Origin of the sequence: Streptomyces sp. NBC_01142, from assembly GCF_026341125.1 — a bacterium.
Classification (GTDB): Bacteria; Actinomycetota; Actinomycetes; order Streptomycetales; family Streptomycetaceae; genus Streptomyces.
The window spans coordinates 1136874-1193581 of sequence record NZ_JAPEOR010000003.1 but is presented as its reverse complement, the minus strand read 5'-3'; the positions used below and the strand labels follow the sequence as shown (position 1 = coordinate 1193581).

The window sequence follows — 56708 nt, the reverse complement described above, 5'->3', positions numbered from 1 at the left end:
ACCAGCCTGGTCTTCTGGATCATCCACGTATACGCTCGCCTCGTCGGCGACCGGCTCGCACATCAGGCACTGTCGTGGGCGACGATCCGCCACGAGGCGCGCGCGCAGTGGCCGATCGCTCAGGCCGCGCTCCTGCCGGCCGCCGCCGTGGCAGTCAGCCCTTCCCTGGGGCTCGGACCTGGCGACACCGCGTGGCTGGCGCTCGGCGTCGCCCTCGCCGAGCAGGTCGCCTGGGCCACCGCAGCGGTAGTCAAAGCCGGTGCCCCTCGCCGTCTGGTCGCCGTCACCGGTGCGGTCAACCTCGTTCTGGGGCTGGTCCTCGTGGCCGCAAAGACGGTAGTCCAGCACTGATCCCGCGATCAGGAACCCTCCGAACCGCCACCACATTGACACAACGTCAGTCGGTCGAGAAGGTCGGCGACACCAAGGGCACAGGTGCGGCAACGCCTTCGAGGACACCGTCTTCCAGGGGCATCCGACAGCTGCTGCGTTGGTCCGCCGGCGTCGGTTCAGTAGCCGATTGTGAAGCGGCGTTGGACGAAGCGGGGCAGTTCCGCCTCGTCGATGAGTGCGACGGCAGCGTCCTCGACGGAGATGCGGCTGCGCCCGTCTGCGTCGAGAACCGGCTGATCGCCACCGGTCCGGAACCGGCCCGTGCGCTCGCCAGGGCCGATGTCCTCCGCGGGACTGAAGTAGGTCCACAGCCGGTTGGACGTGCGCAGGACGTTCAGGGCGTCCCGATGGCCACGTACTGCGGCGGCGTACTCCCTCGGCAGGCCGAGCGCATCGAGGCTCTCGTGCATGAGTTCGTCGGAATCCGCCCGTACAAGTCCGGGCTCGATCTCCAGGCTGCCGGCACCACCGATGACGATCAGCCGAGTCCGGGGGTGGCCCTCCAACGCCTTCAGCAGTGCTCGCGCGGCAGTGGCGTACACGGTGGGATCGGCGATCGAGCGGGCCACCGTGTCGGCGATGTCCTTGGCGCCGTTTCCGGGCTGGAATCCGCTGATCAACACGTCGAGGCCGGGTAGGACGGCGGCGATGCTGCCAGCGTCGAGGACGTCGACGCTCTTCCAGGCGACGTCCTTGCGGTCCTCGTCGATCTGCGTGGCGTCGCGGCTGAACGCCGTGACGTGGTGCCCCCGTCCGAGGGCTTCGGTGACGACATGACCGCCGATGCTGCCGGTGGCTCCGATGACTCCAATGCGCATGACTCTCCCTGTCGCTGTTCACGCCGCAATGTCTTCACGGCATTCGAAAACTATACGGCGTGAAGAAACTGTACGTCACCCAGCATAGTGACGCTGTAGAGTCAGCGACTGTGGGAACGATCAGAGGGCGCCGCGAGCGGCTGCGGGCCGAGACAACCGCCGAGATCAAGAAGGTTGCGCTTGAATTGATGGCCTCGGGCGGGCCCGACGCGATCACGCTGCGGGCCATCGCCCGCGAGATGGGCATGACCGCCAACGCCATCTATGGCTACTTCGCCACCCGCGACGACCTGGTCACCACGCTGATCAACAACGTGTACACCTCGCTGGCCGACACCGTGGACGCTGCATGGGGCACCGCGCCCGCCCAGGACCCGGCAGCCCGGATTGCGGCTTGGGCGTGCGCCTTCAGAGACTGGGCCCTGACCAACCCCGAGGGCTTCCGCCTCATTTACGGCGACCCCGTCCCCGGCTACCGGCCGCCCGAGGGCGGCGCAGCCCCGGACGCTGCCCACCGCGTCTGCACCGGCATCACTGCGCTGGCGGCCGCCGCCTGGCCGCACGCCGAACACCGCTACGCGGACAGTGGCTTCGAATGGTCCGACTTCGACGCCGGCCTCCTCGGCAAGGTCCGCCCGGCCTTCCCCGACCTGCCCCCGGCCGCCGTGGCCCTCGCCCTGCGCATCTGGAGCCACCTGCATGGCCTGGTGTCACTGGAGATCTACGGCCACCTACAGACCCAGACCCCCAGCCCGGACAAGCTCTTCCGTGAAGAACTTGCCCAGCTCATCCGGTCCTTGAGCATCACACCGCAGGGGTGACGGCCCTACGCAAGGGATGCGCCTGCGAGCTGAGCCGACTACAGGGCCCGCCGCCTCGTCCCCCGCAGGCACACAACCCTGCTGGGGCATCGATCCCACCACCCTGCGCACCCGCGCCGACGGAGTACCTCCCCCTGGGGAATTACGTGAGTGGAAGGCGCAGGGGGACCATAGCCATGGTCGGCGAGCCGCCGGCCGGGCCGGGGTGAAGAGCAAGGCGCGGTAGCCGTCGAACTCGCCCCGAACGCCGGCCCGCCCGGGAGTGCGCCCGGCCCGGGGACGCTCGCGCGGGCCTGGGCGAGCATCGGCTCCACCGGCGGATGCAGCCCACCAGGCACCTGGGTGGTCCAGCCGGGGATGTGGCGCGGGTCGGCGCCGTAGCTGTATTCGCTGCGGATCCGTCCATCACGTTCGTGGACCACCACCTGCGAGCGGCCGCCGTCGCACCTGACGCTTCGCCTCGACGGAGAGGCGCGGTCCGCGCTTCCGGCTTCGGGCGGAACTGCCTGGCGAGGGATGTCCGGGACGGCCGATAGGCGGCCGACCCGGACATCGGGCTCAGGCGAGGTCGAACCGGTCGAGGTTCATCACCTTGTCCCATGCAGTCACAAAGTCATGCACGAGCTTCTCACTCCCGTCCTCGCACGCGTAGACCTCCGAGACGGCTCGGAGCTGGGAGTGGGAACCGAAGATGAGGTCGACGGCGGTGGCGGTCCACTTGACCTCGCCCGTGGCGCGATCCCGACCTTCGAGCACGTTCTCAACCGATGCGGATGCCTTCCACTCCGTGCCCATGTCGAGCAGGTTGACGAAGAAGTCGTTGGTCAATGTCTCGGGCCGATGGGTGAAGACGCCATGGGGGGACTGCCCGAAGTTGGCGTTCAGGGCGCGCATACCGCCGATGAGAACCGTCATCTCGGGAGCGGTCAGCATCAACAGGTTGGCCCGGTCCAGCAGGAGAGTCTCCGCTGCCAACTTCTCTCCTGCTCGGAGGTAGTTGCGGAAACCGTCTGCGGTCGGTTCGAGCGCGGCGAACGACTCCACGTCGGTCTGCTCCTGCGAGGCGTCCGTGCGTCCCGGCGCGAACGGGACCGTGATGTCATGCCCGGCGTTTCTCGCCGCCTGCTCGACGGCCGCGCACCCACCCACGACGATCAGGTCGGCGAGCGAAACCTTCTTCCCGCCGGACTGTGAGAGGTTGAAGTCCTGCCGGATCTGCTCGAAGGTCTCCAACACCTCGCCCAGTCCGGGCAGGTCGTTGACCTCCCAGCCCCTTTGCGGCGCGAGTCGGATCCGTGCCCCGTTGGCCCCGCCACGCTTGTCGGTGCCACGGAACGTTGCCGCCGACGCCCAAGCGGTGGCGACCAGCTGGGAGATGGACAGCCCCGATGCGAGGATCTTGCGCTTGAGGGCAGCGATGTCCTCGTCCGTGACCAGTTCGTGATCAAGTGCGGGGACGGGGTCCTGCCACAGCTGCGGCTCGGGAACCCACGGGCCGAGGTAGCGCGAGACGGGACCCATATCGCGGTGCAACAGCTTGTACCACGCCTTGGCGAACGCTTCCGCGAGCTTCTCAGGATTCTCGTGGAAGTGCTTCACGATCGGCGCGTAGATTGGATCCAACTTCAGCGCAAGGTCCGTCGTCAGCATCATGGGGGCGTGCGTTTTCGACGGATCATGAGCATCAGGCACAGTGCCCTGGGCCGAGGGATCCTTGGGAGTCCACTGGTTCGCACCGGCGGGGCTCGTCGTCAGTTCCCAGTCGTACTTGAACAGGTTGTCCAGGTACCCGTTGTCCCACCTCGTGGGGTCGTTGGTCCATGCGCCCTCCAGCCCGCTGGTGATCGCGTCGGCGCCCTTGCCGCTGCCGAAGGTGTTTCGCCAGCCGAGGCCTTGCTCTTCGACGGGGCAGGCCTCGGGTTCCGGGCCGACGTACTGGGCATCGACCGCACCATGGCACTTCCCGAACGTGTGGCCGCCGATGATGAGCGCAGCTGTCTCCTCGTCATTCATTGCCATGCGCCGGAACGTCTCGCGAATGTCCCTGGCGGCGGCCAGCGGATCCGGGGTGCCGTTGGGCCCCTCCGGATTCACGTAGATCAGGCCCATCTGCACGGCACCGAAAGGACCGGTGAGTTCCCTGTCGCCGCTGTAGCGCTCATCTCCGAGCCATGTGTCCTCGGGTCCCCAGAAGATTTCCTCGGGTTCCCAGATGTCCTCTCGCCCGAAGCCGAACCCGAATGTCTTGAACCCCATCGATTCCATGGCACAGTTGCCGGCGAAGACCAGAAGGTCGGCCCAGGAGATTTTCCGCCCGTATTTCTGCTTGACCGGCCAGAGCAGACGGCGCGCCTTGTCGAGGCTCGCGTTGTCCGGCCAACTGTTGAGCGGGGCAAAGCGCTGAGCGCCGCTGCCGCCACCACCCCGGCCGTCGGCGATGCGGTACGTTCCTGCGGCATGCCAACTCATCCGGATGAAGAGTGGCCCGTAGTGCCCGTAGTCGGCAGGCCACCAGTCCTGCGACGTCGTCATCACCCCGAAGACTTCCTGCTTCAGCGCGTCGAGGTCGAGGGTCGCGAACTCTTCCGCGTAGTTGAAGTCCTCACCCATCGGATTGGACCGGGACGAGTGCTGGTGGAGAACCTGAAGGTCCAGCTGATTCGGCCACCAGTCCCGGTTCGACCTGGGGCGGGTCGGTGTCGGGGTCGGGGAAGGGATTACTGGGTTCTCACTTTCGCTGCCGGACACGTCCGTTCCTTCTTCCTGTCTCGGTCTTCCCTAGTGCTGTCTGCTTGCTCTTGACGTGGGTTGCTCTGCTGGTGTCGAGCGCTGCGACCCGCGCTCGTAGCGCGCCGGCTGGAAACGCCTGGCCAGACCCGCGGCAGTCAATGCCGGGCTGGCGGCCGCCGACTGTCTGCCCTCACGCACGACGCCGATGATGGATCCTGTGTCGGCGTCCGTATGGTCGCGCACCGTGGACCGAACCGCTACGAGAACACGCAGAGCAACCCCGCGTTAACAAGGACTCGCATTCCGGAGTCGTATGTGGACTCCGCAGTCCGGCCCAATGGCTGACGACTCCCGGCCTCTCAGGCATACGGGAAAGGGTGACTTGCTTCCGATCATTATGATCACCCGCTGACATGAAAAGCGGAAACGGACAATTATATGCCGGTCTGGCACGTAATGGAGCCGTGAACCTGTGGCCAGGATTCCTGATTGCCGCCTTCGCGTAGCGCACGGGTGTGAACACGACCGAAGTGACCGGGTGTGGGGCATTCTCGAGGCCATCGGCGCCTATGGTTTCTGCAGGGGGCCCCGTCGCCTTCGCCGCAATGGACAGAGTCCGGGCCTGGAAGCTCGCCTGATCCGCTTCCATTCAGAACCCGGGCGCTACCGGTAAGCTCCGGCCATTCCACCGAGCCTGAACAGGTGAACCGATGTGAGTGACCTGCTGGAGCGACTGCGAGGGCGTGGCTGGCGGGTGACCTCTCAGCGGCGTGTCGTTGCGGAGGTCCTCGACGGCGACCACGTGCATCTCACGGCCGACGAGGTGCACGCGCGCGCGGCGCAGCGGCTGCCCGAGATCTCCCGGCAGACGGTCTACAACGCCCTGGGCGAGCTGGTCTCCCTCGGTGAGGTCACAGAGGTCGCCGCCAACGGCCGCGCCAAGCGGTACGACCCCAACGTGCACCGCCCGCACCAGCACCTGGTGTGTGCCGGCTGCGGCACCATCCGCGATGTCTACCCGACCGGCAGTCCGCTGGACGACCTCCCGGCGGAGGAAAGGTTCGGCTTCACGGTGTCCGAGGTCAAGGTCACCTACCGTGGGCTGTGCCCGTCCTGCGCCCCCGGTCCGTCGTCAGTGTGATCCTGGTCGGTGGATCACGGATTCGCGCAATCACCCTTCGCCCCGGATGGCGCGTGCGAGGTGGAGCGCGACCATTGACCGTCTCGTCGCATGTGGTGCCCGAGAAGTGCCGCCCGTGCGGTGAGCCGATGACGTTGCCGGTGGCCGTGGGCGACCTGCCATCCCGTACACCTTCGCAGGCGGCCCGCCGGACCGGGTGGCGAGGAACTGTGGGCGGCGCCGCTGCGTCTGCCATGGGCATGAGTCAAGCGGCAGTACGAGTCGGGCAGGGGCGTGAGCCAGGGAACCAGGGGATGCGGAGGATTCCACGTAGCGGCCCTTGGTGCCACGTGCGCTTGCCGGCCTGGCGCCGCCGGCGTGCATCAGCATCGGTTGTGGGTTCACACAACAGCACCGGAATCTGAGCGTGCTCTGCATCGGCCTCCCCGTCATCGAGCGCTGACCGGACGCCTCGTGCACTGGGCCCGCCACCGCGGCCGGTCAGCGCGGTGACCGGCCGTGCAACCCCTTGGCCGACTGGTTCGGTCACCGCGGCGGTCAGCTGCCCAGCCGGACGAGCGCCAGCCTCGGCTGGTCCGGGTGATCAGTCCTTGCTCTTCCCGGCAGCCGAGCCGGTAGGCGACCGATCCCGTACTGGACAGGCCGACCATGCGGCCGAACTCGCGCACCGACGGCCCCGCCCGTGCTCCGCGATCCAGCCGCGAAGCGCCCTCATGATCCGCGTCTGGCGGGCTGTCGGTCCCGGGCTCATGCCGCTCTTCCCGGGTTCTTGGCGCGGGCGGTCTGCCGCAGTTCCATGCGGGTGGCCGGCGGCGCCGGTTAATGGTCGGCGATGCGGGCGCGCAGGCGGGCCATGACGGCCTCGGAGCGGATCTTGGGCAGCGTGAGGAACTTGTGCCGCGGTGGCGGGCAGGACGTCGCCCGTTCGAGCGAACGGCCGTAGCCCCGTGGGTCGTCGACCTCGATCCTCTTTCCGTCCTTGGCGGTCTTCCACACGTTGTAGAAGAACGGCAGCGTGGAGGCGCCCAGGAGGAACGCGCCGATGGTGGAGATGGTGTTGAAGGCTGTGAAGCCGTCGACAGCGAGGTAGTCGGCGTAGCGGCGGGGCATGCCTTCGGCACCGAGCCAGTGCTGGATGAGGAAGGTCACGAGGAAACCGATGGTCCACAGCATCGGTGTCTCGAAGGATAGGGAGCCCTTCGACATGGTGCCGATCCAGTTGAAGAACTTCACGACGGTCGGCACGGCGATGAGGAAGGTCATGAACGAGAAGAACGGTCGGCGGCGGACCGGGGCATCGAGCACCTCGGACCGAAACTCGCGCTCCAGCCGCGGCGCCGCTTCCGCAAGGACGCCGTGCTGGTCGTGGACGGCAAGTACTTCGTCGGCTGACGTGCGCCGGCGGCGAGGAGACGTGGGTCACACGCCCCGCCGTGTCACAGGGCGCCGGGCTACCTCGTCTCAGGGGTGTAGCCACTGACGACCACGGAGGAGCACACGATGGACGCGCGACTGAACTACTTCGCCAGCCCGACCGCCGGCAAGGCCTTCAAGCACTTCATGGCGGCGGGCAAGGCGCTCAAGGAATCGTCCCTGCCGACCGCGACGCAGGAGCTGGTGGCGCTGCGCGTGAGCCAGATCAATGGCTGCGCCGTCTGCATCGACATGCACACCAAGGAGGCCACCGCAGCCGGCGAGACCTCGGTGCGGCTGCACCTGGTGGCGGCGTGGCGGGAGGCCACGGTCTTCACCGAGGCCGAGCGCGCCGCCCTGGAGCTGGCGGAGCAGGCGACCCGGATCTCCGACGCGGCCGGCGGGGTCAGCGACGAGGTCTGGGCGCGTGCGGCCGAGCACTACGACGAGGAGCAGCTCACCGCCCTGGCGGTCCTGGCCTCCTTCATGAACACGGCGAACCGGCTGAACATCATCGCTCAGCAGCCGGCCGGCGACTACGAGGTCGGGCAGTTCCACTGAACAGCCCTCCGCCCCTGGCCCAGGCCAGGGGCGGGGCCGGGGGCGTTGTGCTGTCCCGCCGGCGAACCAGATGATCTTCAGAAGATGCCTCGCCGGCTCGAGCCCGGCCGGGCGGGAGCACTGCAACGGGGAGTCTGCATGAGCAAGGTCGAGGAGTTCGAGGAGCTGCGGCCGCTGCTGTTCTCGATCGCGTACCGGATTCTGGGCAGCGTGGGTGAGGCGGAGGACGCAGTGCAGGAGACATGGCTCCGCTTCGACGCCTCGGCGACCCGGCCCGCGTCGACCAAGGCGTTTCTGTCCGCCACGGTGACCCGTATCTCGATCGACGTGCTGCGCTCCGCCCGGGTGAGGCGGGAGGCGTACGTCGGACCGTGGTTCCCCGAGCCGCTGCTCAGCGATCCGTACCAGGATCCGGCACGCTCGGCGGAGCTCGCCGACTCGGTGTCGATGGCGGCGCTGCTGCTCCTGGAACGGCTCAGCCCGCTGGAGCGGTCGGTGTTCGTACTGCGGGAGGTGTTCGCCTTCGGCTTCGACGAAATCGCCGAGGCGGTGGGGCGGTCGGAGGCGGCGTGCCGGCAACTGCTGGTACGGGCGCGACGGCACATGCACGCCGGGCGGCCACGGTTCGAAGCGGACCGTCAGGAGCGGCAGGAACTGGCGGCGCGGTTCTTCGACGCCCTCCGCGAAGGCGATGTCGTCGGCCTGCGGGATCTGCTCGCCGCCGACGTGTCGATGGTCGGGGACGGCGGCGGCAAGGCCCCGCAGCTGGCCAGGGCCGTCGTCGGCGCCGAGAACGTGGCCCGGCTGCTCGCCTCCGTATTCCCCTTGCTGGCCCGGATCGACGTCACGTTCGAGCCGCACGAGGTCAACGGCCGGCCCGGCGCGGTCTTCCGCGACCGGGACAGCAAGGTGCTCCACATTCTGGCCCTCGAGGTGCTCGACGGGCAGATCCAGACCATCCGCTCGGTGATCAACCCCGACAAGCTCGGCCACCTCGGGCCGGTCGCCGATGCCTGGGCCGTCGACCGCGAGGTGAAGCAGGCCCGCCGGGAGATGAAGTGACCTCGGAACCGGCCTGGGCCGGCTCGTTCACCACCAGCTCACGTCAGTGGCCAAGGTGGCTATCACCTTCCCGGCGAGGTTGAGGTTGTGCACCACGCGACGCCGCGCATCGCGTGGTGCACGCCGCACCGCGGAGGCGGCAGTCGCGCAAGATCGTCCAGGTCTTCATACGGGCGAAGACGTGGTCGACGCGGGCCCGGACCTGCTTGTGACTCTTGTTGTGCGCCTGCGTCCAGTCGGCGAGTTCTTCGTCCGCGCTGCGGCGGCCGTGAGGGATGACCAGCCCCGTTCCGCGGTAGCCGCCGTCGTCGATCGTTACGGTCTTCCCGACGGCGTCCTTCGCGCCGGACTCGGCCCAGGCCCGGCAGTCGTTGCGGTTGCCGGGCAGCGGCCGGCCGACCACGACCACCAGCCGGGTGTCGGCGTCGACGACCACCTGATGGTCGTCGAGTACCGATAGTTCTTCGACTGCTCGGCCACGGTGTGATCGTGGTCGGCACCAGGGTGCCGACCACGATCAGAACGGCGTCCTTGCGGCAGCGGCGCCGTGGCGGGAGCGCGAGCTTCGGTCCGAGGTGGTCAATGACTCGGCCGCCGACTTCGACACCCCGAACAACGGAGCCAGTTGCCGCAGCGTCAGGTTAGTGCGCCAGTACGCGGCCACCAGCAGCACCCGATCCCCCAGCGACAGCCTCCAGGGCCTCACCGGCCGAGGCACGACCGCTTCACAATGCTTCTTGACGATCAGCAAACAGCACAGAGTTGCGCCACCTATGGGTACACATACTCCGATTAGCCGGGTGTTGTGCCCTCACGGAGCGTTTCGGGCGTTTACGTTCGCTCGATGCTGCTGCTTCAAAGCCGTCCTTCGGCCACCAAGTTCGCACCTGCATCTCCCCGTCCGGCGCGGAACACTCGGGACCGGGTCGTGGTGTACGCACCGGCGGCGGCCGCGCTCTGCTTCGCGCTCTGGTCCCTCGCCAAGCCCTCACCATGGACGGATGAGGTAGTGACGATGGAGGTGGCGCGCCGGTCCGGGCCGCAGCTGGTCCAGCTGCTCGGTCACGTGGATGCGGTCCATGGCCTGTACTACGGGCTGGTGCACGCCCTGGGGCAGGTCATCGGCGTCAGCACGTGGACGATGCGGCTGCCCTCCGCCATCGCGGTGTCTCTCGCAGCGGGCGGGGTCGGATGGCTGGGGCGACGGCTGGCCGGCGCCCGGGCCGGCTGGTACGCCGGGCTGCTCTTGGCTGTCCTGCCCACCACGTCACGCTATGGGCAAGAGGCCCGTTCCTATGCGCTGGTCATGGCGCTCGCGGTCCTGGCCACCTGCGCCTTGCTCAAGGTCCTCGAAGGCAGCAGCCGCTGGCACGTCACCTACGCGGCACTCGTGAGCCTGCTCGGCTTGCTGAACGTGATGGGGCTGCTGCTGGTGGCCGCCCACATGGCGGCCGTGGTGTGGCAACGCCCGGGCCGACGCACGGTGACGCGCCTGCTGGTGGCCCAGACCGCAGGCGTCATCGCTGTGATCCCGCTGCTCGCTCTCGGCTACGCCCAGCGGTCGGCCGTGGACCAGGCAGCACCGGTCGGCGTCAGGACCCTACCCGCCTTCTTCGGATGGCTCCTGGTCCCCGGCCAGCAGTTCGCCCCCCACGCTCTCAAGTTCGTCTTCGTCGCCACCGCGATCACGGCCGCGGCCGTCACGCTGGCCCATTTGCGCAAGATCCCCAGCCGGCTTGTGCCCCTCACCATGCCCTGGCTGACCCTGCCACCGCTAGCGCTCCTGGCCGCCTCGCTCAGCGAGTCCCACTTCGCCTACCGCTACCTGCTCTTCTGCCTGCCGGCCGCAGCACTGCTGCTCGGAGCGGCCTGCGCCCGGGCGCCTGTGACCCAGCAACTGGCCCTCGGCTTGCTCCTGGGGACCCTGCTCACCCCGGTCCACCTGAACATCCGCCAGCAAGACAGCCGCCCTTGGGACACCACCGCCATCGTCAACGCCGTGCAACACGAGGCCAGGGCATACGACGGCGTGCTGTTCACCGGCGGTGGGTGCCCCCTCATCGCCGCCGCCTACCCGCAGGTCTTCGCCCCCCTCAACGATCTGGCCACCGTCAAGACAGCAGCACAGATGGGCACGCTCGCCAATCAGCCCGCCCCGCGCACACTCCTGGCCCAGCGGCTCTCCCACACACCGCGCGTCTGGCACATCACCTGCCGACACCTGTCCACCGGCACCCGCCCCGCCGCCACCCAGACGGCAGCAGCACACGAGAGCCAACTCACCCTCACAGGCCAGCTTTCCCCCTCCTACCGGCGAACTGTCCGAGGCATGGACCTCACCCTCTATGAGGAGTAACCGTCCCGGAAGGCGAACCATCAGGAACATCTGACACAACGCCCACCCCCGCCTCGTCCACAGAATGTGACAATTTCTCGTCTCCGGCCATGCTGCTGTCCGCGCTGCGAGCACACGATGCTCGCATCGAGAAGCTGACCGAGCCCAGCACCTCGCGCACCCGCGTTCCCGAGCCCCGCGACGAATCCCACGGCTGGGAAGCGGACCTGGACAAGAACGCCGGTGGCGAGGACGAGGAAGCGTCGGCGGTCAGCCGGCGTGGCCTCCTGGACTGGACCCGGACGGCAGCCCGACGCCTACCGGCGGTGGTACGCCGTGACGACCTGACGGGTCGACGTCAGGCGCACGCCTCAGCTCACTGCTTGCTTCACGAGCCCACCGATCCGCGCCTCCACCTCAGCCGTCACCTCGGTCAGGGCGAAACCAGCCGCCCACATCGTGCCCTCGTCCAGCTTCGCCTGGTCGCTGAACCCGAGCGTTGCGTAGCGCGCCTTGAACTTCTCCGCGCTCTGGAAGAAGCAGACGACCTTGCCGTCCAGCGCGTAGGCGGGCATCCCGTACCAGAGCTTCGGCGCGAGGACCGGGGCGCTGGCTGTGATGACGGCATGGACGCGCTCGGCCAGGACCCGGTCCGAGTCCTGCATCTCGGCGATCTTCGCGAGCACGTCCCGCTCCGCCTCGACCGCCTTGTCCGCGCGCGAGCTGCGGCGCGCGGCCGTCTTCCGCTCCTGGGCGTGGTCCTTCATCGCGGCCCGCTCCTCGGCCGTGAATCCCTCGTACGCACTGCTTTCGGTGCTGCTCATGGCAGATTTCCCCCTCAAGGATCTTGATGTGCGGGATCTTGAGAGGGGACCATATCCCGGCTCGCTGACGCCGGGCTCACCATTCCCCCGACAGCTCAACGGCGCCAGAGCACAGCTCCGGGCGGCTCGTCTGGCCATACCCCCAGCATGCGCCCGCCGGCCCTGGCGCCAGGGGCTCACTCCTCAGCGGTCTCGTCCTCGATCCCCAAGGGCCTCGGCGACCGGCTCAGCGCCACACACGCCGCTTGCTGGCTCGGGGACGTCCTGGTGCGCCACGGTGCTCAGAGAGAGGGACGCCGATTACTGGCCCATGCTCTGTGGACCTACCGGGAGTTCGGAAACCCATGGGGCGAGGCAGCAACGCTCTACGCACTGGCGGAGGCGCAACTCGTAGCCGGGCGTCCAGGACCGGCCCGTCAGCGAGCCGGAGCAGTACCAGCTGAGAACGAGCGCAAACACCTCCGCTGCCCAGGTGTCCTGCCCTCGGGGAACAGTCAGTGACGTGCTCCACTTCATGCGAGCCCACCGGCAGTGGGGCAGCGGCAGGGCCGGCCGGCTGACGGCGAGGGCCTTACGTCGGGCATCTCAGAGCGTTTCGGTCGGGCCCTTGGCCGCCATCGGAACGACCGTCAGATCTGAGCCCCCGCCCCTTGGCAGCCTCGATCTGCTCACCGAGGGCGCGACCTGTTCGGCGGCCGAAGTGGCGACGGCGGACGTGTATCGGTGGCTGGTCTTGGCGCCGATGGAGAAGACGGGTGAGAGATGAAGGGGGGTCGGCGCCGTTGGCGAGAGCTTCTTCGAGGATCGATCCTGCTGTAGCCGGTCGATGCCCACTGGTAGTTGCTTGACCAGCTTATCCATCCAGAACGTGCCCACTGCCGCAGTGGTCGCGGTTTTCCGGCTGATCAGCAGGTGCGGATTGGTGCTGTTCGACCAGCGAAGTAGTCGGTCATCGTCTCGGCGCGCACCCACCAGTCGGCCGGGCTCCCGCAGAATCCGGCATGGCGCGCCACCTGGGCCATGTCCGTTCGCTGTGGACCCAGGCACGTGACGAACCGGTGGAACCGCGCCCCAAACGAACCCTCGGCGCCGACGTCATTCGGCCGACAGGGGCCCGCTGACCGACAACAATCCCTGAGAGGAACCTGGTTGGGTTCGCCGCCCGGCCGTCCCGACTGCCGGTTCACATCTACCAGCTAAGGCTTGTCCCGTAAATGATCTTGGGTGGGTGCGGGCGTGGCTGGTGGCCGGTCCGGCCGCCCGCCTATCCGGCGAGGTTGAGGTTGTGGAGGCGGGCGATTCCGAGCATGGCGTGGTGGACGCCATCGCCCTTGAGGCGGCAGTCGCGGAGGATCTTCCAGGTCTTCATGCGGGCAAAAACGTGCTCCACGCGGGCGCGAACCTGTTTGTGGGACTTGTTGTGGGCCTGCTTCCAGTCAGGCAGTTCTTCACCTTTGCGCCGACGGTGTGGCATGACGAGTCCGGTGCCCGGATAGCCGCCGTCGGCGATCGTCATGGCCTTGCCGACGGCGGCCTTCGCGCCGGACTCCTCCCACGCCCTGCAGTCGTTGCGGTTGCCGGGCAAGGGCCGGCCGACCACGACGACCAGGCGGGTATCGGCGTCGATGACAACCTGGTGGTTCGTGGAGTACCGGTAGTTCTTGGACTGCTCGGCGATGCTGTGGTCGCGGGTGGGCACCAGGGTGCCGTCCACGATGAGCACGGTGTCCTTGCGGAACCGTTTGCGGGGCTGGAGCGCCAGCGACGGGCCGAGGTGGTCGATGATGCGGTCCGCCGCGGACTTCGATACACCGAAGAGCGGAGCGAGTTGGCGCATTGTCAGGTTCGTGCGCCAGTAGGCCGCGACGAGCAGAACCCGGTCCTCCAGCGGAAGTCCCCACGGGCGGCCCTTACGGACCGGATCTGCACCTTCGCGGCGCAGTGCGGTCACCAACCTGCCGAAGGAACGCGGGCTCAGCCCGGTGAACGGGGCTATCCAGGACGGCTCCGACGCCGTGATCACACCAGACACCCGAAGATCATCTCACCCGTGACCAGCAGTTACGGGACAAGTCTTAGTGTCTCGTGATTCTGTTCATGTCAGTTCGAGTTGTTATTGACGAGTTTCTTCACGTTGGTCGCGACGAGTCGGACCTTCGCGAGGACCTCGCCGGAGGTCGCGGTCCAGGTGAACGGTTTCGCTGTCGTGTTCCAGGAGTTGATGTAGTCGCGGATCTGTTTGATCAGGACGTTGACGCTGGAGAACGTGCCGCGGCGGATGGATTGCCGGGTGAGGATTCCGAACCAGATCTCGATCTGGTTCAGCCACGAAGAACCGACGGGAGTGAAATGGAAGTGGACTTGCCGGTTCTTGACCAGCCACTCCTTGACCTCGGGTGTGGTGTGCGTCGAGAGGTTGTCCAGGACGACATGGATGTCCTTCCCGGCGTACGGTTTCACCGCCTTCTTCAAGAAGGCCAGGAAATCCTTGCCGTTCCGGGTCGGCCTGCACTCGCCGAGCACTTCACCGGTGGTCACGTTCAGGGCGGCGAACAGGTTCGTGGTGCCGTGCCGGACGTAGTCGGCGGTGCGCTGCTCGCTCGCCGCGAAGGCGACCGGCAGCACCGGCTGGGTCCGGTCCAGAGCCTGGATCTGCGTCTTCTCGTCGATCGAGAGGACCACCGCGCCACCCGGCGGAGCCAGATACAGGCCGATCACATCGGCCACTTTCTCCGCGAACGCGGGGTCTTTGGAAATCTTGAAGGTACCCAACCGGTGCGGCTTCAGGCTCTCCTCCCGCCAGACGCGCGCAATGTAGTGCCAGGACACGGTGATGTTCTCGGCCCGCTCCAGATACTTCGCCAACTCCCGCGTGGACCAGTGCGAAAGCCCCGTACGGTCCGGCGGCGTCATGCGCGTCAGCGCAATCACCCGGGCCCGCACCCGCGCCGGCACCTGCTCCCGCGCGCCACCAGGACGCTCACCTTCCAGCCCGGCCAGGCCCTGCTCGGCATAGCGGATCTTCCAGCGGTCCACGGTCGGCAGCGACACCCCGAGCAGCTCGGCAATGTCCTTGCGCCGACGCCCCTCACTCGACCACAGCACGATCCGGCCCCGCGTTGCCATGTCCGCAGGAACATCCCGACTGTTCACCAACTCCCGCAACTCGGCGGCCTGTTCCACGGAGAGCTCCACACCAGAAGACCCTGCCATACAAGATCAAGTAACGCTGACGGAATCACGAGACACTAGCGCTTGTCTGTTCCATCCAGAAAGATTAACTGGATCAGGGACATCGCGGTGCGGTGACCATCGGCGCGTTCTCCAGCGCGATTTCCGGCCTGCTGCCCGCCGCCCTGGCAGCCTTGGCCGAGACACGTCCCGACATCGAGGTCGCCGTGGTGGAGTCCCAGCCGCCGGACCTGTTCACTCGGCTCGACGCGGGGGAGCTCGACGTGGCGGTCGCCGTGGATTTCGCCGAAGCGCCTGCCTTCACCGATCGCCGCTACACACGGACCGACCTCTTGACCGACATCCTCGATGTCGCGTTGCCGGCCACGCACCGTCTCGCCCGTCTGGACCGGGTTCCGCTGCGGAAGCTGGCCGCTGATCCCTGGATCGTCGGAGACGCGCACAGCTGCTGCGGTGCGGTGACGCGATCCGTCTGCGCAGCCGGCGGCTTCACGCCGGAGATCCGCCATGCGGTGAACGACTGGCAGTCGCTCGCCGCTCTTGTCGAGGCAGGAGCGGGCGTGGCTCTCGTGCCCCGTCTGGTGCAGCCGCTGCACCGCCCCGGCCTGGTACTGCGCGCTCCGGAGGGGGAACCGCCGACCCGCCATGTTTTCGCAGCAGTCCGGGCGGGCGCAGAGGGCGACCCCGTGCTCACCGCCATCTTGGAGCGCGTGCGCACGGCGGCGGCCCGGACCTTGGAGCGGTGACACCTCGGGCCCCGACCGGGACGCATGAACTCTCAGGGCACAGCGTGGTGGATGCGGCGCATCCCCCGGTGTGAATCGCATGCACGGCATCGTCGCGCGCCCGCGAACAGAGCATGCCCGGCGAGGTCGACGTCGGACAGCCGCTGCCGAAGCCGGGATCCGTTCACCAGGGTTGCTGCCGGTCACCCTCACCGCGCCCGCTTTCACCAGCACGTCGCTGCGACTCGACCAATTCCGCGTGCGGCGCAAGTGGCTTTCTCAGGCAGCATCGCGTGCGGCGCGTCAGACATCGGTGTCGGATACGACGCGCACAGTGCGCAGTTGGGGGTCTGCGGCGTCGGGTATGTTCATGCTGGCGTGACCCCGGTTGCGCAGATACTCCAGGACTGGGCCGGTGAGTCGCTCCCCCGGCAGCGCGGCGGGAATCCCGGGCGGGTAGGGCGTGAGCATTTCCGCGGCCACCCGCCCCGCAGCCGCGTCGAGCGGGACATCTTCGGTGCGGGCGAAGAAGGCGTCGCGGGGCAGGCAGACCTGCTCCATACGCAAACCGCCCGGGTCGGGCACGGCCACGGACACGGCCGGTCGCAACGCGGAGGCATGGCGGGCGAGGTCTGCTCCTCAGCGGACGAGGGCGTTACTCAGCAGTTGCTCGTTCATCGACGAGTGGCCTTCGATGTTCTTCTTCGCATCTTCGTGCAACTGGTCTTCAGTGGGTCCCTGCGAGTCGCTGTGAGAACGCTGACCGCCGTACTGTGAGGCGGACTTGGGGGCGGGGGTGGAGGTCTTGCTACTGGTCATCGGCGCATCTTCCGTGATCAGGAGTTACACCGTTCGTTTCGAAGACCCAGGTCGCCGATCACGAGCTGCGCGACATCCTGGCCTGCTGAGCCACGGCGACCGTGGTCCGCAGATGTCCCGTGACATCGAACCTTGAGCGATTGCCATTCAACTTTGAGCGGTGACCGTCGGCATGATGTGAGCCGCCGTTGTACGGCGGCCCCACGCTGATGGTGTGCCTACTTCGGGGTTCCGCCCGTCCAGAGCGCGGGCCGTCCGGTCAGCCCGCGTCCGGCGCGTCGATGACGTTGCCGTCCTTGTCGAGCGTGTGGGTACGCCAATACACGTCCCACTCGTCGTCGACTTGCTGTGGCACCTTGCCCTCCGGGTATCGCGTGAATCCCGCCGGGGGCTTTTCACCGTCCGAGACACAGGCCCCACCAGTGCCGCCGACTGTCAGGACGGGGTACTCACCGCTGCTGCAGATGTCCTCCTGGTACTCGAAGGAGGAACAGCCGGTGAGTGCCACAACTGCGGCCGCGCCGGCGAGAGCGACGGTCCAGAACCTGCCGGGCCGAAAGGCGGCGGGTCGGCTCATCCTGCGGGACATGGGCACTGTTGTCTCCTGTCTCCAGTCATGCGGTCTGCCCCCAAGTCTCGCCGCCGACAGCCGCAAAGCCCTGAGTACGCGTACTCAGAAGCGCCGGTCGCCACCCCTTGTCTGGAGGCACTCGCCGACCGCGGCGATCAGGCGCTGGCCGATGACAACCCCGGGCGCGCCCTCGCCGGCTTCCCGACCCGCACCATCGAAGCGCAGGTCATCGACGCTTCCCTGTCCACGGTCACCGCCGCGCCCACGGACGCCCTGCCCCGCACCATGGAACTGAAGCAGACCCTGCGGTCGGTCGGCGGACAGCTGCCCGAGCGGGCCCGCAACGCCGGGGTTGTGCGCCCCGACCTGACCTCCGGCGACCTGGTCCCGCTCATGTGCGGAATCGCCTACGCCGCGAACATCCCCAGCATCCCCGCCGACCGCATCGAGACCGCCCGCCGCTATCTGACCGTGCTACTGGAAGGCCTGTACATGCGAAGGGGCCAACATCTGCAGCCAGGCCGACCTGATCGCCACCTCGGCCCAGAACCTCCCGGCCCGCCGCGCTGCCGGAGAGGAAGCGCCGATCGCCGTGACTGCCCGCCGTCCCAAGCGGGTCCCGGCTGACGCCCGAGGGGTGAGCGGTGACGTCGGAGGAGTACGGGCGGTGGATGATCCGCAATTGTGCCCGCTGCGGCCGTCGGGCCTCAAAGTCCGCCGAGTGGTCGGACGGTCCGATCTGCCGGACCTGCTGCGAGCGCGCGATGCGAGTCCGCCTGAGCACCCGCAACGGTCCCCCGGAGCTCGCTACGCCGGGTTGGCAGTCCACGGCCAAGCGGCGTGGCGGCCGGCCTCGATGAGACCAACCATCCTGAACGCGGCGTCCGTGAGGCCGCCGAAGGTGTGCCGGTGGGGGCCCGCGGGGCCGTGGGCGGGCTGGTACCCCGCCAGGTTCCAGGTGTAGACCGGGATCCCGGCCGGTACCGGTTCGGCCGGCCCGCCTGGGTCGTGGTACGCGGCCTGCTCGTCTGTGACGATCAGGACTCGGTCGTGCTCCCGATAGTGGGCCCGCACCGCCTTTGTGGTGTGGGTGCCCCCGAGACTGTGGAACCGTTTCAGCACCTCAAGCACTGGTTCCCCCACCCCGAACGGTACCTCTGCGCTGGACCAGCCGAACTCCACCAGATCCGCCTGCTGGGCGCGCATCGCCAACGCGGCACCGAACACGGCCGCCGCGTCCGCCCGGGTCAGCTTGGACCGCTCGGAGACGGTGTCCCAGAACATGGAGTCGGACCGGTCCACCAGAATCAGCGTCCGGCCGGGAAGGGTCGGTACGTTGGCCAGGGAGTGGCCCAGTGCCCGCTCCAGCGGGGCTGCCCAGCGCGGCGACGGCGCGTGTCGCTGGGCGGCCAGGTAGCGGAAGGGGAACTGCCGGGACCGGGCGACCTCGGCGGTGTCGGAGATTCGTGCGGCGACCCGGGCCGCCACCTCGTCCGAGACCCCCGCCTCATCGAAGTTCCGCAGGTTCCGCAGGAGCGCCATCGGTGCCATAGAGGGGATCACGGCCTCCCAGACGGCGGCATCCATCGGTCCGTGGATCCAGCCCGCCAGGGCCTCCCAGGTCATGCCCGCCGCGGCCAGCCGCTCGGCGCCGCCCGGCCCTGTCACCACGGCCCGCCGCTCGTCCGCAGGCAGCTCCATCAGAGCCCACTGCGCGGTCAGCAGGCGGTCAGACGCTGGCGGAACCGCCTGCTCTGGGTGGTGGCGGCGGTCCAGGGCATGCCGGAAGAGCGCGCCCTGCCAGGGCTTGTCCGGGTCGGGGGAAGCGTGCACCAGGTTGAGCACGTCACCGAAGCGGAAGCCGTTGGATGCGGTGTCGTATTTCAGCAGAGACCGGGAGGAGTACAGCCGGCGTACGGCGTCGGCGATGCCCCGCTTCACGGGCTGCGGCACGTTCCGCCCGTACACCGAGGTCCAGTGGGCGAGCAGCTTGCCAGGCTCGTCGGCGCGCTGGAGCACCGAGTCGATCACGGACCGGTTGGACGGGCCCTTGGACGACCCGGCCTCGAGCCGGGCCCGAACGTACGCGGCGGCGCCCATCAAGGACGCGGTGCGCATGTTGCCCTCGCTACGAAGCCAGCGCAGCAGGCCAGCCGTCCATACGGGGTCCTCGACAGCGAGTTCACCCATGAGACGGGCGTACCGGTCGTCGCGCTCCTGGCCGCTCTCGTAGAAGGTCTGCTGGGACACGAAGTTGCCGACGGCCAGCAGGAAGGCCTCCTCCCGGGGCTCCCGAACGAAGGCCGGGCCGCCTTCGTGGGTGCGGAAGGCCTGCACTGTGGGCCGGTGGTGCAGCCCCGGCTCGGGCGGGGTACGGGCGGCCGCCGAGACGTGCGGGGCCACGAGCATCTCAGACCAGATCTTGGAGACGCGCTGGGTGTAGCGAGGCAGTGAATCCCCCCGGATCCAGAGGAACGGACGCCCCGGCCAAAAGGTGTGACGGGGCGAAGGCGGCCGCGCCTCCCGAGATCAAAGGGGGCAGCGGCGTCACTTGGTTGTCAGAAGGAAGTAGCCGCAGCCGGGCGCATCGGGGGCGCGGTCGCGATGCCAACCTATGCGGGCAACCGGACCGCACACCAGCGATTAAACGTCTGCCCTGTTCTCGGACTCCTTGTGTGCCGCTGCACTGTCCTCCAGTGGCCAGATGATCCGCAGGAAGCGCCCAGTACGGTTCATCGTCTACTTGGGTGACCTTGGGTGATCTGCTGCCGTGGCTGCGAGGCTGCGCTGGCCCCGCACTTGTCGCGCAGTGGCTTGGGCGGGCGGAAGCCCACGTGCATCGGCGACGTCCACAGCTCCGGTGTCGGTGATCAGGTGCAGTCGTTCGGCCAGGTCGGAGAGGCGCGTCAGGTTCCTGCGCGGCTTCGTGGGGGGGTGCAGCCGGTCAGTCCGGCCGCGGTCTGGGTGAGGTGCTGGGGCAGTACCTCGGCCACGGTGTCGGCGTCGCGGGCCAGCACCGCCTCCTCCAGCCGGCGGTGCTCGCCAACGTAGTCCCGGTCAGGGTTGTGGTGCGCCGACCAGCGGCGAGCCAGTTCGTTCGCGGTCAACTCATCGACACCACGGAGATGTATCTCCCCACGATCCTGGAGCTCGAGGAGGAAGGCGTGGTCCCCATGCGCGCCCGCATCGCCGAGCGCCTGGACCAGAGCGGCCCCACGGTCAGCCAGACCGTCGCCCGCATGGAGCGCGACGGTCTGCTGCACGTCGCCGACGACCGGCACTTGGAGCTGACGGAGGAGGGCCGGCGGATCGCCATCTGCCCTGGCCTCGATGGTGGAAGTGGCCGTCCACCATCAGGAACAGCGTTTCGTCAACGGTTGGGGAGACATCTGCGCGTTGGGCAGTGCCATCGTGGGCACGACTTACGGCAGCACTGGCCTTGCCGTTCCCTACGGGCAGTCGTAGCGGTGTGTGAATGGGCGTCCGGGGCAGGTGAGGCACTCGAAGAGGTACACGCCGCCCAGGTCACCGAGAACCAGGCCGGGGCCCTCGTACGCATGGTTGCGGTCCTCGACCGGGGTCCAGGTGTGCCGGGACAAGGCATCCGATTCGGTGCTCTCCACTGTCAGCAGGTGTTCCATGCGATTCCCGCATCCGGTGCAGTCCGGCCACTCCGGGTCCTGACACCAGCCCGGGTATCCGACCAGCTTTGTGCCGGGCGCGGTGGAGAGGTGACTTTGGTAGTCCCAGCCCGTCTCCTCGTCCACCTGCAGGAAACGGAACTCCAACTCGTCCCACATGTCGTCATCAAGGTCCCAGTACGGATACTCCGTCACCAGCTCTGGATGCACTACGCAAGGACGCGGGACGTAGTTCTCCCACCGCTCAGCCGGGCTTGGCGGAGTCTCCAGTACCTTCCCGACCGAGCCCGCCTTCCGCCATTGGACGTGAGGAACGACCCAGCGGTAACCGCTGTGCTGCCGTGGGCACCACAGAGCTTGGAGAAGATCGCACCCTTCGGGAAACGGGACGATGCCAGGAACGCTGGTACGGTAGATCTGCACGACCGGCACCATTGGCGACCTCTCGTGCTCGGGGCACAGCGGCCAGGCCTCCTCGGCCGGCCACAGCAGCGGGCCTCCGACCGAGCTGTCTCGGCACGTCGGCTCACCCGCACGCGGGTGAAGCCGCACGGTCTCTTTCCGAAGAGGCGCCACCTCGGGAAAGAGCTGCTCAACGTCCATGGGGCGCGGCGGTGTATGGCGGGGCACGTCGACAGGCTACGAGAGGACGGCCACGCCCAGGGCTCTAGAGAGAAAACGACCTCTCAGGCGGCGGTCCAGAGCTTCGCCCCAGCATCCCGGCGATGCCCCCGTACCGCTACGAGAGGCCGTGCTCAGGAGCGGGGGGGTGAAGGTGACTCTCCTCCGCGGTCCACTCGCCGCTCAGCGACTCGTGACCGAACACCAGTCGGCCGCAGCGCGGGCATTCCCTCTTGAGGGGCGGGAGCTTCGAGAACTCGGAGGCGGATCGTCTCGTGGGAGACGACGACACCGCGCTCGACCATCAGCTCCTCGACCTCACGAAATGACAGCGGGAAGCGGAAGTACAGCCTCACGCAGTGGGAGATGACACTCAACCGGGTACCGGTGCCCTTTGTACAACGGCGACACGTTCCCCACAGATCCCCCTCCAGCGTGTGCGTGATCAACCCGGAAGATCATCCCACCCGCTCAGCCAACGTGACAGTGCCCATCCGGCTACCGTGGAGCCCTATGACCGCCGACACGTTCTGGACGATCCCGGCCGACCCCATGACCACCGGTAGCGGTGTCCACCACAACCTCACCGTGCTCCTGCCGCCGTTCACCACCATCCGCGAACAGCTCCCGGTCAACGATCCGGATCGGGCGGCAGAGTTCGCGCTGTCCCTGGACAAGATCGACACGGTCCTTGAACACCTCGGGCCGAGGCCGGCGGCCGACATACAGCCCCTGATGACGCGCGCCGATCTGGACATCGTCCAGGTCGGCACATGGGGGAACGTTCTTGCCATCTCCGATCCGGCGTTCGTCGACAACGGCGACAGTATGCCTCTGCTGGGCGAGGCAACGAGGCTGCGGGATCGATTCCCCGACGCCCGCATCGTGGGCCGCGTGTCGGTGCATTGCGGCGCCGAGCACACCGAGGACCTGGTGTGGCTGCCGGACGGCACCATGTTCCACGCGTGCGGCTGGCCCGGCGATGAGCCGTTCGTCGTCACCGGCGACCCGCACGCCGTAGCCAGCGCGCTCGGGATCACGGCCGAGACGTTCGAAGACCTTGAGGTCTATGTCGACCTGGACGATGAGCCGGGTGAGAACGACTGGGCAGCGTTCGCCGGCCTGGCGCTGGGAGAGGCGGACCCGTGGCCGAGCCCCCGCGTGAACACGTCCGCACTGCGGGTTCAGCACAGCGAGTACGCCGTGAGCCACATGGAATCCCTGTACTTCATCACCGGCTGACGGCAAAGCCAACTTCCCTCATAAATAGGCCGGTTGGCCCCGATCTGAAGTATCGAACTGGCGAGTGACGTCGACCGAAGCAGCAGCAATCGCTCTACAGGAACATGCCGCACTCCGGAGTGCGGCAGAAATCCGTGCGAGCGACGTCGTCAATGCCGCCTGTGATGCGCTCGTCGCCGGACTCGGCACCCCCGGCCTTCGAGTCCTCGCCGCCTGCACACGCGCCGAGGCGGACTACGACGTCCACGAGTTGCTTCCCGAAGCACTCCACGAACTCGGCCTCACCTTCTATCCGGTCGCCAGCGATGCCGGCCAAGAAGCCGCCGCCCGAGCGCTCGCACGCCGCATGCTCACTGGCGAGCTGACACTCGGGAGTTCGCTTTCCGGATCCACCAGCGCTACGGACATGAGCTGCCCCCGTGGAAGAGCCCACCTCGTAGATCACCCCGAGAGCTTCATGAGTGCGCCAGGTCCGCAGATGTACGAGAGTCACCAGGAGCCGGTCGGTGAAGACCAGGCCGTATTTCGGAGCTGCCCCGGCCTCCCGTTGGCGGGCCCAGCCGCGCCGGTCATGGCGCCCGGACTCGCAGCGGGCTTCCCGACGCGGAGCGAGCTCCGTGACCAGCGCACCCAGATGCTGGCGGGACAGACCGGTGAAGGCTGGGTGGGACATGGCCACGCGGGCCTGTTTGTTTGATCTGCACGAACAGACAACTCGCGCGGCCCTCTCTGTATCCCCCGCGCTCCCGACCGAGATCAGCGTCGGGCCCAGCCGATAGCCTCGGCGCATGTCCGACAATGACCTGGCTCATTCCTCTTCCCGCGTGCCGATGCCGCCCGGCATGCTGATCCGCGAGCTGGATCTGAGCGATGCCACGGTCGCGTCCACCGTGCACGCGGTGGGCCTGCGCGCCTACGCCGTCGAGGCCGAACTCATCGACTTCGACGGCATCCCCGCCCTGTCCGAATCGCTCCAACGCATGACGTCCCGGCCCCTGCGCTGGCTGGGCGCGGTGACCGGCGAAGGAGCGGTGGCCGCATTCGTGGCCTGGCAGACCGACAGCGGCCAGCACATCACCCACATCGACCGGGTCTGCGTGGACCCTGCCTGGTTCCGCCGGGGCCTTGCCTCCTGCCTGCTGGACCACCTGCTGGCCGAGGTGACCGCCAGCAGTGAGGTGAGAGTCAGCACCGGAGCGGACAACCAGCCCGCCGTGAAGCTGTACGAAAGGCTCGGCTTCAGCCGCGGCGTCGACTTCGAACCCGTACCGGGCCTACGCATGGCCCAGTTCGTACTGCACGGCTGATACCGAGACCACCTACCACCACACCTCTGGAAGATCCGAAGAGCTCCAATCACCCACCCCAAAATCAATCGTGGGGTAAGCCGTAAGCCATCGTCGCGCCGACGGGCCTATTGACCTGGAGTGATTGCGCGGCAGAGCCTTCGCGGGTCGTTGTTGTCGACCTTCGGAGAGCCGTTGTGGCGGTCGAGTTCCCTTCGCCGAGGTACGCGACGAGCTGGGCGTGCGGCTGGATGCGCCGGCGTGGACGACCGGGGACGGCCCGAAGGCGCTGTTCGATGCGGCGACCGGGCGGCGTACGCCGACGCGGTGTCGGAGTACGCCGCCCTGGGGCGGGTCGAGTTGCTGGAGGTGGCCCGCCCTGTCACGGCGGCTACTTCGGGTCGCGGTTGAACTTCGAGGTCGACCAGAAGTAGCCGAGCACCGCGAGGCCCAGGCACCAGAGGACGGCGAGCCACCCGTTGTGGCCGATCTCGCTGCCGAGCAGCAGGCCCCGCAGGGTTTCGATGGCCGGGGTGAACGGCTGGTACTCGGCGATCGGCTGGAACCAGCCGGGCATGGAGTCGACCGGGGTGAAGGCGCTGGAGAGGAGCGGCAGCAGGATCAGCGGCATCGCGTTGTTGCTGGCGGCCTCGGCGTTCGGGCTGGACAGGCCCATGCCGACCGCGATCCAAGTGAGCGCCAGGGCGAAGAGCACGAGCAGTCCGAGGGCCGCCAGCCACTCCAGGGCGGTTGCGTTCGTGGACCGGAAGCCGATGGCCACGGCGACGGCGCCCACGAGGACCACGCTCGTGATCGACTGCAGCACGCTGCCGACGACGTGGCCGATGAGCACGGAAGGGCGGTGGATCGCCATGGTGCGGAAGCGGGCGATGATGCCTTCGGTCATGTCGTTGGAGACGGACACTGCGGTGCCGATCGTGGTGCTGCCGATGGTCATCAGCAGGAGGCCCGGGACGATGTAGGCGATGTATGCGGAGCGGTCGGGACCGCCGCTGCCGATGCCCGAGCTCATCGCGTCGCCGAAGATGTAGACGAAGAGCAACAGCAGCATGATCGGGGTGAGCAGCAGGTTCAGGGTGAGGGACGGGTAGCGCCGTGCGTGCAGGAGGTTGCGGCGCAGCATTGTGTTCGAGTCGCGTACCGCGAGGGAGAGGGAGCTCATCGGACAGCCTCCTTGGGCTGGCTGGACTGGCCGGGCTGCGGGGCGGTGCCGGTCAGGGCGAAGAACACGTCGTCGAGGTCGGGGGTGTGCAGGGTGAGTTCGTCCGCCTCGATGCCGGCCGAGTCCAGCCAGTCGAGGATGGAGCGCAGCTCGCGCTGGCTGCCGTCGCTGGGGATCTGCAGCGCCAGCGCCTCGTCGTCCCGGGTGACCTCGCGCAGGGCGAGGGCGGCGCTCCGGTACGCGGCCGGGTCGGCGAACCGCAGCCGCACGTGCCCGCCGGGGATGAGCCGCTTCAGCTCCTCCGCGGTGCCCTGGGCGGCGATCTTGCCGTCGTTGAGGACCGCGATACGGTCGGCGAGCTCATCTGCCTCCTCCAGGTACTGGGTGGTGAGGAAGACGGTGACGCCGCCGGAGACCAGCTCGCGGATGATCTGCCACATGTTGTGCCGGGAGCGCGGGTCGAGGCCGGTGGTCGGCTCGTCGAGGAAGATGATCCGTGGGTTGCCGACCAGCGTCATGGCGATGTCCAGGCGGCGCTTCATGCCGCCGGAGTAGGTGGCGGCGGGCTTCTTCGCCGCCTCCACCAGGTCGAACCGCTCCAGCAACTCGGCGGCGGTACGCCGCCCCTCGCTGCGGGAGAGATGGTGCAGGTCAGCCATGAGGAGCATGTTCTCCTCACCGGTGATCAGCCCGTCGACGGCGGAGAACTGCCCGGTGACGCCGATCGCGGCACGCACCCCGTCCGGTGACGTGGCGACGTCGTGGCCCGCGACCTGAGCCTGCCCGCCGTCGGCGGAGATGAGGGTGGAGAGGATCTTCACGGCGGTGGTCTTGCCGGCGCCGTTCGGCCCGAGCAGCGCGAACACGGACCCGGCCGGGATGCGCAGATCGATGCCGTCGAGGACGACCTTGTCGCCGTACCGCTTGCGCAGACCGACGGTGGAGACGGCGGCCGGCGGCGGGTGACCGTCACCCTGCCTGGATGTGGGCATGACAGAAGAAGGCATGGGCCCTCCCGTTCGAAGGCTGAAGTGACTGGGTGAGTGAGTGAGCTGGGGCCGGTTCTTAATGAGCTGAGGCCGGTTCTTCTGGGGTCAGGCCTTGGCGCGGCGGACGTCGATGTTGCCGTGCCGGGTGCGGGCGCGGACCTCGACGGTGCCCTCGGTCTTCTCCGGGGTCTCGGACGCGGTGAGCGTGTTGCGCACCTGCCCGGAGCCCGAGTGGACGTCGAGCCAGGCGGCGGTGCCCTCGCGGATGCCGACCTCGATGGCGCCGTAGGAGGTCTCCAACTGGACGGTGCCACGGGCGACTTCGGCGACACGCAGGGTGCCGTGGGCGGTGGTGGCGGCCACCGAGCTCTCGGCGCGCCGGATCTCGATGTCGCCATTGGCACCGCTCACCCGCAGGTCGCCGGTCGCGGCGCCGACGGTCGTGGTGCCGTGCGAGTTCTTCAGGACGGCGGGGCCGCCGAGGAGGCCGACGCGCATGCTGCCGGAGCTGGTGGTGATCTCGGCCGTGCCCTCGATCCGGTCGACGGTGATCGAGCCGTGGGAGGCGGTCAGCTGCAGCGGGCCGGTCGTGTCGAGGCGGACGTCGCCGGACGAGGTCTTCACGCGGACCTCGCCCAGCCGGCCCTCGCCGAGCACCTGGGCCCAAGCCCCGGTCATGTCGATGCGCGAGCCCGTGGGCAGTTCGACCGTCACGTCGACGGTGCCGGTGCGCCCGACGAGATAGCGCTGCTTGGGCGTCCTGACGGTCAGGACGCCGCTCACGTACGTGACCTCGGTCTGCTCGGCGGCCCGCACGTCCTGGTCCTTCTTCGGGTCGCGGGGAGCTACGTCCACGACGGTGTCGGCGCGGTCGGCCGCGGCGAACTGGATGGATCCCGCGTCCACGCGGGCGTTGACCGAGATCGGCTGGGGAGTGTCGAAAGAAGGCATGGCTGTCCCGTCCTCTTGGGTCCTCTTGGGTGTTCGTGGCGTCCCCGCTGGTGGGACGTGGTGTGGGTGAAGTCGTTCCGATGGGCTGGTTAATGCACCCAGCCCGTGAAGCTCTGGCCGATGGTCCTGGTCTTCTCGGGGGTACGGGGGGTGGCGGCGCCACCCGTGTCGACCGCGGCCGACACGACGAGCCATGCGTTGGCCGACATGCCCTCGCTGCCCGCCGCCTCCTCGGCGCGGATCTTGAGGTGGGCGGGCAGGCGCAGATTGACGCGGGCGGTGCCGCCCTCGTCCGTGTCGGCGTGGACCGGGGCCGGTGCGGGCTCCGGTGCGTCGAGCGGTTCGGTCCGGTCCTCGTGCTGCGGCAGCACCACCACGAAGTCGGGGTCGAGGCCACGCAGTCGTACGTCGACCGAGCCGGGGGCGAGTTCACGGGTGATCTCATCCGTGGCGGCGGACAGCACATTGAGCAGGGCCAGGCGGGTGGCCGACTCCAGTGGCGCGGTCAGCCGCTCGGCGAGCTCGCGGGCTTCGTCACCCCCGGCTTCGGCGGCCACCGCCAGTTCCCTGCGGAGCGTTTCGACGTGCGGCGCGAGGTCCATGACGCAATAGTGGCACCACTATGGCGCCATCGGCAAGCCCGAAGATGCGATACGTGGCGCGGAGTGAGGTTCTGAAGTGACCGATGGGTCCGTCGTTGCAGGTCAGGGGCCGGCAAGGTGAGGTGCCAAGTTGCCGCGGGGTGATGTCGAGCGGGCCCGCCGGGAGGCGGCGTGATCAGCCCGCCGCTATTGAACGTTGCCCTGCACGGACTGGAACAAGCCGAAGGGTGCACGGCGCGGGCCGGGCGCGGGCCGGGCACTACCTCACACTCCTCGGCGGCGCCGGCAAGGTGAACGCCCTCGTCGGGATCGCGCCGGACGACCACGGCACTACGCTGCTCGGCCCGACCAGGCCGCTGCCCCACTTCCCCGGCACCGAGGATCTGCTCGCGCCGGCCACACCAGGGTTCGCCGACCAGATCGCCGGCTCCGCGTCCATCACCAAGCCCAACGAGGGCGGCGACACCGTGCCCGGCGTGCACTACACGGTCATCGCGACCAAGGACGACCAGGTCGTCACGCCCTACCGCTCCCAGTTCCTGGACGGCTCCGACGTCCACAACGTCCTCATCCGGGACACGTGCGCGGCCGACACGTCCGAGCATGTGGCGAAAGGCCTGGTCGAGCGCGTCACCTTCCACGAGGTCACCAACGCGCTCGACCGGCGCATGCCACGCCCACCACGTGCGCGTCGGTCACCGGCTGACCGGCGCCGTCATCGAACCAAATCGTCGCCTGGCGATAACCCTCCGACCTGCAGTTTCACATGCCAAAGCCCGATCCCGGCGCCGACAGCCAAGCCAATGGCGCCATATACGGCTTGTGATGGCGCCACATATTGCGCCATGATGGCGACACGGGCGATGAACCCCTCGGTCCCGACTGGGCAGGGGGGTTCGCGTATCGCAGAGTCAGCCATCGGAGGGGCCGGATCATGGAGTCAGCACAGCGCCAGAGGCAGGCGGCACCCGGCGCCTTCGCTGCCTTCGCACGGTTCGTGCTCTGCGGCGGTGGCGTCGGTGTCGCCTCCAGCTTCGCCGTGGTGGCGCTCGCCGCCTGCATGCCATGGGCCCTGGCAAACGCCCTGATCACGGTCGCCTCGACGCTCCTCGCCACCGAGCTGCACGCCCGCTTCACCTTCGGCGCGGGCGGGCGCGGGACCTGGCGCCAACATGTGCAGTCGGCGGGGTCGGCGGCGGCCGCGTACGCGGTGACCTGCGTGGCGATGTTCGCCCTGCACCAGTTGGTGGCGGCGCCGGGGGCGCTGCTCGAGCAAGTCGTCTACCTGTCGGCCTCCGCGCTCGCCGGTGTCGCACGGTTCGTGGTGCTGCGGCTCGTCGTCTTCGCGGGCGGCCGCAAGAAGACCACGGCCACTGCCACCGCTCCCGTCCGCGTCCCGGCTCAGGCCTCCCGCACTCGCCGCGCCGCTCACCCCGCTCCGGTCGCCGCGGTCCTGACCGCCGACCCGATCGGCGACTCGGCGGTCCTGTTCCGCAGCGTCGGTCTCAGCGAGACGAACACAGCGCCCGCCCTGTGCCCCGCCGCCTGACCGGCACTCGTCCGACCGACACTTGCCGGAGCGGCACGCGGCACAGGTCGATCAAGGGGGATACCGCCCGATAAGCCACCGGTTTGATTGCGCCCCAACCTGCAGCAGGCGAATTCCAGCGGTCGTAGCAACACGGTGATCAACTGGTTGTTGTCAGGAGCTGAGCGAGACGCTCGGCCGGGGTTCCCAGCCGAGCGTTTTGCGTGGCCGGCTGTTGAGTTCGGCGGCGACGGCGTCCAGGTCGTCCCGGCTGTAGCGGTAGGGGCCGGCGCCGTTCGGGAAGTACTGGCGCAGCACGCCGTTGGTGTTCTCGTTGAACCGCACTGCCAGGGACTGCCCGGATCACAGAAGAAGACCGGCACATCTGTGGCGGTGCCGTGACCACCGCCGTCACACCCGCCCTGCCTTCCCCGGCAAGCGGTACCTGGACTGGAAGCTGGAGGACCCGGCGGGTCAGGGAGTGGCGGTCGTTCGACCCATTCGGGACGAGATCAAGGGGCTTGTCGAAGGCCTGATCCCGGAGATCGCCCCGCAGGCGTGAGGACATGGGACTCCGCCCCGGACCCCGCTCCTCAAAACGCCGGAGGGGCTGAATTTTGACCCCTGCACCACAATGGCGCCACACGACTTGCCATGGCGCCATGATGGTGCCATCATTGCGCTATGGACCTTACTCCTTACGTTGACAACCTCCGGCACCAACTCGGCGTCGCCGCCGAAGCCGGTGGCGACGAAGCCCTTGCCCTGGCCGAGCGGCTCACCGCCCAGCTCGAGTCGGCCGCCCGGCTCACCCTGCTGAACGCCCTGTCCGACGCGATGGACGAGGTCACCCGCGATCTGGCCCCAGGCTCGGTCGATGTACGACTGCGTGGGCTCGACCCCGAGTTCGTGGTCACCGCCCCGCCCACCCCGGACACATTCGGCGAGGGCGACGCCCCGGCACCGCCGCCGGCGCCCACGCCGCCGGCCCCGGTGGACGTCGAGGACGGCGCCACCTCGCGCATCAACTTCCGCCCGCCCGCCCAGCTCAAGGTCCGGGTCGAGGAGGCCGCGAGCCGCGAAGGGCTCTCGGTCAACGCCTGGCTGGTCCGGGCCGTCGCCGCCGCCCTGGAACCCACGGCTGCCCGCGGCACGGGCGCCTCGGGCCGGGCGCCCGCAGCCGGGCAGGGATTCACCGGCTGGGTGCGCTAGCCCACCCCGCACTACTCACGTACTCCCAGCCAAGCAGCCAGCAGACAGCAGCCAAAGGACGGCTCAGCCATGCCTACTTTCGACACCCCCGAGCACCTCTCCGCCAACCTTGAATTCGAGATCGGGCGGGCCCGGATCATCGCGGGCAAGCGCACCGACACCGTGGTCGAGGTGACGCCGAGCGACCCCGGCAACAAGCAGGACGTACAGGCCGCCGAGGACACCAAGGTCACCTGCGCGAGCGGGGAGCTCGTGGTCAAGGGCCCCAAGAAGCGCTCGATCTTCGGCAAGATCGGCGCGGTCGATGTGACCGTCGAGCTGCCCGCGGGCTCGGACCTGACCGGCAGCACGGGCCTCGGCGACTTCATCGGCGAGGGGCGCTTCGGGAACTGCCGTCTGACGACGGCTGCCGGTGACATCCAGCTGGAAGAGGCCGGGGCCCTACGGCTGAAGACCTCGCACGGGGACGTCCTCGTGGACCGTGCGACGGGCGAGGTCGAGATCCACGGGTCGGGGCGGGTGCGTCTCGGCCGGGTCGACGGCACGGCCACCATCAAGAACCTCAACGGCGAGACCGCGATCGGGGAGATCCGCGGGGAGCTGAAGGTGAGGTCGTCCAACGGGCCCATCAGCGTCCTGCACGCGGACTCCTCCGTCACGGCCAAGTCTGCCAGCGGCGCCATTCGGCTCGCCGAGGTGGTGCGTGGACGGATCACCCTGGACACCGCGGCCGGGGGGCTTGAGATCGGGATCGCCGAGGGATCTGCGGCCTGGCTGGATGTGCGGTCCACCGCGGGGCGTGTGCGTAATGAGCTCGGGGCGGCGGAGGGGCCCCGGGCGTCCGAGGAGACGGTCGAGGTTCGGGGCCGGACCAGCGTCGGCGACATCGTGATCCGCCGGGCCTGAGCCACTCACCGGCCCAGGAGAACCTGAGCCGCTCACCGCTCCAAGAGCGCCTGCCCCGCCCGCAGCGTGAGCACCACGGTGAGGCCGCCCCCAGGTGTGTCTTTCGCGCTCAGCATCCCACCCATCGACTCCGTGAAGCCGCGGGCAACTGCCAAACCGAGGCCCACGCCCACCCCACGTGGGGCGTTGGCGCTTCGAGGAGCTCCGCCTGGTCCTCGTCCGACCAGTGCACGTCCTTCGCAGCGCAGCGAGGTGACGCTCCGGCCCCTCTTCGACGGGCTCGAGGCCGAACTCCACGAAGCCGGCCCCCGACAGCCCCGCTGATGCCGCTCGCCCGCCGGCCTCTGACAGCCCCCGGCCGGGACTGTCAGGTTTCTGTCAGCGCGCTGGCCGCCCCCTGTCAGCGCGCCCCGGCAAAGTCGTGCCCATCGAGAACGGCACGACGCAGACCCAACGCGGCGCCCGCCTGGCGGACTTGCAGCCATAGAGCCCCAGGTTCGCACCGATCACCCCGCACCAGTCGTGCGCCAGGCGACGTCAGTCATGCGCCACCACCGCGCCATGCCGTGCTGCCCAGGCACCGAAGCACCAACCCGCCCAACCCGCACACCAACCTGCAACCCGACCGAATCGACCCAACAGGAGTCCCCACCGTGGCTACGTTCCTTTCCAAACTGGGCCGCCTCGCCTTCAGGCGCCGGGGGGTGACGCTGCTGCTCTGGCTGCTGATATTCGGCGGCATGGGCTTTGCCGCCTCCTCCGCGCCGATGCCGCCCGCCGACACGTTCTCGATGCCGGGCACCGAGTCGCAGGAAGCCTTCGACCTGCTGACGGAGAAGTTCCCGGACGCGAGCGCCGACGGCGCCAGTGCCCGGGTCGTCGTCCGGGCCCCCGAGGGCCAGAAGATCACCGCCCCTGAGCAGCGGGCCGAAGTCAGCCGCCTCGTCGCCGAGTTGGGCACGTCCTCCCCACAGGTGGTGGGCGCCGCCGACCCCTACAAGACCCCCGAGGTCAGCATCAGCAAGGACGGTACGACCGCCTACACGGTGGTGACGTACAAGGTTTCCGCGATGGAGGTCAGTGACAAGGCGCACGACGCCCTCGACGCGGCCATCGCGAAGGCCGACAAGGCGGGCCTGACCGTCGAGGCCGGCGGTGACGCCGTGAAGATCGACCAGACGATGGGCGGCACCGGCGAGCAGATCGGCATCCTGGTCTCCGCGATCGTCCTCGTCCTGACCTTCGGCTCGATGATCGCGGCCGGAATGCCGCTGATCACCGCGCTGATCGGAGTCGGCATCGGCATCTCGGGCATCACGGCACTCGGCTCCACCCTCGGCCTGTCCGGCACCACCTCGACCCTCGCGATGATGATCGGCCTCGCGGTCGGCATCGACTACGCCCTGTTCATCGTGTCCCGCTTCCGCGCCGAGCGCGCCGAGGGGCGCAGCCCCGAAGAGGCCGCAGGACGGGCCGTCGGCACCGCGGGTTCGGCGGTCGTCTTCGCGGGTCTGACGGTCATCGTGGCCCTCGCCGGACTGGCCGTCGTCAACATCCCGATGCTCACCAAGATGGGCCTCGCCGCGGCCGGCACCGTCGCGGTCTCCGTGCTCGTCGCGATCACCCTGGTCCCCGCCCTGCTCGGTTTCGCGCCGGTCAGGGTGATGGCCCGCAAGGGGCGCCTGCAGTACGCCGTCAAGCCGCTGTCGGAGCGCAAGCAGCGCAGGGCCGCCAAGCGCGCGGCCAAGCCCGCCAAGAAGGACAAGCCCAACCTCGGCTCCCGCTGGGCGAGTTACGTCCTGCGCCACCCCGTGGCCGTCCTGCTCATCGGCGTGGTCGGCCTCGGCACGATCGCCGTACCGGCCACGAGCCTCGAACTGGGGCTGCCCGGCGAGGGCTCGATGTCGACGGAGACCACCCAGCGCAAGGCGTACGACATGCTCTCGGAGTCCTTCGGGCCCGGGTTCAACGGACCCCTGATGATCACCGTGCAGGCCGAGGACGCCAAGAAGGCGGCCGACTCCGCGGGCAAGGTCTTCGACCGGAACCCCGGCGTGGCCTCGGTCTCCCCGGCCACCGGCAACAAGGTGGACGACACCGCGATCATCAGCATCATCCCGAAGACCGGCCCCACCGAGAAGAAGACCGAGGAGCTGGTTCGCGAACTCCGCGACACCGCCGGTGACTTGGAGCGGAGCGGCGCGTCCCAGATCCTGGTATCCGGCCAGACGGCGATGTTCATCGACTTCTCGCAGACCCTGGACGACGCGCTCCTGCCCTACCTGGGCCTGGTCGTGGGCCTCGCCTTCCTCCTCCTCATGGTGGTCTTCCGCTCCATCCTGGTTCCGCTCAAGGCGGCCCTCGGGTTCCTGCTCTCGGTGGCCGCGGCCCTCGGCGCCGTCGTGGCGGTCTTCCAGTGGGGCTGGCTCGCGGATGTCCTGGGCATCGAGCAGACCGGCCCGATCATGAGCACGATGCCGATCTTCATGATCGGCGTGGTCTTCGGCCTCGCGATGGACTACGAGGTCTTCCTGGTCAGCCGGATGCGTGAGTCGTACGTCCACGGAGCACGCCCCGCCGAGGCGGTCGTCGACGGCTTCCGCCACAACGGCCGGGTCGTCGCCGCGGCCGCGGTCATCATGATGAGCGTCTTCTCCGGCTTCATCATGGAGGACAACGACTTCATCAAGATGATCGGCTTCGCCCTCGCGATCGCCGTCCTCTTCGACGCCTTCATCGTCCGCATGGCGATCGTGCCCGCGCTCTTCGCCCTGCTCGGCAAGTCCGCCTGGTGGCTGCCGAAGTGGCTGGACCGGATCCTGCCCAGGGTGGACGTCGAGGGCGAGAAGCTCGTCCAGCACGCGCAGTCCGCAGCGCACTCGCGGCGGGAACGCACCCTCGTCGGCTGAGTGGGCTCCGCAAGCCGGCGCCACGACGGCACCCCCGTACCGGTTCCTGGCCGGTACGGGGGCGCCATTGCATGACGTGCATCCATACAGGCCAGACGAGGTACGGCGCCATGGACAGAATGAATGGCGGCACTTCGGCTCGCTATGGACCGACCGGGACGTCAGCGGTTCGAGATGGCGCAGCCGGCGTCTCCTCCTGACCGTCGACGGCGCCGGCTACCCGCCTCCATGACACCGTCATGGAGGCGGGTACGGAGACCTGTGAGGGCTGACCTGCGTTCCTTTTACCTGAACGGGAATGCCTCTGGGGCCATGAAGGCGAGAGCCGCCCCTACGGCGCCGAGGGCTGTGAGCATGACGGCCGTGAACCGTCCTGGCTTCCACTTCATGAAGAAAGCCGCGACCAGGAGGGTGGCGGAACCGGCGCAGGCGGCGAGATAGACGAGCCACGCCTTCTCTGCGTTGTCCCGGATGAGGAGCTGGTACGGAGCGACCGCCAGGATGAGGACGATGACGCCCCATGCTTCGCCGCCGAGGACTCTCTCTTGTCCAGAGTCTTCCGCCTCTGTGGTGTCTGTGATGGCCATCTCCCCTTCCCCATTGGGGCGTTCAGTCTTTGGGTGATCAATGATGAGGGACGCCAGCAGCAGGGTGCGGGTTGCCTCGATGGGGTGAGGTGTGACGAAGCCACGGCCCCGAGGGCAACGTCGTCTCCTTCGCGTGCGCCAACGACACCCGCTCGATCCATGCGCTCTGGCGTCCCTTCTGCGTGAGGTCCCGTCGCACGACGTGCACGTCAATACCGAGGGAGGTGCCGTGGACGACAGCCCTGGTGCGGTATCCGGTGCCGGTCCATCGCCGAGTCCCTGTGGAGCCGAGGGGCTGGATCTGACGTGTGGCCTGCCTCGGGCGGAGGCAGGAGTCAGGGCCTGTCACAGGCCTCTGCGACAGTGGCAGCATGACCACGGGCACGACGGCCCCCGGGGCCATGCCGCTCGACGACTTTTGGCAGCTCATCGATGCCGCGCGCATGGAAGTCACGAAGGATTGGCCGTTTGCTGATGCCCTCGCCGACTTGTTGGCCGCCCGCTCCCGGCGGGAGATCGTCGCGTACGAGCGGACGTTCACGGAAGTGCAAGGGGCGCTGTACCGGTGGGATGTGTGGGCGGCGGCCTACCTGATCGGCGACGGGTGTTCCGACGACGCCTTCCTCGACTTCCGCGCTGGGGTGATCGCACTTGGACGCTCCTGGTACCACCGGGTCCTGGCCTCCCCGGACAGTCTTGCCCAGCACCCCGCGGATATGACTGGCACCCCTGAGAGACTGGAAGATCTCCTCTTCGACGAAGAAGCCAACCATGCGGCGGCGAAGGCTTTTCCCCGCGCCCCGGGTGACGAGGCCTGGAACGAAGTTGCTGTCGAGGACGACGAGGACGAGGACGAGAGTGAAGGCCGGCACAGGCTGGAAGCGGCAGAAGCTTTCGACTTCGACGACAACAACGAAATGCGCCGCAGGCTACCGGCCCTCAGCGCCCTTTTCCTGGCTGCAGAGGGCTGAGACCTCGAACGCATCGACGCTCACCACGCGAGGTGCCGGGGGCTGTGCCGTGACCGGGCTGTTGGACGTGCGCTTCTTCCTGGTACAGGCGCTGGCAATGCCGTAGCTGTCCCGGCAGCCCATGGGCACGATCTCCTCCCAGGGCTTCCAGGCGTTGACGCAGTCCTTGCTCCAGCGGTCGTCCAGGCAGGGCTTGTACTCGTGCGGGTACGAGGCGACCGGGCTGGTTGCAGTAATCAATGAGTGGCTGTGACCAGCGTGCTCACAGACGGCTTCGGGCGGCCGGTGTCGGCCCTACGCAGGCGTCAGCGATTGCCGCGGTGTCCCAGTAGAAAGGGCGGACTTCAGAGATCCGCCCCTCCTTGACCCTGATCGTCTGCAAGATCGGGAACGTGAGCTCGCGGCCGGTGGCACGAGCGCGACCACGGACCTGGGTGAGCACCACCGCAGTCTCGCCGGTGGCGAGGAACTCCTGCTCCACCATGTCGAACGATTTCCACACCTGGCTCATCGCAAGGAAGAACTTTTCCATGCCCTCGTGCCCACGCCAGGTTCCGCCATAGGGCAGAGCATCGGCTTGATGCAGCACGACATCAGGCGCGAAGAAGGGGGCAAGCAGGTCGAACGGAGCCTCGCCCGGGCCTCCGGCCGCCAGGTACTCCGCCTCGGCTGCATACATGCCAGTGAGGATGGTTACCGAGTCTGTCACGGATGGAATCGTCATGCCGCAAGTGTGATCGAACGAGTCGGACCACGCTGGCGGCAATCAGACACTGACCTGTGGACGCCCACCACCCCTCGGTCCGGCCGACCCGCCATGGCCCGACCAGTCGGGCCTCGCAGGCCAGGCGCACCGACTGAGGCAATCCCCCGTGAGAGTGACCCAGACCCAGTCGAACGAGTTTGAAGAACGGCCGCCACAGCCCGCACGCCCGATCACCACGATCAGAACATGCGTTCAAGAGCTTCTCCCGAAAGAGCCGTGACGGGACCGGATTCAGCGCGTTTCTAGAGCACCAGTGCCACCCAGAAGCCCAGATGGAGGACACCATGAATCCTGTACCTCCCCCCGTGCACCAGGATCGCGGATTCGAACGGCGGCGGCCCGTCGCGACCCTTCCCACCCCCGACATGCACCAGGTTGACACCTTCACCCGTCGCTCAGCACGACCGGATACGAGGTGGGCAGCATGAGCGAGCCCACCGATGCAGAAATCTCCGACAACCGTGTTCCGGGGCCGCGGCCCGCCCCCTTCCCCCTGCCCCCCGCGGCCGTGCCGTCCGGCCCGCAGGACGGCGACATGACCGAAGGCCTGGAGGAGGCGTACTGGTCGGTCCACGACGGTGCCGCTGCGAAGGCGACCGTCCGCCAGGTACTGGCCCGCCTGCCCAAGATCACGCGCCTGGTCGGACGGCTTGCCTGGCAGGCAGATCGTCCCGCCACCCTCACGGTCATCGTCTGCCAGTTGGCCTCGGCCGCTATGGCGTCCTTCGGCCTGATCGCCTCGGTCGGTGTACTCCAGCACCTGTTCGCCCAAGGCCCCACACCCGACCGCGTGCGAGCTGCCATCCCCCAGATCCTCTTGGTGGTCGGCTTCCTCGCCGCACGTGCGCTGCTGGAGGCCGCCGCCGGCGCCGCCCAAGCGCGCGTCACGCCCAAGATCCGCACCGCGCTTGAATGCGAATTCCTCCGGCTCACCGCGCATGTGCGCCTGGAGGCCGTCGAGGACGCCGAGTGGCACGACGAGGTGCACCGCGCCAACGACCGCGGCCTGTTCTACGCCCGGCAGATCGTCGGGCAGGTCGTCTCCCTCGCCTCCGCCGCCCTCGGGCTCATCGGCACCGCCGGCGTTCTCAGCGTCCTGCACCCGGTCCTTCTGCCGCTGCTCCTGTTGTCCGTCATCCCGGTGGGAGCGGCGGCAGTCCGCAGCGCGCGGGCCCGGTTCCACTCCTTCAAGCGCTGGAATGCGCTGCAGCGACGGGTCCGCGTCTTCTCGTGGCTGCTGCTCGACGTGGACGCGGCCGCCGAACTGCGCTCGGACACCGCTCAGGGCGCGCTCCTGGACGAGCACCGCCGGCTGACCACCAAGATCGCGGAGGAGGACACGCGCCTGGGCGTGCACTCCGCCATGCTCAACCTGGCCGGCCGGGCCGTGGGCGGTTTCGGCATCGGCATCACCTACACGGCGCTGGGTGCCATGCTGATCAGCGGGTGGCTGCCCCTGGCAGCCGGAGCCGGCGCCGTGCTCGCCATCCAGGCCGGCCGGACCTCGCTGACCCGGCTCGTCGAGGTCGCCCATCTCGTCTACGAGCACGCCTTGTGGGTTGACGACCTCCTCGCCGTACAGCAACGCTGTCGCCAGCTCCTCCCGCACGAAGCCGAGTTGAAGGCGCCGGGGCGCGTGGAGACGATTGCCTTGCAGGACGTGCACTTCACCTATCCCGGCAAGAGCACTCCGGCCCTGGACGGGATCACCCTGACCCTCTCCGCCGGGGAGACGGTGGCGTTCGTCGGTCTCAACGGCTCGGGGAAGAGCACCTGCGCCAAGCTCCTGGCGGGCCTGTACGAGGCTCAGCAGGGCAGTGTGTGCTGGGACGGCGTCGACGTGCGCGAGATGGACGCCCAGTCGGTGCACCGACAGGTCGCCTGCGTACTGCAGGACCCGGCGCACTTCCCTTTCAGTGCCTTGTCGAACATCACCATCTCCACCGGCAGCCTCGTGGAAGCCGATCCGCAGCGTGCGATGGACGCCGCTCGAGCCTCGGGTGCCGACGGTGTCATCGCTGGTCTGCCCCGGCAGTGGGAGACGCTGCTGTCCAAGCGGTTCAAGGGCGGCCAGCAGCTGTCGGGCGGCCAGTGGGCGAAGGTCGCGGTGGGGCGCGGCTTGTACAAGAAGGCGCCCCTGCTGCTCCTGGACGAGCCGACGGCGAGCATGGACCCGCCGTCCGAACACGCCGTCTACGAGGCAGTGTTGCGCGGCCGACTCCGCGAGGACCAGATCACGGTGCTGATCTCCCACCGGCTGGCCAGCGTTGTCGACTGCGACAGGATCTACGTATTTGACGGCGGCCGCATCGTCGAGTCTGGACCCCACGACGAACTCATGGCCCTGGGCAGGGACTACGCCGCCATGTTCACCCTGCAGGCCGGCGGCTACCAGCCTCGCGTCGCGGCCGCCGCTGCTGAGGAGGTGGGGAAGTGATCCCCGCCGTCCACTCGCACGCCGGACCCGCTGGAGCCCACGTTCCAACGCCGAGAGATGCTGCCCGAGACAGCGACGGCCGCCGGTGGTTCGTGAAGGCCTACCCGACGAGCGCCGACCTGGGAGGGGAGCCACAGGCACCGGCGCCGCGCGACTTCGCACGGTCCGGTGGGGTCCCGGTGCCGGCCGTGCGGCGGACCCTGGCAGGCGATCTCATCGCGACCGTCGGCGGGATGGCGGTGTCCGTCGCGGCGTACGTCGAGGGCGCGGAAACGGCGGAAGGGGGCCTGTCCGGGAACCGGTGGGCCGCGATGGGCGAGGTGGTCGGCCGCCTGCACCGGACTCTGGCCCGCCACCCGGCCGGTCCGTCGCGCCGCGTCCCGGCCCATGAGATCTGCGACGTCAAGCGGGCTCGACGAGCGACGGTCACCCCGGCAGTCGAGGCGTACGGGCGAACCCGCCACTCGGCCATGAGCGTGCTGTATGAGCGCCTGGAGGAAGCCGGGGTGGTGCTCCATGACCTCCTGCACTGACTCCGCCTCCCCCTCGCCCGGCGCCCGGTTCTCGCTGTGGCGACACCGCAACTTCCGGCGGTACTTGACCGGTCAGGCAGCCAGCGTGGCCGGCAGCTCGATCAGCGCCATGGTGGTCCCCGTGCTGGCCGTGATCGAACTGGATGCCACCACGGGAGAGGTCGCCTGGCTCACGTTCCTGGGCCAACTGCCGCCCGCGATGCTCGCCTTGCACGCCGGGGCACTCGCCGATCGTCACTCCAAGCGGAGGCAGATGATCATCGGTGACCTGGTCGGCGCCGCCGCGGTAGTCACCGTGCCGGTGGCGGCCGCACTGGGAACGCTGACCCTGTCCCAGCTCATGGTGGTCGCGGTGGTGCAGGGCGCGGCGAGCGTGCTGCACGACGCGGCGGCGATCAGTCTCCTGCCCAGCCTGGTCGACCGTTCCCTGATCCAGCGCAGCAACAGCCGCATCGGAGCACTGTTCGCCGTCGCCGCCACCGGCGGCAGCAACCTCGGCGCCGGCCTGACCGCTCTCCTCGGCCCGGCCCGGGCCCTGCTCGGTGACGTCGGGTCCTATCTCATCAGCGCCTGGTGCACCGCCCGTATCAAGGCCCCCGAGTCGGCCCGGGCACCAGCTGATGAGCGCCGCCTCCACACGGAGATCGGCGAAGGCATGCGGTATGTGTACCGCGACCACCGGCTGCGCACGCTCACTCTGGTGAACGCGACGACGTCGTTCGGCCTGGCGCTGCTCAATACGCTCTGGGCGCTCTACTTGCTGCGCGCCCTCTCGATGAGCGCGACGGCCTTCGGCGTGGTGCTGGGGCTCGGAACCCTGGGCGCAGCGGCCGGCGCTCTGAGCGCCCCGAAACTCGCGCGGCGATACGGGCCCGGTCCGATGATGCTCACCGCACTCGCGATCACGCCGCTCACACAGATCCCACTGCTGGTTTCCTCACCGGGCCTTGTCTGGCAGGCAGCGATCGGTGCCGCGCTGTTTCTCCAACTGGCGTGCGCCGGCGCTGCGGGCACCACCCAGCGATCCATTCGCCAGGTCGTCACCGCCGCTCACATACAGGCCCGTATGCAGGCCGTGAGCACCTGGCTGACCGCCGGCTCGAGGCCTGTGGCCGCGTTGCTCGCCGGCGGGCTCGGAACCTGGATCGGCGTGCGCCCCACTCTGATCGGCGGTACCTGTCTGCTCGTCGTCCCCTTCGTGGTCCTCTATTGCTCTCCGCTGCGTTCCTTGAGGCAGATGCCCGACTCACCCCCCGCCCCTTCCTACCCAGGAGAAGTCCTCGTGCAGCGACCCGTCTCGTCTCAACCGACCGGCCCCACCGTGCCCGGCCCCGCACCCACACGCGAGATCCGGCACGACCGCCCGGTGGACGGAGGTGCACGGTGAGCGCGGAGCTGAACGTGATCGGCGCATCCGCGGGCGGCCAGGGGCACGCCCTCGCGCCGTTCAGCACGATGGGGCTCATCTTCGACGGCGGCCGGCTCACCGATGTGCAGATCCAGGGCATCGTCCTGCACCCGGCCGAACACGACGACGTCCGCGCTCTGCACTTTGAGGGGTGGGAACCGCTCAGGCCGCCCCGGGACTTCGCGTGCTTGCAAGCAGTGATGGAGGCCCGCCGCACCGGCGCGGCCCTGTACTTCGACACGTGGGACCGGGGGCAGGAATGAGCATCGTCTTGATGTCCGACCGGCGGGTGGCCGCGATCCCACTCCAGGAGTGCGGTGAGCGCCTCGTCGATGTCCGCGCGCAAGGGATCCCGGTCGATTTCCGCAAGCAGGATGAGGGCGGAGCCTTCGCGCATCTGCGCCAAGGGCTCCTCACCCGGCTCCTGCACGCTCAGTCGCTCCTGCCCTGCGGGGTGCGGCTGCTGTTCGTTGAGGGGTACCGGCCGCCTGCCTTGCAACGGCGCTACTTCGAGGAGTACGCCGACGAACTGGCCGAGTCCCATCCCAACTGGCCGGTCGCCCGGATCCGCGAGGCGGCAAGCCGCTACGTCTCGCCCGCGGAGATCGCACCGCACAGCGCTGGCGCGGCCGTCGACGTGACTCTCATCGACCACCTGGGGCTCGAGGTGGACATGGGCACACGGATGAACGCGAGCCCCGAGGAGAGCGACGGCGCCTGCTACACCGACGCCCCCGCCATCACCTCGCAGGCCAGGACGAACCGGGCCACGCTCGGCCGTGCGCTGTCTGCGGCGGGGCTGGTCAACTACCCCACCGAGTGGTGGCACTGGAGCTACGGCGACCGGTACTGGGCCCTGTCCACCGGGCAGTCCGCCGCGCTCTACGGGCCGGTCGAGCTGCCGTAGGCCCACCACAACGACACCCTCCCCCACTCCCGCGCCGAGCCTATCGACGACTTCCGGTGTGGAACGCGGTCGGGACGCCGTTCACCATCCACTGACGAGGAGCAATCTGTGGGATACACCCTGACCGACTGGTCCCAGCACTACGCCGAGGGCCGCGGGTTCCGGCCGCTCGGGGACGAGGAGAAGAGCCTGCTCGTCGAGCACGTCCCGGCGCCCGAGGACGGGCGGGCCCTCGACGTCGGCTGCGGCACCGGGGCGCTCGCCGCATTCCTGACCGGGCTGGGCTACACCGTCGACGCCGCAGACTTCGCCGACGGCGCGCTGGCCCGCGCCCGCGAGCAGCACGAGGGCGCCGAGGGCGTGCGGTGGCTGTGTCTGGACATCGAGCACGACGACCCGGCCGAACTGCACGACGACGGCTACGACCTGATCACCCTGCGGCTCGCCATCGCCTTTCTGCGTGACCGGTCGCGTGTGATGCGCAGCCTGGGCGCCCGACTGCGCGACGGCGGTGCGCTGGTCGTCATCACTCCCGTCGTGGCCGACACGCCGGAGGAGCAGCGGCACATCGCCCTGGCCGAGGACGAGATCGGCCTGCTGATCGAAGGCTTCGAGCAGGCGGAGCGGCTCGACGCCGCCGGCCTGGCGGTGCTCGTACTGCGCGGCCCGCGCCCGAGTGGGTCGTTCACCTCGGTGGAGAAGAGCCGGCCCGACCCACAGGCGGTGTTCGGTGCGTGCGTGGTGGTCACGGACGACTGCGGGCGAGTGCTGCTGGGCCGCTCCCGGCGCGGCATGTGGGAGTTGCCCGGCGGGCGGATCGAGACCGGCGAGTCCGCCCCGGCTGCGGCAGTCCGCGAACTGAGAGAGGAAACCGGCCTGACCGCCCGCCTGGAGGATGCGTATCTGCTGACGATCGTCCACGACGACCGGGCGGATGTCCGCCGCATCTCTGCTGTGATCCGCGTGACCGCCTGGAGCGGCACTTTGGCCCTTCCCGAGCCGCACCGATTCCTGCGTTGGGAGTGGCACGACCTGCACTCCGTAGCCGCGCTCGGCGCCATCTTCGCTCCATCCGCGCAGGCCCTGGACACGGTGTGGCCGGGCGTGCTGCCCGGCCTGCCGCCCACCCGCTCATACCCGCACGCCGTCGACCACTCGCCCGTGCCCGGGGAGCCGGAGCAGGCCGTCCGGCTGCGCCACCAGATGGCTGCCGCCGTCATCGCGGGTGGCTGGGCGCCCTCCGCAGCTGTTCAGGAAGCGCTCCGCACAGTGCCCAGGCACCGGTACGCGCCGGAGAAGGACTTCAAGTCCGCCTACGACGACAACTTGGCCATCGTCACCCGCCGCGATGGCTCCGGAAAGGCCACCAGCTCGGTGTCCGCCTCGTGGCTGCAGGCCGACATGGTCGAAAGCCTCGAGCTGAAACCCGGCATGCGCGTGTTCGAGGCCGGATCGGGCGGCTACAACGCCGAACTGCTCGCCCACGTCGTCGGCCCCGACGGGCGGGTCGTCACCGTCGACATCGACCGCTACGTCGTGCGCCGCACCCGGCGTTTCACGGCGGAGGCCGGCAGCGGGCGCGTCCTCGCCCTCCACGGCGACGGTGCGCTCGGCGCACCCGGCCACGTGCCCGGCGGCGGGTTCGACGCGAGCGTGATCACCCACAACGTCTGGGACATCTCCCCCGCCTGGCGCCAGCAGCTCGCCGAAGGCGGCCGCCTGGTGTTGCCCCTGGAGGTCCATGGCTATACCCGGGCGATCGTGCTTCAGCGGCAGGGGGATGTCCTGCACGCGCGGGGTTGGACCTTCTGCGGATTCGTCCGCGACCTCGGTGAGAACGGCCGCACCACCCCGATTGTTGATCTCGCCGCCGCGCAGCTGCAGCTGCGCTTCGAGGACGGGCAGCCCGCCGACACCACAGACCTCGACGACGCACTGCGCGGTCCCCGGCACGAGGTGTCCACCGGAGTGACCGTCGCAGGCAACGAGTCCTTCGAGACCCTGCAGCTCTACCTCGCCACGACCCTGCCCTCCTTCTGCCGCCTCGCGCTCGACCGGGAGAAGGACACCGGGCTCGCCGCCGTTCCCCGCGGCGCCGACGCGGCCGCCGTCCTCGGCGACGCCTCGATGGCCTACCTCACCCACGTCCCGGTCCAGGCCGGCGAGACCCCCGCCGAGCGTCGCGCCGAGTTCGTCGCCCACGCCTTCGGCGAGCAGGCCTCCGCACTCGCTGAGCAACTCACCTCCGCCGTCCGCTCCTGGGACCGGCACGCCCGCGGGCGGGGCTATCCCAAGTTGGCCGTCTACCCCGCCGGTACGGCAGACGACGAGCTCCCCGCCGGTCACGTCCTGGACAAGCGGCACACCCGCCTCGTCTTCACATGGCCCGACACCTCCTGACACCCGGGAGTGCCTTGTCGACGACGGCCGAAGCCGGCCGGCACACCGGCGCGACCGAGCACAGGACACCGCCCATCTCTACTGCCGTTGCCGTGAGAAAGGCCCCCACCAGATTCCGGCGTTCAGGACGAACAGGAGACGGATGGACTCACCGCTCCTTGGACGGGAACCGTGGCGTCACCGGGTGTATGCAGGTCGTATGTGCTCTGGTGGAATTTCTGGACATCACCGCCGGTCTCAGGGCCCGTACGATGTTCGGCTGGCCGTGCCCATCGCCCTGATCGTGGTCGTCACCGTGGTGGACATCCTGGCCCCTCCTGAAGTTCACCTTGGCCCGTTCCTGGTCGCGGCTCCCGCTATCACCGCGTCCTTCGCAGGTCCTCGCACGACGGGCATCATCGGTGCGCTCGCAGTGCTCGCCCAAACGGTGGTCGCCGTGACACGCACCAGCCTGACCGACCTCAACCACACCCTTCAGGTCGTCGCCCTGATCCTCATCTCGGTACTGGTCGCCTTTCTGGCGCGTCTGCGTGAGCGGCACGAACAGCAGCTGACCCAGTTGCGCTCAGTGGCCCAGGCCGCCCAGCAAGTGGTTCTGCGACCGCTTCCACGCCGGATCGGGCCGCTTCGGCTCGCCGCCGTCTACCTGGCGGCAGAAGCCGAGGCACAGATCGGCGGAGATCTGTACGCAGCGGCGCGCACGACTGGGGGGACCCGGTTCATCATCGGTGACGTGCGGGGCAAGGGCCTGGAGGCGATCGGCGAGGCCGCCCGGCTTCTCGGGGCCTTCCGGGCCGCGGCACATTGGCAGCCAGACCTGCCCACACTGGTCACCTATCTTGAGGCAACCGTCTCCTCGGACCTGGACACGCCCGGTGCCTGGAACACCCACGCGGAGAGTGACAACGAGGCTTTCACCACCGCAGCCGTTCTCGACATCCAGGACCACTCGCCGACTCTCACGATGATCAACTGTGGGCACCCGCCGCCACTGCTCCTCAGGGGCGGCCAGGTCTTCGAACTGCAAGTGCGTCAGCAGGCCCCACCCCTGGGACTCACAGGGTTCATGACGTCCGCCTTCACCGCGGAGGCCTTCACCTTTCACACCGGCGACCTCGTCCTGCTCTACACGGACGGTGTCATCGAAGCCCGGGACAGACACGGCATCTTCTACCCCCTGACCGAGCGGGTCGCCGCATGGTCCGGCCATGGACCCGAGGCGCTCCTCCGCTACATGCGCGACGACCTGCGCAAACATGCCGGCGGCCATCTCGGAGACGATGCCGCCCTGGTAGCAATCGAACGCGTGAGCCACACAGTCAGCCATCATCCCGTTCCCCGCAACGTCGGACCGCCGCCGAGCGAGAACCGGTAGCCGATGGAGGAAGGGCATCTGCCAGGCACTGCCGCCTGCAGCTCACCCGGCGCAAGACCATAAGGGCGGCACATTCCCAAAAGGTGGATCCGGTCCAGGGGTACCGCGGATCTCAGCCGAACCGCATTCACTAGCGCCGTGCACATTGGCGAGAGATCCACTACCTCACAGGACATGGCCGCGCGACAGTAGAAGGAGAGACCACCGCTACGAAGGGTTTTGATCATGGCGGCAGAGACGGATGACGCGGGTGCCATCCGCCATGTGATCGAGCGACTCGCGCGGTCGCGCCCCGATCTGGACTCACGCTTGGTGCGACGCTCGGTGGAAACGGCGTATGACGAATTCCGCTACGCGCGAGTGCGTAACTACCTACCGGTCCTCATGGAACGCAGGGCAAAGGATCTACTCCCCCATGCCGAAGACCGTTGAGCCGGTCCGGGTCCGAACGGGCATGGTCCTCACCAGCCAATAGGTCCGGAGAGAGACCAGCAGCGGCGGTGGCCCGCCCGGGACCTCTCTGCGACTCCGGGCAATGCCGTCTGGACCGGCTGATCCAGACCGCTGCCAGTGCGCCTCCGCCCCCGCGGCTGACGCGTGGCTCGGGCGCCCCCGGGTGCGGGCGATACAGCAGCCGCCTCACCAGCACTCACGCGCAGAACCCACGCGACCCCCAAGGACCGCGGCCGACATGAGCAAACGATCAGGATGACGGGCAGCTTCCGCGACTGGCCGACCGGTCGCGGGGACAGGCTTCGGCGAAGGACTTCAGGTCGCGCAGCCAGGCTTCGAGGCCCTCGCGGAGGATCTTGGTCGCGGTGGGAACGTCCGCTTCGACCTGGGCGCCGGTGTGGGTCTCCTCGGTGCTCACGCGGACGCCGCCCTTGACCTTGGTGAAGTTCCGTACATGGACGCCGTCGATGCGCAGTCCTTCGCCGGTCGCGGGGCCGGTCCAGCGGATGCACGAGTTGTGCTTGATCTGCTGGACGGTCGAGGTGATCTCCAGGCTGGTGGCGGGAGTGAAGGGGGTGGGGGCACCGGGGTCGTCCACCGGAATGCCGAACCCTTGCGGAAGAAACCGTGGTCGAGGCGTTCCAAGGTTTCGACGAGAGTCTGCCGGGAGGGCCAGCGCTCCACGTCGGTCTGCGGCTTCCAGACGGTGCGCAGCGGGGCGTTGATCACGATCTCGGTCCGTGCGGACGACAGCGTCGGGGTCGACGCCCTTCCCGCGGCAGGTGAGGGACTGGCGAGAGCCACACCTGCGCGGTCGTCGTGGTCCACGCCGATCTCGTCGGCGATGACTGCGCTGAGGCCGTCGGTGTGCCGGGTCCACATGCGTTCGGCGTACGCGCGGAGCGCCTCCATCCTCGGAGGGGCTCCTCATCGTGTTCGCGTGAGCGTGGGCGACCGGAAGCAGGCGCGGTGTGCGGCCTGCGATCAGGGGCGGCGGTCCGCAAGGACGCAGAACTCGTTCCCCTCCGGGTCGGCAAGTGTCACCCAGCTCTCATCGCCCGATTGGCCGACGACGGCGTGCCGAGCACCCAGGTCGAGCAGGCGACGGACCTCTTCGTCCTGCTCCCTGTCGGTTGGGGTGACGTCGAGGTGGAGCCTGTTCTTGACGACCTTGCCCTCGGGCACGTGCGCGAATGTCAACGTCGGTGGCACTGGGCCAAGGTGGTTCTTGCCTTCAGGCGCCGCAGGGGAGCCAATTGTGACAACTCCGTCGTCTTCGTCTTGCACCTCGTAGTCAAGGACCGAGCACCAGAACCGGGCGAGACCGTTGGGATCGGCACAGTCGATCGCAAGCTCGGTGAACTTACTGGTCATGTCAGAACTCCCAGTCACGTAGCGGGTCCGCCGAAGGCCACACGCTAACCCCAGTGTTCGACCCGTGCGAGGCTTGCCGAACGCACCGATCATGCCGTCAGCTCGGTTGTGGAGGCAGTGGTCCAGCTACCAGGCTGCCCGGCGGGTGACCGCGCAGGAGCAAAGTCCCCCATGGTCGCGACAAGTCCCTTCCCCTCGTCGCCGTAAGGGAACGGGCGGGCCGGGGACGCGGGTGAAGCGGCCCACGATCTGGGCACCCCGGTGCCGGCCAGGAGCTCGCTTGCTTCAAGGCGGCCGATGCCCACGTAGACAAACGTCGCGGGGATGCCTTCCAGGACCCGGCGGAGGAGCACCCCAAGGCCTCAAGGCCCGGGGTGCTCCTCCGCTGTCGCGGTCCGCGTGACGCGCCGCTCCGTGAGCATGCGGTCAGCTCGCGGTCGTCGATCCGCGCTTGCTTTCGGGCACAGCCACCGTCGGCGTCGAAGGATGTCGCCCCACCGCACGGCTTCGCACGGCCAGTTGAACGGCGACCATGACCACGCCGGCCACGATCGCGCTGTGCCACAGCAGCGCGTCCAGCCGGCCTGCCGACAGATACGCACCCGCGGCCACGGCGGCCAGAGCGCACACGCCCCGGTCCACGATGCTCTCGACCGAGAGGAGCGTGGCACGAGGGGCGTGCACGGGGATGGCATCGTTGACCAGCTTCCGCTGGATCGGGTAGGCGAAGCCGGTGACCGCGGCGAACAGGCACAGCAGTGCGACCACGGTCCAGGGCCCGCCGAGGGTGATGCCCGCCAGTGTGCCCGCCAGCGCGAGGCTGAGCAGTGACACCAAGGCCACCGGTGACAGCCGACGGCCGAGCCACTGGGGACGTGCAGAGGCCACGGCCTCCGCCACGGTCATGGCCGCCAGCACACTGCCGTGCGAGGTTTCGCCGATGCCGTGGGCCAGCAGCATGGGCTGGAAGAGGTTGACCTGGCAGATGCGGGAGAGGGTGAACACGACCACGCCCTGCGCCATGACCAGGGCAAGCCAGGGTGTGGCCCACACACAGCGCAGCGCGGCGCCCGCATCGTGCAGGAACGCGCCACGTTTACGCTTCGTCCCGCCTCTCCCGGGCACCTGACCCGACCGGCCGTCCCCGCGGGGCGGGGCAAGCCGCGGCAGCGCGAGGGCACAGGCCAGGGAGCCCGCGGCGCTCGCGGCGCTCAGCACGTACGGCGCCGCGTGAGCAACGGCCATGAGTGGGCCGACCAGCGGCCAGCACATCACCTTCGCGGCCAGACCGAGTGCGCGGGCCGTGCCCTCTGCCTTCAGATAGTGCTCGCCGGCTCCCTCGGCCCGCAGACCGTCGTACAGGTAGGCGCTGGCTGCGCCCGATGTCAGGGAACGGCCCGCGGCGATGGCCAGGAAGTGGACGAGGAAGCCCGTGTACGAAGGGGTGAGCACCGGGGCGAGGTTCGCGGCGGTCATCACGATCGCCCCGGCCCGCAGGCAGTTGCGTGCGCCGATGCGGTCGGCCACCATCCCGGTCGGGATCTCGAACAGGCAGAACGCGATGTAGTAGATGCTCTGGATGCCGAAGATCTGCCCGTCCGACAGGCCCGCCTGCCGTTGGTAGGCGTAGAACACGGGCATCCACCACAGCAGGTTGAACAGCAGCTGGAAGCCGTTGTTCAGCCGGATGATCCGGCGTGCCGCAGGGGCCAGCTGCGGGCCCGCCGGACGCGGCCGGGTGGTGAACCGCGGCCGGGGAAGCCGGCGGATCACAGCGCGTAGGGGCGGATCTGAACCAGCCGGAAGTCTCCCCGGTCGGTCATCAGCCATTCGATGTCGAGCGGGTTGTCCACGTCGCCGTCGCCGAAGTGGGACTGCAGCAGCCGGCCGGTGAGGGCCAGATCCATCAGCCGGCCCCTGGTCGCGGCGGACAGGTCCTCGCCGGACGAGCCGACCGCCACCGTACGGCCGCCGCCTTCGACCGTGTTGTACAGGTACTGCTGCGGCAAGGTCGTCCCCTCCACCACCATCTCGGGGGAACCCGGCGAGCAGTTGAGGTAGACGTTGCGGAAGTCCTCGCGCTTCGTCGGGTTGCAGGTCACCAGTACGCCTCCGAGATCCGCGGGAACGTACTGCTGAATGATCACCCCCATGTAGGTGTCGTCCAGGGAGATGCCGACCTGATGGCGCAGGCGCACGCTGCGCGGCGACAGCAGGGATGCCCACACCTGGCGCACCGCGTCGAGGAGTTCTTCGGCACCACGGACGGTGGTGACCGAGTCGTAGACCCCGGCCGCGGAGAACCCGGGAAGGTCTTCGGCATTGGACGACGAGCGCACCACCAGACGGCTTCCGGCGGCGAGCGGGGCGGGGAACGCCTGGGTGATCTGCCGGGTCACCTCATCCGGCATCGGGGTGTTGCGGACGAGGTGTTGCAGGTGCAGGCACAGCGAGTCCAGTACCTCGACCGCGTCGAGTTCGAGCGCCATCTTGAGCTTTCCTATGCCCTGTTGCAGCGTCGGCGCGGAGGTGAGGAAGCGGTGCTGCAGGGCGAACGGCAGGGCGACTCCGTCGGGAGCCGCGACGGTACGTGCCGCGAACTCGGCCGCCGCCCCCCGCAGCCCGGCGGGGGTGGTGTCCGTGACGCCCAGGCGCGCAGCGAGGTGGCCGTACAGATCCGTGCGGGGCGGCCTCGGCTGCCCGTAGAACGTGGTGAGATCGGCGGTGCGGCTGTCGAGGACATGGTGCAGCTCTCCGAGGTTGGCCGCCTTGGTGCCGTAGCGGTCCCGGTCCGCGCGGCGCAGCCGGTGCAGGGACAGAGCCGGCGCGTCCTGGAGCAGCGGCGGTTCCATCCTGATCCGCTGCTGGTGCCACGTCGGCGCTTGGAGGGCCGGGGTGTTCGCCAGCGGTACGAGGGTGATCTCGTCGTCCCGCACCCGGTAGCGGACCCACGCGCCGTTCAGGTCGTCCTTCTCGACGATCTGTTCCAGATCGCGGACGATCGCATTGGGAATGCCCCACCCGGAGGCGAGGACGTTCGTGTGCGAGAGCGGGGTGGTGGGTGCGGTGTTGATGAATCCGGCGACGCGCGGCACCTCGTCCGGCAGGCAGGCCATGGCCACGATGTCCGACCAGCCGAGCCCGTCGGCGGCTGCCTCGTACTCCTCGGCCGTCCGGAAGTAGTGCAGTCGGCCGATGGCCTCGGCGACGTTGAGTGGTGTCCGTGTCCGGTTGCCGAAGAGTTCGTGGCTGAGTATCCGCGGCACCCGGACTTCGCTGATCGCGGCGAGTTCCTGTTCCTGTCCGTGATTCGCCGGCTTCAGCAGCAGGGGCAGCCGGCCGTCGACGCGGCTGCGGACGAAGGCGTAGAACGCGGCGAGCAGGGCGCCGTGCATGGTGTCGGCCTCGGTCGTCTCCAGGACGAGGAACGGCCGCTCGCGTCCGTCGGAGTCCTCTTCGGTGTGCAGGGAGAGCACACCGAGCAGGAAGCGACGCCCGGGATCCATGTACACCGAGGCGTTGAAGGCATCCAGGTCGGCGTCCAGTGCCTCCAGCTCCATGCCGAGGATGCGGGTGGCCACGTAGTTGACGTGGAAGGGATGGACGGCCGTGTCGAGCAGATGCCAGGTGTCCTCCTCGCGGTCGACGACGACCTTCAGATAGGGGTGGCCGGCCAGCACGCCGGAGAGTGTGCGGAACAACGGCAGCGACAGATTGGCACCGACGACCGTGCGGTCCACGGCAGGGTCCGGCGCGCCCGGGGGACGGAGGGAGGTCGTCATGAGAGGGCCTCCTCGCGCGAAGCCGGGGGAAGGACGCGTGGCAGGAGATCGACCACGGTCCCGAGGTCACGGACGGCGGTCTGCGGGTCGACGGCGGAGAGCCGGCAGAGGGCGGCCATGGTGTTCGCGCCGGCGGCCGGGTCGTAGACCGGCACCAAAGCGCCGTCGGGCAGCGAACTCTCGGCCACCACCGACAGTCGGCTGCCGTCGCTGACCGGGACGGCTTCCGTCACCGTCGGGAAGTCCCAGACGCGCCGGTCCGGCCAGGCGTCACCCGCGCCGTCGACCGCCAGTACGACGAGTGACCCCGCCGCGCCTCGCGCCTCTCCGGGCGTACGGGCTCGCGTCGGCCAGGTAACCGGGCGTCCCAGAAGGTGGTCGACGAGCATTCCGATGAGGTCCAGGCCGAAGACCTCCTCGATCTGCGGAACCGTCATCGCGCCGCCGAACCGGGCCGCGGTCTCGATCACCCACATACGGCCTTCGGCACCGAGCTTGATCTCGGTGTGCGTTCCGCAGTTCGCGAGGCCCAGCGCGTCGACGGCATCCCGCGCCAGGGCCACAACGCGTTCCTGGGCGTCGTGCGGCAGGGGGGCGGGCGTGATGCCGGCGCGCTCGGTGAACGGCTCCACCGTCGGCATGCGCCCGCTGAGGCAGACGGGGCGGAAGTCACCGTCGACGACGACTCCTTCGACGCTGACGTAGTCGCCCCACCCCGGCTGGTCGAACCAGTCCTCGGCCGATCCCGCCACGATCTGCTCGACCACGAAGTCCGCGTCGGCGTCGGCCACGTGGAGTTCGGCGTACCCCAGTTGCGCGGATTCGGCCATCACTTCCCGGGACCGCTCCCAGGCCGCCGCCACCTCCTGCGGGGAACGGATGATCTGGTGTGCGGTGGAACCGGCGCTCCAGGCCGCCTTCAGCAGCAGGGGTAAGGGAAGGTCCGCGGCCGCGTCGTGCAGGTCCTGCTCCGAGGCGACGGGGCGGAACCGGGGCTGGGATATGCCGTGTTCCTGCCAGGTGCGCCGCATCATCCGCTTGTCGCGGGCGAGGGCGCTTGAGCTGCCGGGTCCCGCGAGGCCAAGTTTCTCGCAGGCCTCGGCCACGGCCACGACGGCGTACTCGGAGAACGTGACGACCGCGTCCGCACCCACGACCTGCCCCCGGGCGACGATCAGGGACACCAGGTCGCGCCGCTCGGACTCGGTGGGAACCAGGATCGAGGCGCACAGGCGCTCAGCGGTCGCGGCCGCGCCAGGAGGAAGGTCGCTGAGCGCCAGCAGGTGCACTGACGACTTCGCGGCGACTCGTGTCAGGGCGTAGCCGAGGGGCGGACCGCCCTTGGCATGCACGAACAGCACCTTACTCATAGAAACCCATCTCCTTCGGACACTGATGGCTCGTCAGAATGACGGAGGGTGAGCCATGACGGGTGCCCTCCACCCGCTCAAGCAAATCAGCCGACAGGCACCCGAATCACCGCACTGGGCAGCGGGCGATCAGGCAAATGCCAGAGACGCGGAAGCCGTTGGACCAGCGCGAAGGCTCCGTGATGACGTATGGCGGAAGCGATGGCCGAGCATCACGACCGGAACCGTCCAGGTCGGCCGACAACCGAGCAAGCGCGGGGACCGAGCGGGATACGCATCGCGACGCCACACCTCGCAATACGGTTGAAACTTGACGGAAAGGTCGTCGTGGACGAGACCACTCTCAAAGCGCTGCTCGAGCGCCTGCCCGTGTACTGGTGGGAGACCGACGGGCAGTTGCGCGTCGTCGACAGCGGCGGCGGCGCCTTCGGCGGCTTAGCGGCGCCACAGCAATTCCTCGAAACCCTGCGACAGGAGTTCGCGGCGTCCTGGCACTCCCCCGAAGTCACCGACTGGCAGGCGCGGTTCGACGGACGGGTCTTCGATGTGAGCTGGCCCCTCGAGCATGTGCCGTACGACGGCCGGGCCCGCGGACTGGCCGTGGAGGCCGGCGCCAGGACCGCCTCGGCGCGCAGGTACGACGCGTTCGCGGACCTCGCCCCCGCCGCGGCCTTCATCCGGGACGAGGACGGGCGCTACCTGTGGACGAACCACGCCTATGCGCACCTCTACGGCACCACGCCGGACAACATCATCGGAAAGCACGTGCAGGACTTCGACTCCCTCGCCGACGCCGCACAGTTCCTCGCGCTCGACCGGGAGATCCTCTCCCACGGCAAGGCGGTGCGGCACACCCTCACCTACCATCGCGCCGACGGCACCACCGCCTACGCGGCGGGCCACCGGTTTCCCGTCCTGGAGGGCTCACAGACCTGTGTGGCGGGGATCTACGTGGACATCACCGACTACACGCGCGAACTGGATCAACGCCGGGAGGCCGAGGAAAGCCTGCACGCGCTCCGCGACCACAGCGGGCTTCCCTGCGCCCTGATCTCGGCGGGCGGACGGATCCGGTATGCGAGCGCCGCGGCCGCCGAACTCCTGCAGACCCGGCCCTTGGATCTCGTCGGCCGCCGCGCCCACACCGTGCTGGCTCCGGCGCCCGGACTCGACCTGCTGCACCGAAGATGGAACGACCTGATTGCCCGCCGCAGCAGGAGAGTCGAGATATCCGCGGTGCTGGTCGACGCCCGCGGCCTTCAACGCCGGGTCCGGCTGCATCTGACGACAGTGGGCCGGACCTCGACCCGCGCGGCGGAGGTCTGGGCGGTCGTCACCCATCAAGGGCTCGCCCACGAGGCACATCCTCCACTCACGGCCAGCCAGATCCGCATCCTGTCCCTGCTGGCCGTGGGCCGCAGCAACGGGGAGATAGCCGCCTCCCTGCACCTGTCCAGGCAGACCGTCGACTACCACCTCAGCCGATTACGCGATCTGCTGGGCGCCGCGACCAGACCCGCACTGGTCGCCCGGGCGTACGTCCTCGGCATCCTCGCTCCCCAGACGTGGCCACCGCGTTCCGCCACGGCCACCCACCCGCTCAGCTCCACCTGACAGGAACGGCCGGGGCTGCGGCGAAGCCGGCACGACTCACCCTGAGAGGCGCCACCGCCGTGCGGTGACACTGCCGGCCTCGGCCGGCGGGAACCGTGTCCGGTCAACGCCCGGCTCGTGCAGGCCGATGAGGACATGGCGCAACGTCATTCACCGCTTCAGCGCTTCAGCGCTTCACCGCTTCACCGAGGCCGAGAGCCCACCGTGACCGCGGCGTTGCCCGCCCACCAGCCTCAGCTCCATCAGCGACCTGACCGGCGGTCGGCGCCCAGGACGGCGTCAGTGAGCTGGACCGGCCGCGTCCCCACGCCGGGTCGGACAGGCAAAGAACTCGCCTCCGAGGTAGGGCAGTTCAGCGAACACATCCCACCCGGCGTATCGATGCAGCAGTCCCCCGGCCTTCGCGCTGATCATGTACTCCTTGGCCGGAGCACATGATCAGGCGAAGGCCCCCCTCATACGCTGGACGCCGGATGATCACGTCCGAGGGATCATCAGAACCCCTGAGGTCAAAGATCAAGCCGATGGTCGCACCCGTCGTCCTCCGGTGCCGGGGCGTCGACATCGGTACTGCACCGGAGGTCGCCGCCCGGGGCACGGCCTCCCCCAACCGCCGCCCGGAGCGCCGCGGCGTACGGCTCCGCCTCGCGCTCAGCGACCGGTCCAGCTCTTGCCCCTCGGAGGGCCGGCGAGGAGGACTCCGGTCGATGGGCCGACGTGCCGTGTTGAGCTGCGTCACCGTGCCAGCGCCGAGCTCCCGGGCAGGACCGGTCATGCCAGGGCCCTCCTCACGGAGCAGCATTGCACAATGCAAAGGGGAGTTCCAGGGTTCGGGTTCGCTCGGCGCATGCGTCGCCGCATCGTCCCGGAATGTCCTACTTGGGGGTCACCGCGGCTTCGACTTCCTGGAACGTCGCGCTGTCGACGAGTCCCGTGTCCTCCAGGACCTCGAGGTGGTCCAGGACGGTCTGATTGGCCTGGCGGGCGTGGCGGCGGATGAGGTCGTTCTGGGTGGCCGCCCTGACTTCGGCGATCGTGGCGAAGATCTTCCCGTGCGATGCGCGCAGCAGGTTGGCGAAGAGTCGGTCGAATTCAGCTCCCTGGGCGTTTTCCAACTGCCTGACGAAGCCTTGCTGTTCGTCGGTGGCCTCGTCCGGAAGGGTGACGCCGAGAATCTCGGCGTCCTCGCGGACCAGCTGGTCGAGCTTGCTGTGCCCGTCGAGCAGGTGCAGTCCCGCGCGCTTGACGGCCTCGCTGGAGGCGTGGGTCTGCGCCAGTCGTCCAGCCGGGATCTCCCACAGGCCGGCCTGCCGCACCTTCACAAGGAATGTCTTGTCCACTTCCGTTGTGGGCTGCGGACCCGAGGGCGCCGTCTGCGTCCCGGTGTCGGCGTACGCACCGCCGTCCGCGGAATGGCCGCTGCCGTGCTGGGGAATTCCCGCGGCGGCCGGACTGGCCGATGCTTCCTCGTCACCACCCCGTACCACTATCAGCGAGGTGATGACAGCGGCGCAGACCGCGACGATGATCGCGATCATCCGCATCGAGGACGTGGATCGTGCCGCGCGTCGGTTCGGACGCATGATGCCTCCCGGTTGGGCATGGAGAACTGCTCGTTCATGTCGTCGGGAGCTGATGAATGGCGGCTGGCACGGCGCGCAGCAAGGAGTACGGATGTGAACGCCGAGATGTTCAACGACTTCTGTTACGCCTGATGCGTCCGAGGGTGGGCCTCAGGGTCATGTTTCGACTCTGCCGTGCGTCCTTCCAACGCCGGGATGGCGGTCGTCGCCGGGGTCGACGTCGTAGCGGGCTCGTCGGTCGCTGCTGCTGCGGTATCCCCGAGCGGTCACGCGGGCCCGTGTCGGCGGACGACGGGGGCGGAGGTCGAGTAACGGTCAGGGCACGGTAGAAAAGAGGTATGAATGAGAGAGCGCAGCACCGGGGTGTCGACGACGTCGAGGCGGTGACCCGCGCCGTGCTGACCGCGTCACGTTTGCTCGTCGCTGTCTCCGCGCGCTCTCTGACTGCTGTCGAGGACCGAGTGACGCTGCCCCAGTTCCGGCTGTTGGTGGTGCTGTCCACGCATGGCCCGGCCAAGCTGGTGGTGCTCGCCGACCGGCTCGGTGTCAATCCTTCGACGGCGACGCGGATGATCGACCGGCTGATCGCGGCCGGCCTCACCGACCGGCAGATCAATCCGGACAACCGCAGCGAGACCATTTTGCGGTTGACCAGGGAGGGCCGCAGTCTCGT

Annotated in this window: 46 protein-coding genes and 15 pseudogenes (2 of these 61 cut by a window edge); 29 read left to right on the top strand and 32 right to left on the bottom strand. The window is 68.7% G+C overall.

Translation table 11 applies throughout. The features are described 5' to 3' along the window. Positions 1-351: the 3' portion of a hypothetical protein gene (locus OG883_RS39540; protein ID WP_266551840.1), read on the top strand. The gene continues 150 nt to the left of window position 1, outside the view; 351 of the gene's 501 nt are visible here — the last part of the coding sequence; the start codon falls outside the window, past its left edge; it ends in the stop codon at positions 349-351. Positions 352-509: 158 nt separating this feature from the next. On the opposite strand, the gene OG883_RS39535 is transcribed toward OG883_RS39540, so the two are convergent. Further along, positions 510-1211 carry an NAD(P)-dependent oxidoreductase gene (locus tag OG883_RS39535; RefSeq protein ID WP_266551838.1) on the bottom strand — a complete coding sequence of 234 codons (702 nt, stop codon included), beginning with the start codon at positions 1209-1211 and terminating at the stop codon, positions 510-512. Positions 1212-1321: 110 nt separating this feature from the next. Between OG883_RS39535 and OG883_RS39530 the strand changes: the two genes are divergently transcribed. Next, positions 1322-2032 carry a TetR/AcrR family transcriptional regulator gene (locus OG883_RS39530; protein ID WP_266551836.1) on the top strand — a complete coding sequence of 237 codons (711 nt, stop codon included), beginning with the start codon at positions 1322-1324 and terminating at the stop codon, positions 2030-2032. Between the two features lie 558 nt (positions 2033-2590). Here OG883_RS39530 and katG read toward each other — a convergent pair. Further along, entirely contained in the window at positions 2591-4780 is a 2190-nt protein-coding gene (katG, locus tag OG883_RS39525) for a catalase/peroxidase HPI (RefSeq protein ID WP_266551834.1), read from the bottom strand. 694 nt (positions 4781-5474) lie between these two features. Between katG and OG883_RS39520 the strand changes: the two genes are divergently transcribed. Then, entirely contained in the window at positions 5475-5903 is a 429-nt protein-coding gene (locus OG883_RS39520) for a Fur family transcriptional regulator (protein ID WP_266551832.1), read from the top strand. Positions 5904-6722: 819 nt separating this feature from the next. On the opposite strand, the pseudogene OG883_RS39515 reads toward OG883_RS39520, so the two are convergent. Continuing rightward, positions 6723-7181: pseudogene (locus OG883_RS39515) on the bottom strand (cbb3-type cytochrome c oxidase subunit I); the annotation flags it as partial. Between OG883_RS39515 and OG883_RS39510 the strand changes: the two are divergent. From OG883_RS39510 to OG883_RS39500, 3 genes and pseudogenes are all read left to right on the top strand, one after another. Continuing rightward, positions 7179-7277 (top strand): annotated as a pseudogene (locus tag OG883_RS39510) (IS5/IS1182 family transposase); the annotation flags it as partial. The pseudogenes OG883_RS39515 and OG883_RS39510 overlap by 3 nt on opposite strands. A gap of 126 nt (positions 7278-7403) precedes the next feature. After that, complete coding sequence (locus OG883_RS39505; RefSeq protein ID WP_266551830.1) at positions 7404-7877, top strand: carboxymuconolactone decarboxylase family protein; 474 nt, start codon at positions 7404-7406, stop codon at positions 7875-7877. A 138-nt stretch (positions 7878-8015) separates the two neighbouring features. Beyond that, positions 8016-8939, top strand: coding sequence for an RNA polymerase sigma-70 factor (locus tag OG883_RS39500; protein WP_266551828.1), 924 nt, complete (start codon positions 8016-8018; stop codon positions 8937-8939). Positions 8940-8966: 27 nt separating this feature from the next. Here OG883_RS39500 and OG883_RS39495 read toward each other — a convergent pair. Continuing rightward, positions 8967-9642: pseudogene (locus tag OG883_RS39495) on the bottom strand (transposase family protein); the annotation flags it as partial. 225 nt (positions 9643-9867) lie between these two features. Between OG883_RS39495 and OG883_RS39490 the strand changes: the two are divergent. Further along, positions 9868-11295 (top strand): glycosyltransferase family 39 protein, encoded by a 1428-nt coding sequence (locus OG883_RS39490; RefSeq protein WP_266551826.1) that lies wholly within the window; start codon positions 9868-9870, stop codon positions 11293-11295. A 350-nt stretch (positions 11296-11645) separates the two neighbouring features. On the opposite strand, the gene OG883_RS39485 is transcribed toward OG883_RS39490, so the two are convergent. The 4 genes from OG883_RS39485 to OG883_RS39470 form a co-directional block, all read right to left on the bottom strand. Beyond that, entirely contained in the window at positions 11646-12098 is a 453-nt protein-coding gene (locus OG883_RS39485) for an iron chaperone (protein WP_266551824.1), read from the bottom strand. 585 nt (positions 12099-12683) lie between these two features. After that, a complete protein-coding gene (locus OG883_RS39480; RefSeq protein ID WP_266551822.1) occupies positions 12684-13070 on the bottom strand; it encodes a hypothetical protein in 387 nt (128 codons plus the stop codon). Between the two features lie 292 nt (positions 13071-13362). Then, a complete protein-coding gene (locus tag OG883_RS39475) occupies positions 13363-14130 on the bottom strand; it encodes a transposase (protein WP_266534967.1) in 768 nt (255 codons plus the stop codon). 68 nt (positions 14131-14198) lie between these two features. Next, on the bottom strand, positions 14199-15311 hold the full coding sequence (locus tag OG883_RS39470; protein ID WP_266540984.1) for an IS630 family transposase: 1113 nt from the start codon (positions 15309-15311) through the stop codon (positions 14199-14201). Between the two features lie 68 nt (positions 15312-15379). Here OG883_RS39470 and OG883_RS39465 point away from each other — a divergent pair, with 68 nt between their 5' ends. After that, on the top strand, positions 15380-16036 hold the full coding sequence (locus OG883_RS39465; RefSeq protein WP_266553235.1) for a LysR substrate-binding domain-containing protein: 657 nt from the start codon (positions 15380-15382) through the stop codon (positions 16034-16036). Positions 16037-16318: 282 nt separating this feature from the next. On the opposite strand, the pseudogene OG883_RS39460 reads toward OG883_RS39465, so the two are convergent. From OG883_RS39460 to OG883_RS39450, 3 genes and pseudogenes are all read right to left on the bottom strand, one after another. Next, positions 16319-16648, bottom strand: a pseudogene (locus tag OG883_RS39460) (ornithine decarboxylase); the annotation flags it as partial. Positions 16649-16654: 6 nt separating this feature from the next. Then, a pseudogene (locus tag OG883_RS39455) lies at positions 16655-16831 on the bottom strand (plasmid stabilization protein); the annotation flags it as partial. A gap of 262 nt (positions 16832-17093) precedes the next feature. Further along, positions 17094-17423 (bottom strand): SCO0607 family lipoprotein, encoded by a 330-nt coding sequence (locus OG883_RS39450; protein WP_266551820.1) that lies wholly within the window; start codon positions 17421-17423, stop codon positions 17094-17096. Between the two features lie 27 nt (positions 17424-17450). Between OG883_RS39450 and OG883_RS39445 the strand changes: the two genes are divergently transcribed. Next, on the top strand, positions 17451-18032 hold the full coding sequence (locus OG883_RS39445) for a hypothetical protein (protein ID WP_266551818.1): 582 nt from the start codon (positions 17451-17453) through the stop codon (positions 18030-18032). 180 nt (positions 18033-18212) lie between these two features. Here the strand turns inward: OG883_RS39445 and OG883_RS39440 are convergent, their stop codons facing one another. Continuing rightward, positions 18213-19814: a TROVE domain-containing protein gene (locus OG883_RS39440; protein WP_266551816.1), complete on the bottom strand. Its 1602-nt coding sequence runs from the start codon at positions 19812-19814 to the stop codon at positions 18213-18215. Positions 19815-20311: 497 nt separating this feature from the next. Beyond that, positions 20312-20518 (bottom strand): annotated as a pseudogene (locus OG883_RS39435) (hypothetical protein); the annotation flags it as partial. 12 nt (positions 20519-20530) lie between these two features. Between OG883_RS39435 and OG883_RS39430 the strand changes: the two are divergent. Further along, positions 20531-20719: pseudogene (locus OG883_RS39430) on the top strand (metal-dependent transcriptional regulator); the annotation flags it as partial. Between the two features lie 135 nt (positions 20720-20854). Here OG883_RS39430 and OG883_RS39425 read toward each other — a convergent pair. Both OG883_RS39425 and OG883_RS39420 read right to left on the bottom strand, forming a co-directional pair. After that, positions 20855-21241 (bottom strand): hypothetical protein, encoded by a 387-nt coding sequence (locus OG883_RS39425; RefSeq protein ID WP_266551814.1) that lies wholly within the window; start codon positions 21239-21241, stop codon positions 20855-20857. Between the two features lie 689 nt (positions 21242-21930). After that, positions 21931-22089: pseudogene (locus tag OG883_RS39420) on the bottom strand (IS6 family transposase); the annotation flags it as partial. Positions 22090-22180: 91 nt separating this feature from the next. Between OG883_RS39420 and OG883_RS39415 the strand changes: the two are divergent. After that, positions 22181-22909, top strand: coding sequence for a DUF6333 family protein (locus OG883_RS39415; RefSeq protein ID WP_266551812.1), 729 nt, complete (start codon positions 22181-22183; stop codon positions 22907-22909). Between the two features lie 94 nt (positions 22910-23003). Here OG883_RS39415 and OG883_RS39410 read toward each other — a convergent pair whose 3' ends face one another. After that, on the bottom strand, positions 23004-23582 hold the full coding sequence (locus tag OG883_RS39410; RefSeq protein WP_266551810.1) for a transposase family protein: 579 nt from the start codon (positions 23580-23582) through the stop codon (positions 23004-23006). Positions 23583-23697: 115 nt separating this feature from the next. On the opposite strand from OG883_RS39410, the gene OG883_RS39405 reads away from it, so the two are divergent. Continuing rightward, a complete protein-coding gene (locus OG883_RS39405) occupies positions 23698-24216 on the top strand; it encodes an N-acetyltransferase (protein WP_266551808.1) in 519 nt (172 codons plus the stop codon). A 370-nt stretch (positions 24217-24586) separates the two neighbouring features. On the opposite strand, the gene OG883_RS39400 is transcribed toward OG883_RS39405, so the two are convergent. The 4 genes from OG883_RS39400 to OG883_RS39385 form a co-directional block, all read right to left on the bottom strand. Next, positions 24587-25378, bottom strand: coding sequence for an ABC transporter permease (locus OG883_RS39400; RefSeq protein WP_266551806.1), 792 nt, complete (start codon positions 25376-25378; stop codon positions 24587-24589). Continuing rightward, entirely contained in the window at positions 25375-26385 is a 1011-nt protein-coding gene (locus tag OG883_RS39395) for an ATP-binding cassette domain-containing protein (RefSeq protein WP_266551804.1), read from the bottom strand. Before OG883_RS39395 ends, OG883_RS39400 begins: the two co-directional genes overlap by 4 nt. Positions 26386-26472: 87 nt before the next feature. Beyond that, the gene (locus OG883_RS39390) at positions 26473-27318 is read right to left on the bottom strand and encodes a DUF4097 family beta strand repeat-containing protein (protein ID WP_266551802.1); all 846 of its coding nucleotides are present in this window, start codon (positions 27316-27318) and stop codon (positions 26473-26475) included. An 89-nt stretch (positions 27319-27407) separates the two neighbouring features. Continuing rightward, complete coding sequence (locus OG883_RS39385; protein ID WP_266551800.1) at positions 27408-27920, bottom strand: hypothetical protein; 513 nt, start codon at positions 27918-27920, stop codon at positions 27408-27410. 257 nt (positions 27921-28177) lie between these two features. Between OG883_RS39385 and OG883_RS39380 the strand changes: the two are divergent. Both OG883_RS39380 and OG883_RS39375 read left to right on the top strand, forming a co-directional pair. Next, positions 28178-28626: pseudogene (locus OG883_RS39380) on the top strand (lipase); the annotation flags it as partial. Positions 28627-28854: 228 nt separating this feature from the next. Next, the gene (locus OG883_RS39375; RefSeq protein ID WP_266551798.1) at positions 28855-29469 is read left to right on the top strand and encodes a GtrA family protein; all 615 of its coding nucleotides are present in this window, start codon (positions 28855-28857) and stop codon (positions 29467-29469) included. A 139-nt stretch (positions 29470-29608) separates the two neighbouring features. Here the strand turns inward: OG883_RS39375 and OG883_RS39370 are convergent. Next, positions 29609-29840, bottom strand: a pseudogene (locus tag OG883_RS39370) (transposase); the annotation flags it as partial. A gap of 23 nt (positions 29841-29863) precedes the next feature. Here OG883_RS39370 and OG883_RS39365 point away from each other — a divergent pair. The 3 genes and pseudogenes from OG883_RS39365 to OG883_RS39355 all read left to right on the top strand — a co-directional run. Next, a pseudogene (locus tag OG883_RS39365) lies at positions 29864-30010 on the top strand (phosphotyrosine protein phosphatase); the annotation flags it as partial. A 122-nt stretch (positions 30011-30132) separates the two neighbouring features. Beyond that, positions 30133-30660: a hypothetical protein gene (locus OG883_RS39360; RefSeq protein ID WP_266551796.1), complete on the top strand. Its 528-nt coding sequence runs from the start codon at positions 30133-30135 to the stop codon at positions 30658-30660. Between the two features lie 69 nt (positions 30661-30729). Next, positions 30730-31566 carry a DUF4097 family beta strand repeat-containing protein gene (locus OG883_RS39355; protein ID WP_266551790.1) on the top strand — a complete coding sequence of 279 codons (837 nt, stop codon included), beginning with the start codon at positions 30730-30732 and terminating at the stop codon, positions 31564-31566. Positions 31567-31598: 32 nt separating this feature from the next. Here the strand turns inward: OG883_RS39355 and OG883_RS46915 are convergent. Continuing rightward, positions 31599-31754 (bottom strand): annotated as a pseudogene (locus OG883_RS46915) (ATP-binding protein); the annotation flags it as partial. A gap of 465 nt (positions 31755-32219) precedes the next feature. On the opposite strand from OG883_RS46915, the gene OG883_RS39350 reads away from it, so the two are divergent. Beyond that, on the top strand, positions 32220-34475 hold the full coding sequence (locus OG883_RS39350; protein WP_266551788.1) for an MMPL family transporter: 2256 nt from the start codon (positions 32220-32222) through the stop codon (positions 34473-34475). A gap of 284 nt (positions 34476-34759) precedes the next feature. On the opposite strand, the gene OG883_RS39345 is transcribed toward OG883_RS39350, so the two are convergent. After that, positions 34760-35062, bottom strand: a complete 303-nt coding sequence (locus OG883_RS39345; protein ID WP_266551786.1) for a hypothetical protein — start codon at positions 35060-35062, stop codon at positions 34760-34762. A 371-nt stretch (positions 35063-35433) separates the two neighbouring features. On the opposite strand from OG883_RS39345, the gene OG883_RS39340 reads away from it, so the two are divergent. Further along, a complete protein-coding gene (locus tag OG883_RS39340; RefSeq protein WP_266551784.1) occupies positions 35434-36033 on the top strand; it encodes a DUF4240 domain-containing protein in 600 nt (199 codons plus the stop codon). On the opposite strand, the gene OG883_RS39335 is transcribed toward OG883_RS39340, so the two are convergent. Together OG883_RS39335 and OG883_RS39330 are read right to left on the bottom strand one after the other, a co-directional pair. Next, the gene (locus tag OG883_RS39335; RefSeq protein ID WP_266551782.1) at positions 35992-36273 is read right to left on the bottom strand and encodes a hypothetical protein; all 282 of its coding nucleotides are present in this window, start codon (positions 36271-36273) and stop codon (positions 35992-35994) included. The two genes, OG883_RS39340 and OG883_RS39335, sit on opposite strands and share 42 nt — an antisense overlap. Positions 36274-36295: 22 nt before the next feature. After that, positions 36296-36757: a nuclear transport factor 2 family protein gene (locus OG883_RS39330; protein WP_266551780.1), complete on the bottom strand. Its 462-nt coding sequence runs from the start codon at positions 36755-36757 to the stop codon at positions 36296-36298. A 466-nt stretch (positions 36758-37223) separates the two neighbouring features. Here OG883_RS39330 and OG883_RS39325 point away from each other — a divergent pair, with 466 nt between their 5' ends. From OG883_RS39325 to OG883_RS47150, 8 genes and pseudogenes are all read left to right on the top strand, one after another. Then, a complete protein-coding gene (locus tag OG883_RS39325; protein WP_266551778.1) occupies positions 37224-39236 on the top strand; it encodes an ABC transporter ATP-binding protein in 2013 nt (670 codons plus the stop codon). Continuing rightward, entirely contained in the window at positions 39233-39769 is a 537-nt protein-coding gene (locus OG883_RS39320; RefSeq protein WP_266551776.1) for a phosphotransferase, read from the top strand. Before OG883_RS39325 ends, OG883_RS39320 begins: the two co-directional genes overlap by 4 nt. Next, positions 39753-41156, top strand: a complete 1404-nt coding sequence (locus OG883_RS39315) for an MFS transporter (RefSeq protein ID WP_266551774.1) — start codon at positions 39753-39755, stop codon at positions 41154-41156. The genes OG883_RS39320 and OG883_RS39315 overlap by 17 nt, the downstream gene beginning before the upstream one ends. Beyond that, the gene (locus OG883_RS39310; protein WP_266551772.1) at positions 41153-41440 is read left to right on the top strand and encodes a hypothetical protein; all 288 of its coding nucleotides are present in this window, start codon (positions 41153-41155) and stop codon (positions 41438-41440) included. The genes OG883_RS39315 and OG883_RS39310 overlap by 4 nt, the downstream gene beginning before the upstream one ends. Further along, complete coding sequence (locus OG883_RS39305) at positions 41437-42084, top strand: M15 family metallopeptidase (RefSeq protein WP_266551770.1); 648 nt, start codon at positions 41437-41439, stop codon at positions 42082-42084. The genes OG883_RS39310 and OG883_RS39305 overlap by 4 nt, the downstream gene beginning before the upstream one ends. 108 nt (positions 42085-42192) lie before the next feature. Further along, positions 42193-44472 (top strand): annotated as a pseudogene (fxlM, locus tag OG883_RS39300) (methyltransferase, FxLD system); the annotation flags it as partial. A 211-nt stretch (positions 44473-44683) separates the two neighbouring features. Continuing rightward, on the top strand, positions 44684-45859 hold the full coding sequence (locus tag OG883_RS39295) for a PP2C family protein-serine/threonine phosphatase (protein ID WP_266551766.1): 1176 nt from the start codon (positions 44684-44686) through the stop codon (positions 45857-45859). Positions 45860-46084: 225 nt separating this feature from the next. After that, positions 46085-46291 carry a three-helix bundle dimerization domain-containing protein gene (locus OG883_RS47150; protein WP_368078522.1) on the top strand — a complete coding sequence of 69 codons (207 nt, stop codon included), beginning with the start codon at positions 46085-46087 and terminating at the stop codon, positions 46289-46291. Positions 46292-46562: 271 nt separating this feature from the next. Here OG883_RS47150 and OG883_RS39290 read toward each other — a convergent pair. From OG883_RS39290 to OG883_RS39265, 6 genes and pseudogenes are all read right to left on the bottom strand, one after another. After that, positions 46563-47102: pseudogene (locus tag OG883_RS39290) on the bottom strand (polyketide cyclase /reductase); the annotation flags it as partial. Positions 47103-47104: 2 nt separating this feature from the next. Continuing rightward, a pseudogene (locus OG883_RS39285) lies at positions 47105-47218 on the bottom strand (TetR family transcriptional regulator); the annotation flags it as partial. Between the two features lie 78 nt (positions 47219-47296). Then, complete coding sequence (locus tag OG883_RS39280) at positions 47297-47686, bottom strand: VOC family protein (protein ID WP_266551764.1); 390 nt, start codon at positions 47684-47686, stop codon at positions 47297-47299. 426 nt (positions 47687-48112) lie between these two features. Then, positions 48113-49459: an MFS transporter gene (locus tag OG883_RS39275; RefSeq protein ID WP_266551762.1), complete on the bottom strand. Its 1347-nt coding sequence runs from the start codon at positions 49457-49459 to the stop codon at positions 48113-48115. Continuing rightward, positions 49456-51468 carry a PEP/pyruvate-binding domain-containing protein gene (locus OG883_RS39270; protein WP_266551760.1) on the bottom strand — a complete coding sequence of 671 codons (2013 nt, stop codon included), beginning with the start codon at positions 51466-51468 and terminating at the stop codon, positions 49456-49458. Before OG883_RS39270 ends, OG883_RS39275 begins: the two co-directional genes overlap by 4 nt. After that, entirely contained in the window at positions 51465-52838 is a 1374-nt protein-coding gene (locus OG883_RS39265) for an acetyl-CoA carboxylase biotin carboxylase subunit family protein (RefSeq protein WP_266551758.1), read from the bottom strand. The genes OG883_RS39270 and OG883_RS39265 overlap by 4 nt, the downstream gene beginning before the upstream one ends. Before the next feature lie 327 nt (positions 52839-53165). Between OG883_RS39265 and OG883_RS39260 the strand changes: the two genes are divergently transcribed. After that, a complete protein-coding gene (locus tag OG883_RS39260; protein ID WP_266551756.1) occupies positions 53166-54452 on the top strand; it encodes a PAS domain-containing protein in 1287 nt (428 codons plus the stop codon). Positions 54453-55327: 875 nt separating this feature from the next. Here OG883_RS39260 and OG883_RS39255 read toward each other — a convergent pair. Beyond that, a complete protein-coding gene (locus tag OG883_RS39255) occupies positions 55328-56035 on the bottom strand; it encodes a DUF4142 domain-containing protein (RefSeq protein WP_266551754.1) in 708 nt (235 codons plus the stop codon). A 338-nt stretch (positions 56036-56373) separates the two neighbouring features. Between OG883_RS39255 and OG883_RS39250 the strand changes: the two genes are divergently transcribed. Then, positions 56374-56708: the 5' portion of a MarR family winged helix-turn-helix transcriptional regulator gene (locus OG883_RS39250; protein ID WP_266551752.1), read on the top strand. It continues 193 nt past the right edge of the window; the window shows 335 of its 528 coding nt (coding positions 1-335); its start codon is at positions 56374-56376; the stop codon falls past the right edge of the window.

Excerpts from the sequence above, each read along its gene's own strand:
- OG883_RS39295 (WP_266551766.1), top strand. The coding sequence starts at position 44,684 with ATGTGCTCTGGTGGAATTTCTGGACATCACCGCCGGTCTCAGGGCCCG.
- OG883_RS39355 (WP_266551790.1), top strand. The coding sequence starts at position 30,730 with ATGCCTACTTTCGACACCCCCGAGCACCTCTCCGCCAACCTTGAATTC.
- OG883_RS39360 (WP_266551796.1), top strand. The coding sequence starts at position 30,133 with ATGGACCTTACTCCTTACGTTGACAACCTCCGGCACCAACTCGGCGTC.
- OG883_RS39505 (WP_266551830.1), top strand. The coding sequence starts at position 7,404 with ATGGACGCGCGACTGAACTACTTCGCCAGCCCGACCGCCGGCAAGGCC.
- OG883_RS39450 (WP_266551820.1), bottom strand. The coding sequence starts at position 17,423 with ATGTCCCGCAGGATGAGCCGACCCGCCGCCTTTCGGCCCGGCAGGTTC.
- OG883_RS39390 (WP_266551802.1), bottom strand. The coding sequence starts at position 27,318 with ATGCCTTCTTTCGACACTCCCCAGCCGATCTCGGTCAACGCCCGCGTG.
- OG883_RS39485 (WP_266551824.1), bottom strand. The coding sequence starts at position 12,098 with ATGAGCAGCACCGAAAGCAGTGCGTACGAGGGATTCACGGCCGAGGAG.
- OG883_RS39535 (WP_266551838.1), bottom strand. The coding sequence starts at position 1,211 with ATGCGCATTGGAGTCATCGGAGCCACCGGCAGCATCGGCGGTCATGTC.
- OG883_RS39345 (WP_266551786.1), bottom strand. The coding sequence starts at position 35,062 with ATGGCCATCACAGACACCACAGAGGCGGAAGACTCTGGACAAGAGAGA.
- OG883_RS39410 (WP_266551810.1), bottom strand. The coding sequence starts at position 23,582 with ATGTCCCACCCAGCCTTCACCGGTCTGTCCCGCCAGCATCTGGGTGCG.
- OG883_RS39265 (WP_266551758.1), bottom strand. The coding sequence starts at position 52,838 with ATGAGTAAGGTGCTGTTCGTGCATGCCAAGGGCGGTCCGCCCCTCGGC.
- OG883_RS39315 (WP_266551774.1), top strand. The coding sequence starts at position 39,753 with ATGACCTCCTGCACTGACTCCGCCTCCCCCTCGCCCGGCGCCCGGTTC.
- OG883_RS39340 (WP_266551784.1), top strand. The coding sequence starts at position 35,434 with ATGACCACGGGCACGACGGCCCCCGGGGCCATGCCGCTCGACGACTTT.
- OG883_RS39440 (WP_266551816.1), bottom strand. The coding sequence starts at position 19,814 with ATGCTCGTGGCCCCGCACGTCTCGGCGGCCGCCCGTACCCCGCCCGAG.
- OG883_RS39395 (WP_266551804.1), bottom strand. The coding sequence starts at position 26,385 with ATGCCTTCTTCTGTCATGCCCACATCCAGGCAGGGTGACGGTCACCCG.
- OG883_RS39280 (WP_266551764.1), bottom strand. The coding sequence starts at position 47,686 with ATGACCAGTAAGTTCACCGAGCTTGCGATCGACTGTGCCGATCCCAAC.
- OG883_RS39500 (WP_266551828.1), top strand. The coding sequence starts at position 8,016 with ATGAGCAAGGTCGAGGAGTTCGAGGAGCTGCGGCCGCTGCTGTTCTCG.
- OG883_RS39255 (WP_266551754.1), bottom strand. The coding sequence starts at position 56,035 with ATGCGTCCGAACCGACGCGCGGCACGATCCACGTCCTCGATGCGGATG.
- OG883_RS39405 (WP_266551808.1), top strand. The coding sequence starts at position 23,698 with ATGTCCGACAATGACCTGGCTCATTCCTCTTCCCGCGTGCCGATGCCG.
- OG883_RS39445 (WP_266551818.1), top strand. The coding sequence starts at position 17,451 with ATGCGGTCTGCCCCCAAGTCTCGCCGCCGACAGCCGCAAAGCCCTGAG.
- OG883_RS39270 (WP_266551760.1), bottom strand. The coding sequence starts at position 51,468 with ATGACGACCTCCCTCCGTCCCCCGGGCGCGCCGGACCCTGCCGTGGAC.
- OG883_RS39400 (WP_266551806.1), bottom strand. The coding sequence starts at position 25,378 with ATGAGCTCCCTCTCCCTCGCGGTACGCGACTCGAACACAATGCTGCGC.
- OG883_RS39325 (WP_266551778.1), top strand. The coding sequence starts at position 37,224 with ATGAGCGAGCCCACCGATGCAGAAATCTCCGACAACCGTGTTCCGGGG.
- OG883_RS39305 (WP_266551770.1), top strand. The coding sequence starts at position 41,437 with ATGAGCATCGTCTTGATGTCCGACCGGCGGGTGGCCGCGATCCCACTC.
- OG883_RS39385 (WP_266551800.1), bottom strand. The coding sequence starts at position 27,920 with ATGGACCTCGCGCCGCACGTCGAAACGCTCCGCAGGGAACTGGCGGTG.
- OG883_RS39375 (WP_266551798.1), top strand. The coding sequence starts at position 28,855 with ATGGAGTCAGCACAGCGCCAGAGGCAGGCGGCACCCGGCGCCTTCGCT.
- OG883_RS39330 (WP_266551780.1), bottom strand. The coding sequence starts at position 36,757 with ATGACGATTCCATCCGTGACAGACTCGGTAACCATCCTCACTGGCATG.
- OG883_RS39415 (WP_266551812.1), top strand. The coding sequence starts at position 22,181 with ATGACCGCCGACACGTTCTGGACGATCCCGGCCGACCCCATGACCACC.
- OG883_RS47150 (WP_368078522.1), top strand. The coding sequence starts at position 46,085 with ATGGCGGCAGAGACGGATGACGCGGGTGCCATCCGCCATGTGATCGAG.
- OG883_RS39470 (WP_266540984.1), bottom strand. The coding sequence starts at position 15,311 with ATGGCAGGGTCTTCTGGTGTGGAGCTCTCCGTGGAACAGGCCGCCGAG.